This window comes from Nocardioides dokdonensis FR1436 (genome assembly GCF_001653335.1).
In the GTDB taxonomy this organism is placed as follows: Bacteria; Actinomycetota; Actinomycetes; order Propionibacteriales; family Nocardioidaceae; genus Nocardioides; species Nocardioides dokdonensis.
Map to the genome: position 1 here is coordinate 963,559 of NZ_CP015079.1, position 56,378 is coordinate 1,019,936.

The following is a 56,378-nucleotide window of genomic DNA, read 5'->3' on the forward strand; positions in this document are numbered from 1 at the left end:
GCGCTTCGCCTTCTGCAAGACCGTGCCGGTCATCGAGGACGGCCTGGCCCGCCTGGTCCGCGCCGACCTCACCGCCTGACCCGCCGACCCGGCCCACATATCCCGCTGACCCGGCCCATATATCGCGCCCAGTCGGCCCAAAGTTCCCCCGGCACATCCAGGCCGGGTCGGCGCGATATCTGGGCCGGGTCGTCAGGGGCGCCAGGTGCGGACAGCCGGTCGCAGCAGCAGGAAGAACGCAGCCGCGACAGCCCCGAGCGGGATCATCATGAGGACCCCGGCAAGCGGGGCCGTCGCGAAGCCGCTCACCGCGAACATGAAGAAGATGCCGGTGGCGGCTCCGGCGGAGACGGTCAGCGTCACGCGCGCCCACGCCACGCCGCGGAAGGCCAGGACGGCGAGCACAGACGCGACGAGGCTCCAGACCACCGACACAGCGGTCAGGAAGTAGATCCCCTGGGTGAGCGCACTCCAGCCGACCTCATCGACATCCGCCTGCAGATCCGGCTGCTGCGCCAACATCTCGCTGAAGTCCGACTGCGACGTCACCGCGAGGGAGAGCGTCAACATCAGCAGCGCCAGCGAGACCAGGGCGCTCATGGCCCAGGTGAGCGCACAGGCCCACACCAGCTGGGCGGGGCGGCGCTGGCGGCGGGTGGCGTGCGTGCCGGGGGGCGGGGCGCCCTGCTGGCGCGCGGCCTCCGGACTGCCGAACCCGGGGTACGCCGCCGGGCCGGGCTGGTCGTGCGGTGCCTGCTGGCCGTGGGGGGGCGGGCCCTGCGGGGCCGGCGGCGCCCACGGCGCGGACGACCCGACCGGCTGGTGCTCCCGGTCGGTGGACGGTGTCGTCGCAGCGGCCGACGCCTTGGGCTCCCGCGCGCGCAGCGTGCCGTCGGGGTTGAAGCGCTCGGGCAGCGGCTTGCCGGCGAACCAGGCGCGGGCCGGCTGCAGCCACAGCATCACGATCGCGGCGGCGACCAGCGCCCCCATGAACCCACCGGTGAAGGCGCCGGTGACGAAGAGCGGCACGGCGAGCACCGAGAGCAGCACCCGGGAGGCGCGCGAGCGCTGGAGCACCTGGATGCCCAGGATCGCGGCGGCGGTCGCGGCGGCCGCGGCGATCATCGCCAGCACCCGCAGCATCTCGATGACGCCGTTCACCGAGAGCCCCAGCCCGTCGGCCGGGGGGTCCGCGAGCAGCGACTCGACCCGCTCCCGGGTCTCGAGCGAGCCGGTCGAGGCGACCTGGTCGAAGGCGGACACGACGACGAAGACCGAGCCGAGGATGATCAGCCAGGCCGCGACGGTCACCTGCCGGGGGCGGGCGGGAGCCTTGTCTGACATGGCTCCATTCCACCAGACGCCGGGTGACCCGTCGGCGGCGGTCAGACGCGGGCCACGCGCCACCGCTCGCGCCCGCCCTACCCTGTGGTCATGTCCTCCCACCTGCGCACCGTCGCACGCCTCCTGCTCGGCACGGCGATGGTCGGCGCCGGGGTGCTGCACCTGACCACCCAGCGCGCGGAGTTCCAGGCGCAGGTCCCCGGCTGGTTCCCCCTCGACGACGACCTCACGGTCCTCGGCTCCGGCGTCGTCGAGATCAGCCTCGGCGCAGCCTTCGTGGCGCTGCCGGGGCGCAAGCGGCTCGTCGGCGGGCTGCTCGCGGTGTTCTTCGTGGCGATCTTCCCCGGCAACGTCGGGCAGTACGTCGAGGGCACGGACGCGTTCGGGCTCACCAGCGACCGGGCCCGGCTGGTCCGGCTGTTCTTCCAGCCCGTGCTGGTGCTCTGGGCGCTGTTCGGCGGGGGCTGGCTGGGCCGGGGCCGAGACCGCGAGGTCTGACCCCGACCCGTCACCTCAGGCCGTCAGCACCAGGCCGTCGTCACCGAGGTCGACGCGGACGGTCTCCCCGTCGGTGACCTCGCCGCCGATCAGCAGCCGCGCGAGCGGGTCGCCGATGGCGGTCTGGATCAGGCGCCGCAGCGGCCGGGCGCCGTACGCCGGGTCGTAGCCGGTGTCGGCGAGCCAGGCGCGAGCCGCCTCGCTGACCTCGATCGTGATCCGGCGCCCCGCCAGCCGCTTCTCCAGCAGCGCGAGCTGCAGGTCGACGATGTGGGTGAGCGCGTCGCGGCTCAGCGCCTCGAACTGCACGATCTCGTCGAGCCGGTTGAGGAACTCGGGCTTGAAGGACGAGCGCACCACCGCGAGCACCGAGGCGCGCTTGGTCTCGGCGTCGAGGTCGGGGTCGACGAGGTACTGCGAGCCCAGGTTGCTCGTCAGCACCAGCAGCGTGTTGCGGAAGTCGACGGTGCGGCCCTGCCCATCGGTGAGGCGTCCGTCGTCGAGGACCTGCAGCAGGATGTCGAAGACCTCCGGGTGCGCCTTCTCGACCTCGTCGAGCAGCACCACCGAGTAGGGCCGGCGACGCACGGCCTCGGTCAGCTGGCCGCCCTCGTCGTAGCCGACGTAGCCCGGAGGCGCACCGACCAGCCGCGAGACCGAGTGCTTCTCGGAGTACTCGCTCATGTCGATGCGCACCATCGCGCGCTCGTCGTCGAAGAGGAAGTCGGCCAGCGACCGCGCCAGCTCGGTCTTGCCGGTGCCGGTGGGGCCCAGGAACAGGAAGGAGCCGGTGGGCCGGTTCGGGTCGGCGATGCCCGCCCGCGAGCGGCGTACGGCGTCGGCGACGGCACCGACCGCCTCGTGCTGGCCGATCAGCCGCTGGCCGATCACCTGCTCCATCTCCAGCAGCTTGGCGGTCTCGCCCTGGAGCATCCGCCCGGTGGGGATGCCGGTCCAGGCCTCGACGACGTCGGCGATCTGCTCGGGGCCGACCTCCTCGCCGACCAGCGGCTCGACGCCGACCTGGCTGCTCTCGGCAGCGGCCGCGGCCTCGATCTGCTTCTCGAGGTCGGGGATCCGGCCGTACAGGATCTCGCTGGCCCGGCCCAGGTCGCCGTCGCGCTGGAGGCGCTCGGCCTCGCTGCGCAGCGTGTCGAGCTGGCGGCGCAGCTCGCCCTCGCCCTCCAGCGAGGTCTTCTCGGCCTCCCAGCGGGCCTCGAGCCCGCGCAGCCCCTCCTCGGAGTCGGCCAGCTCGCCGCGCAGCGCGGCCAGCCGCTCGACCGAGGCGGCGTCGCTCTCCTTGGCGAGCGCGAACTCCTCCATCTTGAGGCGGTCCACGTGGCGGCGCAGCTGGTCGATCTCCTCGGGTGAGGACTCGATCTCCATCCGCAGCCGCGAGGACGCCTCGTCGATGAGGTCGATCGCCTTGTCGGGCAGCTGACGCCCGGAGATGTAGCGGTCCGAGAGCGTGGCCGCGGCCACCAGCGCGGCGTCGGTGATCCGCACCCCGTGGTGCGCCTCGTACTTCTCCTGGATGCCGCGCAGGATCTGGATGGTGTCCTCGACGCTGGGCTCGCCGACGAAGACCTGCTGGAAGCGGCGCTCCAGGGCGGGGTCCTTCTCGATCCGCTCGCGGTACTCGTCGAGGGTGGTGGCGCCGATCATGTGCAGCTCACCGCGCGCCAGCATCGGCTTGAGCATGTTGCCGGCATCCATCGCGGAGTCGCCGCCGGCGCCCGCACCGACGACGGTGTGCAGCTCGTCGATGAAGGTGATCACCTGGCCGCCGGCGTCCTTGATCTCCTCGAGCACGGCCTTGAGGCGCTCCTCGAACTCGCCGCGGTACTTCGCGCCGGCCACCATCGCGGCCAGGTCGAGCGAGAGCACCCGGCGGCCCTTGAGCGAGTCCGGCACGTCGCCGGCCACGACCCGCTGGGCCAACCCCTCGACGACGGCGGTCTTGCCGACGCCGGGCTCACCGATCAGGACCGGGTTGTTCTTCGTGCGCCGGCTCAGCACCTGCACGACCCGGCGGATCTCGGCGTCGCGGCCGATGACCGGGTCGAGGCGGCCCTCCTCGGCGGCGGCGGTCAGGTCGAGGGAGTACTTCTCGAGCGACTCGTACGTCGACTCCGCGTCCTGGCTGGTGACGCGCCGGTTGCCGCGCACGGCGGTCAGCCCCTCGCGCAGACCGGCCTCGGTCAGCCCGGCGTCGGCGAGCACGTTCTGGGCGCTGGACGCGGTGCCTGCCATCGCGATCAGCAGGTGCTCGGTGGCGACGTACTCGTCCTTCATCGACGTGGCGAGGTCGAGCGCGGCCGCGAGCAAGCGGGTCAACGCGGATGAGGCGGCGGGCTGCTGGACGGTCGCACCGCTGGCGCGGGGCAGCGCCTCGAGCGCCGCGCCGGCGCCCGCGACGAGCTGCTGGACGTCGATGCCGGCCTTGGTGACCAGGCTGCGGGCGATCCCGTCCTCCTGGCCGAGCAGGGCGACGAGCAGGTGGACGGGCTCGGTGTGGCTGTGGCCGGAGGTGGTGGCGAGGCGCTGGGCGGTCTCGATGGCCTCACGGCTGCGGGTGGTGAACTTCTCGGCCCCGAACTGGCTCACGATGGGTCTCCTCTGGGCAGCGGTGGAACTGGGGAAGAAGTGCGACGGCACGGGCACGGACCCGCTGATTGTCGCTCTCATGGGTGACAACGCGCCAGAAGTTGAGTCTGTTCCGCTCAACTCTGATGAGATGGTTCTTTAACGAAAACCGTCCCCGGCCACGCCGCTCCGCCCTACGGTGGACGGCGGAGCAGGACCCACCTGGGGAGGAGGGGTCCGGGAGGGGATCCGGTGACAACCTGGGCCGGCGCGCCTGGCGCCAGCACGACCGCCAGCACGACTGCCAGCACGACCGCCAGCACCACCACACGCACAGGCGCCCGCGCGGCGCCGCGCGTCGTGATCGTCGACGACACCGACGACCTGCGCGAGCTGCTGCGGATGGTCCTCACCCGGGGCGGGTACGACGTCGTCGGCGAGGCCGGCCACGGGCGGCAGGGCATCGAGGTGGTGCGGGAGACGCGGCCCGACCTGGTGCTGCTGGACCTGTCGATGCCCGGGATGGACGGCCTCGAGGCGCTGCCCTCGATCCGGCGCAGCGTGCCGGACGCCACGGTCGTGGTGCTCTCCAGCTTCGGCGCCCCGCAGATGTCCGAGCGGGCGCTGGCGATCGGCGCCCACGGCTACGTGCAGAAGGGCGCCTCGCTCGAGTCGATCCTCACCTACGTCGACACCCTGACCTCCCGCGGTCCCGGCCCCCGCGCGCGCACTGCGCCTCCCGCACCGCCGTCACCGGGAGCGGCCACGACGATCTCGTGGTGGCAGGCGCTCAGTGCCGCACCGATGGGCATCGTCGAGCTGGCGGACGAGCCGCTGTTCCGCATCGTCTTCGCCAACCCCGCCGCGCAGCGGCTGCTGGGCGGCACCTCCAGGACCGGCACGCCGCTGGGCTTCGCGTCCGCCCCGCTGGCGAGCCTGGTGGCCTACCACCGCCTCGATGACGATGCGACGTTCGAGGTCGAGCTCGACGGCGCCTCGGTGCGGGCGACGATGCGGCGTACGGGGTCGTCGCTGCTGGTGTTCCTCGACTCCGCCCGCGACGACGTGGGGATGCTGCGCCGCGCGATCGCGACGACGGCCCAGGAGGTCCGCGGACCGGTCGCGGTGATCTGCGGGATCGCCGAGGCCCACGAGTGGGACGACGACGACCTGGGGCCGGAGGCCCGCTCCCGGCTGATGACCTCCGTGGCCCGACAGGCCCGGGTCCTCGACACGATGACCGCCGACCTGGTCACCGCCGCCCAGGTCCAGGCCGGCACGCTGCGTGCGGAGCTGCGCCCGGTCCGGGTGGATGCGCTGGTCGCCTCCGTGGTCGACGACCGGCACCGGGGCGACGCCGACCCGCCCGTGGAGGTGCGCGTCGACGACGGGCGAGCGGTGCGAGCCGACCCGTCCAGGCTGCGGCAGATGGTCGGCAACCTGCTGACCAACGCGCTGAGGTACGGCCGCGCACCCTTCCTGGTGCACGTGCGCGGCGACGGCGACCGGGTCTGCATCGACGTGGTCGACCACGGGCCGGGGGTGGACGAGGCGGTCCGGTCACACCTCTTCGGCGAGTTCACCCGCGCCGCGGGGGCGGTCACCACCGGCACCGGGCTGGGGCTGTACGTCGTCCGCGCCCTCGCCGAGGCGCAGGACGGCTCGGTCTCCTACGAGCCGGGCCGCTACGGCGGCTCGGTGTTCACGATCTCCCTGGCAGCGGTCCCGGCGCCACCACCCCGCGACCCGGCGCAGATGTCGCACTGACCCGGCGCACAGGTACGCCGGGTCGGATGGATGTTCGGGCCGGGTCAGCGCCCGCGGCGCCACACGACCAGGGAGCCGGAGGCATCGGGGGCGCGCAGCACCGGGAGCTTGTTGGGCGCCAGCTCGCCGCGGCGTACGGCGACGGCCTGGCGCAGCGCGGCCCGGGTCGCCTCGAGCTCGGCCACCAGCTCCTCGTTGCGCACCGACAGCGCCAGCACCTGGTTCTCGAGGTCGAGGATGCGGCGCACGCCCTCGATCCCGATCCCGGCGCCGGAGAGCGCGGCGATCTCGCGCAGCTTCTCGATGTCGCGCGTGGAGTAGCGGCGCCCGCCGCCCCCGGTGCGCCCGGGCGTGATCAGGCCCAGGCGCTCCCAGGTGCGCAGCGTCTGCGGGTGCAGCCCGGTGAGCTCGGCGGCCACCGAGATGACGAAGACGGCGGCGTCGGGGTGGGCGTCACCGAAGGGGTTGCCCGACCGCCCGACCATCAGGCACCGGCCTGCTCGAAGAGGTTCGCACGCAGCGGCTTGGCGGCCGTCGCGGCGCGGTAGGCCTCGACCGCGGCCCGGGTCTCGGCATCGAGGACGGCCGGCACCTGGACCTCGACGGTGGCCAGCAGGTCACCGTGCGAGCCGTCGGCCTTCCTGGCACCCTTCCCGCGCACCCGGAAGGTGCGACCGTTCGGGGTGCCCGCCGGCAGCCGCAGCGTCACCGGCGACCCGCCCAGGGTCGGGATCCGCACCTCGGCACCGAGGGCCAGCTCGTCGAAGGAGACGGGCACGTCGATGGTCAGGTTGTCGTCCTTGCGCCCGAAGACACGGTGCGGCGAGACCCTCACGCTGACGAACAGGTCGCCGGCCGGGCCGCCGTTCTCGCCCGGGGCGCCCTTGCCGCGCACCCGGATCCGTTGGCCGTCCTTGACCCCGGCGGGGATGCGGGCCTGGATGGTGCGCGCCGAGCTGCCGCGACCGGTGCCACGGCAGGTGGGGCACGGCTCGTCGTAGACGAGCTGGCGTCCACCACAGGCCGGGCACGTCTCGTTGACGGAGAACGAGCCGCCCATCGACGCGACGACGAAGCCGGCGCCCTCGCAGGTGGTGCAGATGTGCGGCTTGGTGCCGGGCTTGCCGCCCGAGCCCGCGCAGGTCTCGCAGGCCGACTCCGAGGAGAGGCGCAGCGAGATGGTGACGCCGTCCATGGCGTCGGTGAAGCTGATGGTCGCCGAGGTCTCGACGTCGTTGCCCTGGGTGGGCCGCGGCCGCGTCGTACGCCGCCGTCCGCCGCCGGCGCCGCCCCCGAAGAGGTCGCCGAACATGTCGCCGACGCCGCCACCGGCCCCGCCGCTGTCCCGCAGCAGGTCCTCCAGGTTGATGCCCTGCTGGCCGCCGTGCTGGCCGCCGCCGAACCCGCCACCGAAGCCGCCGCCCGCGCCGCCGGAGGCGTAGAGGCGGCGCATCTCGTCGTACTTGGCGCGCTTGGGCTTGTCGCCGATGACGTCGTAGGCCTCGGCGACCTTCTTGAAGGTGTCGTGCTTGGCGGTGTCGCCGGGGTTGGAGTCGGGGTGGTTGGCCCGGGCGAGGCGGCGGTAGGCCTTCTTGATCTCCTCGGCCGAGGCGTCCTTCTTGACGCCGAGCACGGCGTAGAAGTCCTTCTGCGCCCAGTCGGCTCGAAAGCCGTCGTTGTCGCTCACGCGGGGACCTCCTCGCTCGTGTGGCTCGTGGCCGGGACGGGTCGTGTGGGTGGGGCTGGGTGGAGCCGGGGCGTCGCGGGCCGGCCGGAGCCGGCCCGCGACGGGTGCTGCTAGGAGACGTCCTCGTCGGCGTCGCCGGTGGGCTCGCCGCCGTCGGCACTCGCGGGGCCGTCGGCGGGGTCGACCACCAGGACCTGCGCGGCGCGCACCACCCGGTCACCGATGCGGTAGCCGGCCTTGGCGATCACCTTGCAGGTCGTGACGCTCACCTCGGGATCCTCCCCGATGTGGGAGAGCGCCTCGTGGAAGCGGGGGTCGAAGGCGTCGCCGGGCGCGCCGTAGCGGATCAGCCCGGCCTTGCCCACGGTGTGCTCGAGCTGCTCGGCGACGGCCTTGAACCCGCCGTCGAGCGCCGCCCCCGTCTTGTCGGCGGAGTCCCGCGCCCGGTCGATGGTGTCGAGGACCTCGGTGATCGGGGCGAGCGCGGCGTACGTCGCGTTCTCCTTGATCAGCTCGCGGTCCCGCTCGACGCGGCGCTTGTAGTTGACGAACTCGGCCTGCAGGCGCTGGAGGTCCAGGGTGCGCTCCTCCAGGGCGATGCGGGCCAGCGTGAGCTCGTCGTCCGCCGCGTCGACCTCCGACCGCGGGGCCTCGGGGTCGGTGCCGACGGACGGCTCCCCGCCCGACGCACCCTCCTCGACCTCGGTGTCCTCGGTCATCTCGGCGGCCTCCGCGGGGAAGGACCCCTCCGGCGGCGGGATGTTCTGGTCGTCGCGGGGCTCGGTCACTTCGCCTCGCCCTCGGCGGCGCCGTCGGTGCCGTCCTCGTCCACGACCTCGGCGTCGACGATGTCGTCGTCGCCCTCACCGGTGGCGCCGGTGGTGCCCCCCGCAGCGGCCTGCTCGGCCTCCGCGGCGGCGTACATCGCCGCACCCATCTTCTGGCTCGACTCGTTGAGCTTGGTGACGCCGGCGTTGATCTCGTCCGCGTCGGCGTCGTCCTTCTCGAGGGTCGCCTTGAGGGCGTCGAGGTCGGCCTGCACCTCGGTCTTCACGTCCTCGGGCAGCTTCTCGTCGTTGTCGGCGAGGAACTTCTCGGTCGTGTAGACGAGCTGGTCGGCCTGGTTGCGGGTCTCGATCGCCTCGCGACGCTTGGCGTCCTCCTCGGCGTACTCCTCGGCCTCGCGGACCATGCGGTCGATCTCGTCCTTGCCCAGCGCCGAGCCACCGGAGATGGTCATCGACTGCTCCTTGCCGGAGCCCTGGTCCTTGGCCGAGACGTGCACGATGCCGTTGGCGTCGATGTCGAAGGTGACCTCGATCTTGGGCACGCCACGCGGGGCCGGGGGCAGACCGGTCAGCTCGAAGTTGCCGAGCGGCTGGTTCTGCGCCCACATCTGGCGCTCGCCCTGCGCGACCTTGATCTCGACCGACGGCTGGTTGTCGTCGGCGGTGGTGAAGATCTCCGAGCGCTTGGTCGGGATCGTGGTGTTGCGCTCGATGAGGTTGGTCATCACGCCGCCCTTGGTCTCGATGCCCAGGGAGAGCGGGGTGACGTCGAGGAGCAGCACGTCCTTGACCTCGCCCTTGAGGACACCGGCCTGGAGCGCGGCGCCGACGGCGACGACCTCGTCGGGGTTGACGCCCTTGTTGGGCTCCTTGCCGCCGAGCAGGTCCTTGACGACCTCGGTGACCGCGGGCATCCGGGTCGAGCCGCCGACGAGCACGACGTGGTCGATCTTGTCGATCGCGACGCCGCCGTCCTTGAGCACGGCCTTGAACGGGGTCTTGGTCCGGTCGAGCAGGTCCGCGGTCATCTTCTGGAACTCCGAGCGCGTCAGGCGCTCCTCGAAGTGCAGGGGACCGGACTCGCCGTGGGTGATGTAGGGCAGGTGGACCGTGGTCTCGGAGCTCGAGGACAGCTCGATCTTCGCCTTCTCGGCGGCCTCCTGGAGGCGCTGCTTGGCGATCTTGTCGGCGGCCAGGTCGACGCCGTTGTTGTCCTTGAACTTCTTGACCATCCACTCCACGACGCGGGCGTCCCAGTCGTCACCACCGAGGTGGTTGTCGCCCGAGGTCGCCTTGACCTCGACGACGCCCTCGCCGATCTCGAGCAGGGACACGTCGAACGTGCCGCCACCGAGGTCGAAGACGAGGATCGTCTGGTCGTCGCCCTTGTCGAGGCCGTAGGCCAGCGCGGCCGCGGTCGGCTCGTTGACGATGCGGCTGACGTTGAGGCCCGCGATCTCGCCGGCCTCCTTGGTCGCCTGGCGCTGGGCGTCGGAGAAGTACGCCGGCACGGTGATGACCGCGTCGGTGACGGGCTCACCGAGGTAGGCCTCGGCGTCGCGCTTGAGCTTCTGCAGGACGAACGCGCTGATCTGCTGCGGCGTGAAGTCCTTGTCGTCGATCTTCTGCTTCCAGTCGGTGCCCATGTGGCGCTTGACCGAACGGATGGTGCGGTCGATGTTGGTGACCGCCTGACGCTTCGCGACCTCGCCGACGAGGACCTCGCCGTTCTTGGCGAACGCGACGACCGAGGGGGTCGTGCGCGCACCTTCGGCGTTGGCGATGACGGTGGGCTCGCCACCCTCGAGGACCGACACGACGCTGTTGGTCGTGCCGAGGTCGATTCCGACCGCTCGGGCCATGGTTGTTACCTCCAACTAGGACGGATCAGGGAAAGTAGGTGAGCGACCATCGTGCGTCGCTGCCCGCAGTCTGACAAATTTCTTGAGCGGGTTCAACTCAACTTTGCTCACTAGGCTCAATGCAATAGCGGGTCGGTTCATTCCCGTGCTTGGGTGCGACCATGAGCAGACTGGTCCTGCGTCCCCTCCGCCTCGACGACGAGGCCGTCGCCCGTCTCGCCCACGAGGAGCTGGCCGGTGTCTTCGGCTTCCTGATCTTCGCCCGCGAGGGCGAGCCCTGGGCCGCCTACCTCGACCGGATCGAGGGGCACCGGCGCGGCGTCGGGCTCGATGAGGGGATGGTCGCCAGCACCTTCCTGGTCGCCGAGGTCGACGGCGAGGTCGTCGGGCGCGCCTCGGTGCGCCACGAGCTCAACGCCTTCCTGGCCACCTGGGGCGGTCACATCGGGTACGGCGTGCGGCCGGCGTACCGGCGCCGGGGCCACGCCACCGCGATGCTGCGCGGCTGCCTGGAGGTGTGCCGCGACCTGGGCATCGAGCAGGCGCTGGTGACCTGCGACGTCGACAACGTCGCCTCCGCGGGGGTCATCGAGGCCTGCGGCGGGGTCTTCGAGGACGTCGCCCCCGCCGGGGAGTCGGTCGCGGCGAAGAAGCGCTACTGGGTGCCGACCGGGCTCTGAGTGCACCCGTCGCCCGCTGTGGCTAGACGTGCGCCGCGAGCGGTGACCTGCGGAGGTCGGCGCCGGTCTCGACGTACGCCGCCTGAGCCCGCAGCCGGGCGGTGAGCCGCTCCCGCTCGGGGGCCCAGCGGTCGATCTCCCCGGCGAGGAACCTGAGCAGGTCGGCGTCGGCGCTGCGATCGCCCCCCATGTCGATGGCGAGCACCGTGACGCGCACCGTCCCGCCCTCGCCGCTCGCGCGCAGGGCCAGCTGGCCGGCCCGGTTGCGCTCGAGGTCCAGTGCGGCGGCTCGCGCCCAGGAGACGCTGCGGGTCGGCAGCAGCGCGATGCGGTGGTGCAGCGTCCCGTCGCCCGTGTCCACCCACGTGCGACGCCACACGACCGCGGTCACGGCGAGGGGCAGCACCACTGCGAGGAGCACCGCCATGACCCGGTTGGTGCCCGTCTGGGTGGCCACCCCCCAGCCGACGACCGCGATGACTCCGAGGACCGTGACCGCCATCGACAGCCACACCGTGGGTCGCTGCGACACCAGCCGCGGGATCCCGACCTGCTCGCCCTCAGCCACGTCGCGCCTCCTGGCTCAGAGCAGCCCGGCGAGGCGCAGCGAGATGTCGACGACGGAGACCCGCTCGAGCGCGCGCACCTCGTCGAGGGTGAACCAGCGGGCCTCGTCGGTGCTGCCGTCCTGCTCGGCGGTCAGCTCCCCGCCGGTCACCTCGGCCCGGAAGATCGTGCGCACCGCCTTGAGCGAGCGCCCGCTGTCGTTGAGGCGGCGGTGCGGGGGCAGCACGTAGGTGTCGACGCCGAGCAGCGCCCCGAGGCGGACGTCGTAGCCGGTCTCCTCGCGCACCTCGCGCACCACGGCCTGCTCGACGCTCTCCTCGATCTCCACTCCCCCGCCGGGCATCGTCCACTGCCGGCGCGAACCCTCGTTCCACAGGGCGAGCAGGACGCGCCCCTGGGCGTCGGTGATGACGGCGTACGCCGCGAGCCTGGTGTCGTACTCGGTGTAGTGCACGTGAGCATCCTCTCCCCACCGTGGTCGTGATCGAGGAATGACCTGGGTGGTGATGGGCATTGTGGATCCTATGAGCGTTCCCACCATCACCCTGAACAACCAGACGCAGATCCCCCAGCTCGGCTTCGGCGTGTTCCAGGTGCCGCCCGAGCAGACGGCGGACACCGTGACCAAGGCCCTCGAGGTGGGCTACCGGCACATCGACACCGCGCAGATGTACGGCAACGAGCAGGAGGTCGGCGTCGCGCTCGCGAACGCCGACATCGCGCGCGACGACCTGTACGTGACCAGCAAGCTCAACAACGGCTTCCACCGTCCCGACGACGCGCGCCGCGCCTTCGACGACACGATGGCCAAGCTCGGCCTCGACCAGATCGACCTGTTCCTCATCCACTGGCCGCTGCCGACGCTGTACGACGGCGACTTCGTGTCGACCTGGCAGACCCTGGCCGAGTTCGTGGCCGACGGCCGCGCCCGCTCGATCGGCGTCTCGAACTTCCAGCCCGCCCACCTGGAGCGGCTCGTGCAGGAGACCGGGATCGTGCCCGCGGTCAACCAGATCGAGGTGCACCCCTACTTCACCAACGAGGACGCCCGCGCCGCCTCCATCCGGCACGGGATCGAGGTCGAGGCGTGGTCCCCGATCGCGCAGGGCGCGGTGCTCTCCGACCCGACGATCGGCGAGATCGCCACCGCGCACGGCAAGTCGGTCTCCCAGGTGACGCTGCGCTGGCACATCGAGCGCGGCGACATCGTCTTCCCCAAGTCGATGCACGAGGAGCGGATGCGCGAGAACTTCGACATCTTCGACTTCTCCCTGTCCGTCGACGAGGTCGCCACGATCGCCGGCCTCGACCGTGGCGCCGAGGGCCGCCGCGGCCCCGACCCGGACACGTTCGACTACGTGCCTGGCTGAGTCGCTTCGCGGTTTCCCCGGGTACCCGGGGAAACCGAAGGCGTTGGGGTGTTGCAACACCCCAACGCGTACAGATTCCCCGGGTACCCGGGGAAACCGTTGACGCCCGGCCGCCTACGAGGTGAGCCGGGCGGCGACGTCCTCGGCCTCGGCGCGGGTCCAGGCCTCACCGATCTGCAGGGTCGACCCGATCCCGTCGGCCACACGCGGCAGCGCCACCAGCGCCCCGTCGACGACCACCGCGAAGCGGCCCTCGGAGCCGACCAGGCCCGAGGTCAGCCCGGCCATGGCGTCGGTGGCGGCGGGGTCGAGGCCGACCTGGACGGCGTACCCCCGCTGCAGCTCGACGACCTCGACGCCGGCGACACCGCCGTCGACCTCGGTCGGGCCGAGCAGGAAGCCGGCGCCGAGCAGGTCGCAGGCCAGCATCGGTTCGGCGGCGGGCCCGTTGGTCGTGGGCGCGCGGCGCAGGCAGTCGAGCCGCTCGAGCCGGCGCACGAGCGCGGCCTCCACACCGTCGGGCCGTTCGCCCTGCACCGCCAGGACCGGGCGGGCCTGGAAGGCCGCCCCCGGCGCCGGAGCCCCGGTGGGCGTGGCGCCCTGGGCCGTCGGCGTCTCGCCGGCGCCGGCGTCACCGCCCGCGTCACCGCCCGCACCGCCGTTCGTGCCACCGCACCCCGAGACGGCCGCGAGCAGCAGCGGGATCACCAGCAGGGTCGGGCGCATGCCTGGATCCTACGGACCCGCGCGAGGGTGTGTCGGCGGGAAGCGGGTCAGCCGACGGTGACGCGGACGTCGTTCGAGGAGGTGCCGGAGTCGTTGTCGACCACGCGGAACCGGTTGACGCCCTGGCTGCTGGTCTGCACGAAGGTCGTGAACGTCTCGTTGCTGACCACGGCCGTGACGGGGAAGTCCTGCCAGTTGCCGCCGACGAACTTCTCGACCTGCAGCACGCGTCCCTCGCCCCCGGGGTAGACGCCGGTCAGGTCGATCTGGCCCATCGGGGCGACCTGGGTCTGGCCGGCCGACAGGGAGATCTCACCCTCGGCCTTCTTCGTCTTCTTGGGCTTCTTGGGCTTCTCGCTGGGCGCGGACCCCTTCTTGGGGTCCGCCGACAGCGTGAGGAGCGGGCCGGACGGGGCGTCGGTCTTCTGCGGCTTCGGCAGGTACAGCGAGGCTACGTCGGTGGTCGCGGTGGTCGCCGACCCGCCGTCGACGCCCAGGACCCGGGTCACGGCCAGCGCACCGCCGCCGAGCACCAGGCCCACCGCGAGACCGACCCCGACCAGCGCGAGCAGCCCCGTCAGCACGGGGCGATCGTCGTGAGGGGGCACCTGGGTCTCCGGTCGGTCGGCGCGGCGGATGTCACCAGCATTGTCGCGGAGAGGTGACCGCGAACCAAGCTAGACCCCGCGCTTCCACACGATCTGCTCGTGCAGGCGGCGGCTGCGCCAGCCCTGCGCGGTCCGGACGAGCTCGTGGTGGTAGATCCCGCCGAACTCGACGATCTTCTCCCCGCCGGCCCCGTCGTCCATCGGCATCGGGTTGTGGAAGTACGCCGAGCAGGTGGCGGTGTCGCCGTCGACGACGGTCTCGAGCTGGCCCAGGGTGTGCATGCGCTTCGGGAAGAAGGCGGGCAGCACCTCGGCCAGCCACGGCTTCACGGTCGCGACGTCGCCGGAGATCCCGCCGGACTCGGTGTAGTCGATGACCGCGTCCGGGGTGAAGACCGTGTCGAGCCGGTCCCAGTCATCGGTGTCGATTGCGCGGGTGTAGCGCACCAGGACGTCGGCGATCTCGAGCCGGTCACTTATCTGCTGCAGGTCCATGGAGGTGAACTCTGGCACAGAACTGAAACACGTTCTAGTGTGTGGCCATGCGTTTCACCTATGCCGAGGCCATGACCCGCACCGAGCTCTACGCGCCGCTCGCCCAGGCGGCCGAGGCCGCCGGCTACACGTCGATGACGGTCGCCGACAGCCTCATCTACCCCGAGGTGTCGGACTCGACCTACCCCTACACCGACACCGGGGGCCGCGAGTTCCTGCTCGGCAAGGACTTCGTCGAGACGATGGTGATGTGTGCGCACCTCTTCGCGCACACCACGACGCTGCGCCTCACGCCGTTCGTCCTCAAGCTGCCGGTGCGTCCCCCGGTGCTGGTGGCCAAGCAGGCCTCCAGCCTGGCCGCCCTGTCGGGTGACCGGCTGAGCCTGGGTGTGGGCCTCTCCCCGTGGCCCGAGGACTTCACCGCGATGGGCGTGCCGTGGGCTCGACGCGGCAAGCGGATGGACGAGTGCCTCGACATCGTGCGCGGGCTGACCTCGGGCGAGTTCTTCTCCTACGAGGGCGAGTTCTTCACCATCGAGTCGATGCAGCAGCGTCCCGCGCCCGGGCGGCCGATCCCGCTGCTGGTCGGCGGCCACGCCGACGCCGCCCTGCGCCGCGCCGTGCGCAAGGGCAACGGGTGGATGCACGCGGGCGGCGACGGCGAGGAGCTCGACCGGCTGCTGACCCGCCTCGCCGAGATCCGCACGGAGGAGGGCGACACCCGCGACGACTTCGAGGTGCACGTGATCTCCTACGACGCCTACGACCTCGACGGCATCAAGCGCCTCGAGGACAAGGGCGTCACCGACTGCATCGTCGGCTTCCGGGTGCCCTACATCGAGGGCCCGGACACCGAGACGCTGGAGACCAAGGTCGCCCACCTGGAGTCCTACGCCGAGAAGATCATCAGCAAGGTGGGCGCATGAACGCCCCCGCGCAGGAGCCCACCGAGGACCCCGGCTGGGACCTCACCGCCCCGCTGCGCGAGGCGATCGCCGAGGCGGAGCGCCTGGTCGCGACCGCGCCGTTCATCCGCACCGAGCAGGACCGCCTCGAGGGCTACGACTACCTCGCGGGGCGCATCCGGATGGCGATGCAGATGGCCTTCGACCACGACCTCGACCGGCCGCTGTTCATCAACGCCACCCACCAGTTCTCCCGTCAGGGCCTGGACAACCCCGACGCGGTCTACTTCAGCGCCTACCTGCGAGAGGGGGTCGAGTACGTCGTGCGCGGGCGCCGCGGCACCTCGGCCGACCTGTCGTTCCAGGTGATGGGCGGCGCCTACACCGCCGACTCGACCGCCACGTCGCTGCTGGCCTTCGACGACCGCGAGCTCGACATCGCCGAGGACGGCTCCTTCGAGCTCCACTACACCGCCGAGCCCGGCGCCAAGACGTTCATCGTGCGCGAGGTCTTCAACGACTGGGACACCGAGGAGCGCGGCACGATCACCATCGAGCGCACCGACACCCTCGGGAAGCCGGCGCGCGAGCTGACCCGGGAGCTGCTGGCCCGAAAGTACGACATCGCGGCCCGCACCCTCACCGGGTCCATCCAGACCTGGTTCGCCTTCCCCCACTTCTTCCAGTACGCCGAGCCCGTCAACACCCTCACCGCCCCGCAGCAGACCCCCGGCGGGCTGGCCTCGCAGCGCTCCTCCATCGGCCACTACGAGCTCGCCGAGGGCGAGGCGATGCTCATCACCGTCCCGCGCTGCGACGACTGCTCCTACCAGGCGGTGCAGATCGGCTCCGACTGGTACGCCTCGACCGACTACGAGACCCACCAGACCTCGCTCACCAAGGCCCAGGCGGTGACCGACCCCGACGGGCTGATGCGCTTCGTGGTCTCCGAGCACCCGCCCAGCGGCCGCGACGACGCGCCGTACCTCGCCAACTGGCTGGAGACCACCGGTCACCGCACCGGCTCGGTGATGCTGCGCTGGCAGCGCCTCGAGCGCGACCTCGGCCCCGAGGACGGCCCGACCGTGCAGGTCGTGAAGCTCGAGGACGTGCCCGGCCTGCTGCCGCACCTCGCCCCGCTCACCCAGGAGCAGTACGCCGAGCGGATCACCGCCCGGCAGCGCTCCGTCGCCCGAAGGATGATCAGTTGAGCCCCACCGCCACCTCCACCGTGCCCGACCACGCCGCGATCGACGCGGCGTACACGCCCGCACCGCTGCTGGCCGGCAAGGTCGTCGTGCTCTCCGGGGTCGGTCCCGGCCTGGGCCGGGCGCTCGGCGAGGAGGCCGCCCGGATGGGTGCCGACCTGGTGCTCGTCTCGCGCACCGAGAAGCGTCTGGAGAAGATGGCGGAGGTGGTGCGCTCGCACGGTCGTCGCGCCCTCGTCGTGCCCACCGACGTCACCGACGAAGCTGCCCAGCAGCGGCTCGTCGAGCGGGCGCTCGAGGAGTTCGGCCGCGTCGACTGCCTGATCAACAACGCCTTCGCGATCCCGCCGATGGACCCGATCAGCACCATCGGCCTCGAGGCCCTGCGCGCGGCCAACGAGACCAACGTCTTCGCGCCGCTGCGGCTCTCGGCGGCCTTCGCGGATGCGCTGGCCGCGGCCCCGGGCAGGCCCGGCGGCTCGATCATCATGCTCAACTCGTGCGTGCAGTACTCCTCGCAGCCGGAGTTCGCCGGCTACAAGCTCTCCAAGGGCGCGCTGGCCCACCTCGCCTCGTCGCTGGCCACCGAGCTCGGCCCGCGCGGCATCCGCGTCAACAGCGTCGCGCCGTCCTACATCTACGAGGACGTCAACAAGGCCTACTTCGACTGGATCGCCTCGGAGTCCGGACGCACCCACGGCGAGGTGTACGCCGAGAAGGCGGCCCCCACCGACCTGCAGCGGCTGGCCTCCCCGGTCGAGATCGCCCGGGCCACCCTGTTCCTGGCCACCGACCTCGCCTCCGCGGTCAGCGGGCAGACCCTGAACGTCGACTGCGGGGAGTTCCACTCGTGAGCGAGGCCGGCGGGGCGAACGTGATGACCCGCGAGCGCGCCGACGTCGGGTCCTACGAGGACATCGTGGCGGCCGCGGAGCGCACCACGGGGATGAGCGACTTCGGTGGCGACGCCCACGAGGAGGGCCTGCGGGTCCTGGTCGAGGACCTCAACAGCCCCGAGGCGGGCCTGACCGGTCGCGGGAACTACTTCCAGCGCTCCGAGGTCAAGAGCGCGCTCGTCGGCCGGCTGCTCACCCAGGCGCAGTTCAACGCCCAGCCCCAGCACGCCGACGTACCCGTCGAGCGGCCGATCTTCGTGATGGGCCTGCCGCGCACCGGCACCACCGCGCTGCACCGGCTGCTGGTCTCCGACCCGGGGCACCAGGGGCTGGAGATGTGGCTGACCCAGTTCCCCCAGCCGCGCCCGCCGCGCGGGACGTGGGAGGCCGACCCGATCTTCGCCGCGATGCAGGAGGCGTTCAGCGCCCACCACGTCGAGGACCCGGAGTACATGGGGATCCACTACATGGACGCCACCTCGGTCGAGGAGTGCTGGCGGCTGCTGCGCCAGACCGGGAAGTCGAACTCCTACGAGTCGCTGGCCAACCTGCCGCGCTACACCGACTGGCTGCGCGGCCAGGACTGGACCGACGCCTACGCCCGGCACCGGCAGAACCTGCAGCTGATCGGGATGAACGACCCCGAGAAGCGCTGGGTGCTGAAGAACCCCTCGCACATGACCGCGCTCGACGCCCTGATGCGTGTCTATCCCGACGCCCTGGTCGTCTACACGCACCGCGACCCGGTGTCGTGCATCGCCTCGTCGTGCTCGCTGTCGGCGGCCACCACCGCGGGCCACTCCGACACCTACGTCGGCGGCGTCATCGGCCACACCCAGCTCGACCTGTGGTCGCGGGCCTACCACTCCTTCCACGACGCCCGGCCGCGCTACGACCAGGCGCAGTTCGTCGACGTCGACTTCGCCGACCTCCAGGGCGACCCGATCGGCACCGTCCGGGGCGTGTACGACGCGTTCGGGCTCAGCCTGTCGGCCGAGGCGGAGGCGGTGGTGCGCGAGATCGACGCCGAGGCCCGCTCGGGCCACGCCCGACCCTCGCACCAGTACTCGCTCAAGGACTACGGACTCTCCGAGACCCAGGTGCGTGACGCCTTCGCCCGCTGACCGCGCGGGACGTCATACGTCTGGCGCCGACGGACGTCCCGCCCGTATGACGTCCTCGGTCCTCAGCCCAGCGGCTCGCCCTCGCAGCAGTTCGCCTTAAACTTGCAGTGCGGGCAGAACCAGCGGGTGGCGATCGGGTCGAACTCGTGGCCGCAGGCCATGCAGGAGTAGTAGCCGCTCATGGTGGACCAGCCTGCCACGCGATCACCCCTCGCCGCGGGCGGCGCGCACCGCACGCTCGGCAACGGCGTGCTCGTCGGTGCGCGCGTCGTAGGACCAGAAGTCGCGCAGCCACAGCGCGGTCGCGCCGACCCCGACCACGCAGGCGACCCCGCCGCTGGTGATCGAGCCCCGCACCGACCACAGGTCGGCGGTGATCCCGGCCCGGACCTGGCCACCGAGCGGGCCCAGCGAGTAGGACAGCATCTCGATGCCGGCCAGGCGCCCCCGCATCCCCTCGGGGATGGTCTGGCTCCACACGATCCCGCGGAAGACCCCCGAGACCATGTCGGCGGCGCCGGAGAGCGCGAAGAAGGCCGCGACCAGCCAGAACGACGGCATCAGCCCGGCCAGCGCGATGCACACGCCGTACGCCGCCGCCGCGAGCACGATCGCCCGGCCGTGGTGGTGCACCCGCCCGGTCCACCCCGACAGCGCGGTCGCCACCAGCGCCCCGACCGTCTCGGCCGAGTAGAGCAGCCCGAGCAGCTCGGGGGCCTCGAAGACCGTCTCGGCCAGCGCGGGGAAGAGCACCACCGGCATCGCCAGCAGCATCGCGGCGATGTCGACGAGGTAGGTGCCGAGCAGGTCGCGGCGACCCATCGCGTAGCGCATCCCCTGGGCGATGCCGGCGAGGCTGGGCGCGGTGGTCTCCTCGCGGTGCGGGTAGGAGGTCATCGCGAGGTACATCAGCGTGGCCACCGCCAGTCCGACGACGTCGACCACGAAGCACCAGCCCAGTCCCACGAAGGCGATCAGCAGGCCACCGAGCGCGGGCCCGACCAGCACCCCGATCTCCATGCCCAGGCTGGTCAGCGCCTGCGCGGCGGGGATCTCGTCGTGGCGCACCGTGCGCGGCATCAGCGCCTCGCGGGAGGGGCGCTGCATCGACGAGGAGGAGGCCAGCACCGCGGCGAGGACGAAGACCAGCCACAGGTGCGGGTCCGGGCCGAAGGCACCGAAGGCGTTGGCAGCGAGCACCGCGGTCGCGACCGCCTGGGCCACGCCCGTGCCGACCAGCAGCCTCTTGCGGTCGACGTGGTCGGCCAGGGCGCCGCCGTACAGCGCGAAGACGACCAGCGGCACCAGCTCGACGAGGCCGACCGCGCCGACCGCGAAGTTGGACCCGGTGACCCGGTAGACCTGGAACGGGATGGCGACGTAGGTGACCATCGCGCCGAAGTAGAAGACCGTCCCGGCCACGAACAGCAGCCGGAAGTCGCGCGAGGTCTGCAGCGGGGCCAGGTCGATGCGCAGCCCCCGCAGCCGCTCAGCCCAAGTCATGGTCGATCACCGATCCAGGTTTCCAGCCGCCCGACCCGCACGCGACCTATTTGCCGGGTGGGCGCGACATCTGCGCCGGGTCGGCGCGACATCTGGGCCGGGTCGGCGCGACATCTGCGCCGGGTCAGCGCGACATCTGCGCCGGGTCGGCGCGACATCTGGGCCGGGTCAGCGGCGGGCGACGTGGATGCGGGCGCCGTCGCGGGGCACCGAGGTGATGTTGCGGACCTTCGGCCCATCGGCGACCGGGGTGGTGACGTCGTGGACGCGCAGCACCTCGCGCAGCACCGCGACCCCCTCCATCTGGGCGAAGCCGGCGCCGATGCAGCGGCGTACGCCGCCGCCGAACGGGATCCAGGTGTTGGTCGGCGGGTGCTGGCCCAGGAACCGCTCGGGACGGAAGGCGTCGGGGTCCGGGTGGTGCTCGGAGCGCTGGTGGGCCACGATGATCGAGGGGCCCACGGTCGTGCCGCGGGGCAGGTCGAGCCCGCCGATGGTGGCGGGGCGCACCAGCGTGCGCACCACCATCGGGATGACCGGGTGCAGCCGCATCGACTCCTTCATCACCGCCTCGAGCCACGCGTCGTCCTCGGGGGTGGTGCCGTCGGCGGCCTCCTGGCTTCGGCGCAGCAGCGCCGGGTCGCGGCCCAGCTCGTAGAGCGCCCAGGAGAGCGAGGTCGCGGTCGTCTCGTGCCCGGCCAGCAGCAGGGTGACGAGCTGGTCGCGCAGCTCGGTGTCGGTGAGCCGGTCGGACTCGTCGGTGCTGCCGGCACCGTGGCGGATCAGCCGGGAGAGCACGTCGCTGCGCTCCGCGAGGTCCGGCGCCGCACGCCGCTCGCGGATCTCGGCGTAGATCAGCCGGTCGAGCTCGGCCTGGTTCTGCACGGTGCGGCGCCACGGCCCGAAGCGCTGCAGCGCCGGGTAGCCCCAGCCGAGCAGCACCGCGGGACTGATGTCGACCGTCGCGTTGACCCGCGGTCGCATCGCGGCCAGGCGCCGCTCGTCGGTGACCCCGAAGACCACGCGCAGGATGACCTCGAGGGTCAGCACGTTCATCCGGTCCAGGGCCCGCAGGGTGACCCCGTCCGGCCAGTGCGCCGCCTCGTCGGCGGCGAGGTCGGTGACCAGCGAGCGGTACTCGCGCAGCGCGGCCCCGTTGAAGGCCGGCATCAGCAGCTTGCGGGCCCGCTGGTGCTCGGCGCCGTCCTGGAGCAGCAGCGAGTGCTCCCCCATCACCGGCCCCAGGATCGCGTTGCCCTTGCCGGCGTGGAACACCGCCGGGTCGGCGGCGAAGATCTCCTTGGTGTGCTCGGGACGCGTGAAGAACACCAGCGGTCGGCCCCCCGGGACCAGCCGCACGGTGAAGACGTCGCCGTAGGTGCGGTGCAGGTAGGGGTGGAACCAGTGCCGGAACCGCATCAGCGCCGCGCTCTGCACCAGCACCGGCCACCGCGGCCCCGGCGGCAGCCCGTCGAGGTCGACCGGCGGCAGGTCCGCGCTGCCCACCGAGGCCCCGCTCATCCGGCGGAACCGCTCCTGGGTCAGGTCACCTGTCTCGGGCAGTGCGTCGAGCTCGGCGATCTGAGAAGTGGCCATGTCACATACTAGGAGTACGCGACCCCGTCTTGTCGAGGCTCAGCCGGCAGCCGTCCCTGGCACCAGGTGCCGGGTGAGGAAGTGGACCTGGTGCGCCAGCACGGCGTCGAAGTGCGCCTTGCCCGGCCACACGTCGAAGTGGTCGCCCGGGTAGTGCCGGACCTCGGCGCGCCCCTTGACCGCCGCCTTGGCCGCCGCGTGCGGCGGCGCCAACCGGTCGAAGTCCTCGATCTGCACCAGCAGCGGGCAGGTGACCTCCGCGGCCCGCTTGCCGGGCCGGTGGCCGCCCAGCTCGAGGGCGACCGCGGCGTCGACCTCGTTGCGGAACGACGGCCCGGCCAGCGCCAGGTAGTCGTCCTTGCAGCCCGCCAGGGTCAAGGCGCCCTGCTGACCGGGCTCGGCGACGACCGGCACCATGACCGGGCCCCGGCGGGAGGCCAGCAGCCTGCTGCGCACCCCGTCGACGGTCGAGCGGCCCAGGGTCAGCGCCGAGTGGTGGCGCAGCGCCAGTCGGCCGGCCGCGGCGCCGTCGACGAGCGGGGTCAGCGAGACCACCGCAGCGACGTCGTCGCGTCCCGCGGCGACCGCCAGCACGTGCCCGCCGGCGAGCGAGACGCCCCAGAGCACGAGGCGGCGCCCGTCGACGCCCGGCAGGCCGGCCGCGGCCTGCGCGGCGGCGCGGTAGTCCTCGAGCTGGTCGGCCACCGAGACCCGCTGGCGGGTCCGGCCGCCGGAGAGACCGAAGCCGCGGTAGTCGAAGGCGAGCACGTCGAGACCGGCCGCGGCCAGGCCGTCGGCGAAGGGCAGCAGCCCGGAGTCGACGGTCCCGGCCAGGCCGTGGGCCATCACCACGACCGGACGCCCGGCCGCGCCCGCGAGCCCGTCGTGGGCGGCCGGCACGTGGGTGGCCACGCACTCCTCGCCCCCGGAGGCGAAGCGCACCTCGCGGTGCCCGGGGGAAGCGGTGGTGTCCGGGGCCGCCGAGGCGGTGGTGACGGTGGTGGTGTCGGTCATGACGTCCTCCCATAGATGGTGCGCAGCCACACCGTGACCACGCCCTCGACCAGCTCCTCGCGCCCGAGCGGCCCGCCGACGGCGATCCGCTCCAGCATCCGGTCGTTGAGCTCGAGCAGCACGGTGGCCAGCGTGGCGGCGGGTACGCCGCCCGGGGCACGGCCGGCGGCCCGCTCCTCGTCGATCATCGCGGCCACGACCGGCACGAAGGACTCCCGGTCGGAGTCCCACAGCTCGCGCACCGCGGGGCTGGTGGCGCGCGCCTCGAGCGTGGCGCGGCACAGGTGCTCGTGCTTGTCCCAGCTGGCGAAGACGCCGCGGATGGTGGCCTCGATCCGCTCCTGCGGCGTGCCTGCGGCGGTGAGGTGCGCCGCGGCGGCCGAGGTGTCGTCGTACATCTGGCCCATCAGCGCCGCGACCGCCGACGCCTTGTTCTCGAAGTAGAAGTAGAAGGCGGAGCGGGTCACCCCGGCCCGCCGCGAGATCTCGGCGATGTTGATGGCCTCGAGCGAGGAGTCCTGCAGCAGTCCGTCCAGCGCGGTGAGCAGGGCGGCGCGGCGCTGGTCGCCGCGCGGGGTGCTCTGCGCGGTGTCGACGTCGGTCACCGGGTGCCCGCGAGCAGACCGCCGCCGAGGCGCTCGGCACGCTTGACCCCTGCCGGGATCTCCTTGGTGCGCAGGTCGTGCTCGTAGAGGAAGTAGTCGAGCTGCTGGGTGTGCCGCGGCCGGTCGAGCACGTGCCCGGTGTACTTCTGCTGGTCGGCGTCGATGACCTGCTCCCGGCTCGCGGCGTCGGGCAGGCGGTAGCGACCCACGGCGTAGGCACCGAGCAGGCGCGCCTGGGACTCGACGAACGGGAAGAGCGTCGGGGTGGCCTGGGCGAAGCCCATGAAGACCACGTCGTCGCGCTCGGGCAGGAACATCCGCTTGAAGAGGCGGATCTGGTTGTCGGGCGCGCTGATGACCGCGGGGTCGAAGAAGGGGAAGGTGATGTTGTAGCCGGTCGCGTAGACGATGATGTCGAACTCGCCGGACGTGCCGTCCTCGAAGTGCACCGTGGAGCCGTCGAGCAGCGAGACGTTCGGCTTGGGCGTGACGTCGCCGGAGCCCAGCCGCAGCGGCAGCTCGACCGACTGCGTCGGGTGCGCCTCCCCGAACTTGTGGTTGGGCTTGGGCAGGCCGTACAGCTCGGGGTTGGAGCCGGCCATGAACTGCATCTTCTGCAGCATCTTGCGCTGCCAGGCCAGCGGCAGGTACGGCGTGGTCACGTAGTACTTGTCGGCCGGCACGCCGCCGGTGTACTTCGGCACGATCCAGGCGCTCGAGCGGGTCGAGAGCGTGACCTCGTTCTGCAGGCTGCGGCTCGAGAGCTCGACGGTGATGTCGGCGGCGCTGTTGCCCAGGCCGACCACGAGGATCCGCTTGCCGCTGAAGTCCAGCGGGTCGCGGGGGTCGATGTAGTGGTGGGAGTGGATCTCGGTGCCGGTGAACTCACCGGGGAAGTCGGCGATGCGCGGGTCCCAGTGGTGGCCGTTGGCGACCACGAGCAGGTCGACGTGGCGCTCCTGGCCGGACTGCAGCCGCAGGTCCCAGCCACCGCCCGCGGCGGGGGCGGCGTGCTCGACGCCGTTGCGGAACTCGATGTGCTCGCGCAGGCCGAACGTGTCGGCGTAGGAGTCGAGGTAGTCCTTGACCTGCGTGTGGTGGGGGAAGTCGGGGTAGTGCTCGGGCATCGGGAAGTCCTTGAAGGACAGCCGGTGCTTGGAGGTGTCGATGTGCAACGAGCGGTAGGCGCTGCTGTGCCCGTTGGGGTTGGCGAAGGCCCAGTTGCCGCCGACGCGGTCGGAGGACTCGTAGCAGGTGTAGGGGACGCCGTAGTCGCCGAGCATCTTGCCGGCGGTCAACCCGCTGATGCCGGCGCCGATGACGGCGGTGGTCGGCGGGGTCGGATCGGGCACGAGGTCTCCTGGGGCAGCGGGGGTGTGACGTGGAGCACGCTAGATCGCCAATTGACGCGCGTCAACTGTGCCCGGGCGCCTACGCTTGCCCGGTGCCCACCCCCTTGCGCCCCGCTGCGCGCCTGGCCCCCGCCCTCGTCGCCCTCGTGCTCGGCGCCACGCTGCTGCCGGCGGCCCCCGCCGCGGCCCGCCCCGCCGGCGACACGCTCTTCCCGCAGCAGGGCAACAGCGGCTACCAGGTGCGCAGCTACGACGTCGCGATGGACTACCAGCCGCTGACCAACCGCGCCGACGCCACGGTGCAGGTGCGCGCGAGCGCCCGGCGCACCCTCGACTCCTTCCACCTCGACTTCTCCGGGCCGCGCGTCACCGAGGTGCTGGTGGACGGCGTCGCGGCGCGGCACCGGCGTACCGGCGCCCACGAGCTGGTCGTCACCCCCGACGAGCCGGTGCGCCGCGGTCGGTTCACGGTGTCGGTCTCCTGGAGGGGCGTGCCGCCCGAGCACACCGACGCCGACGGCAGCACCGAGGGCTGGGTGCGCACCGCCGACGGCGCGATCGCGCTGGGCGAGCCCGTGGGCGCGATGACCTGGCTGCCCTCCAACAACACCCCGGGCGACAAGGCCCGCTTCCACTACGAGATCACGGTGCCGACCGGCTACGAGGTCGTGGCGAACGGCGACCTCGTGGGCCGCGAGGAGACCGCGGCGTCGACCACCTGGGAGTGGGACGCCCGCGACCCGATGGCCACCTACCTCGCGATGGTCGCGATCGGGCAGTTCGACGTGCACGAGTCGGAGACCACCTCGATCGACGGCCGGACCCTGCCGATCTGGTCCTTCACCGACGTCACCACCGGGGACGCCGCGAAGGCCCGGGCGGCCCTGCCCGAGATCATCGCCTTCGGCGAGCGTCTCTACGGGCCCTACCCCTTCACCTCCGCCGGCCTCGTCGTCGACGACGCCCGGGTCGGCTACGCGCTCGAGACCCAGACCCGGGCCTTCTACCCGCCGGGCGCGGCGACCACGTCGACGGTGGTGCACGAGGTCGCCCACCAGTGGGTCGGCAACGCGGTCACCCTCACCGACTGGCACGACATCTGGCTCGCCGAGGGGTTCGCGGCCTACACCGAGTGGCTCTACGACGCCGAGCACGGCGGCCCCCGACCCGGCGAGCGGTTCCAGGCGCTCTACGACCGACCCGCCTCCGACGACCTGTGGAGCCCCGCCCCTACCCGGTTCACCGACCCCGCCGACCTGTTCGGCCAGCCGGTCTACGTCCGCGGCGCGATGACCCTGCACGCGCTGCGCCGCGAGGTCGGCGACCGCGACTTCTTCGCCGTCCTGCGGGCCTGGACCACGCGGCACCACGACGCCAACGTGCGCACCGCCGACCTCGTGCGACTCGCCGAGCGGGTCTCGGGCGAGGAGCTCAGCGGGCTATTCCGCGACTGGTTGGTGCATGACGGCAAGCCGCGGGGCTACTGAGCGGCCGGGGCGGCACTACTGGGGGACGCCGGCGCGGTAGACGTCGCGCACCAGCGGCACCCCGGGCCGGTAGGCCAGGTGCACGTGGCTGGGCGCGTCCAGCACCACCAGGTCGGCCCGTCGGCCCGCCACGAGCGCCCCGACGTCCTCGCGGGCCAGGGCCCGGGCCCCGCCCAGGGTCACCGCGCGCACCGCCTCGGCGGGCGTCATCCCCATCTCGCGGACCGCGAGCGCGACGCAGAACGGGATCGAGCTGGTGAAGCACGAACCGGGGTTGCAGTCGGAGGCGAGCGCGACCTGCACGCCGGCGTCGAGCAGGGCGCGGGCGTCGGGGTAGGGCTGGCGGGTGGAGAACTCCACGCCCGGCAGCAGCGTGGCGATGGTGCCGCTGTCGCGCAGCGCGTCGACGTCGGCGGCGTCGAGGTGGGTGCAGTGGTCGACCGCGACCAGCCCCAGCTCGCAGGCCAGCTGCACCCCCGGGCCGGGACCGAGCTGGTTGGCGTGCAGGCGACCACGCAGGCCCACGGCGGCGCCGGCCTCGAGGACGGCCCGGGCCTGGTCGGCGTCGAAGGCGCCGCGCTCGCAGAACGCGTCGATCCAGCGGGCGTGCGGCGCGGCGGCCTCGAGCATCGGGCCGGTGACCAGCGCGACGTACGCCGCCGGGTCACCCGCGTGCTCGGGGGGCACGACGTGGGCGCCGAGGAAGGTGGTCTCCTCGGTGAGCCGGCGGGCCACGGCGAGCGAGCGGGCCTCGTCGTGGACGCTGAGTCCGTAGCCGCTCTTGATCTCGACGGTGGTGGTGCCCTGGCGGCGCATCTCCGCGACGAGCCCAGCGGCGTGCGCCAGCAGCTGCTCGTCGCTGGCGGCCCGGGTGGCGGCCACCGTGGTGCGGATGCCGCCGGCGGAGTAGCTCTCGCCGGCCATCCGGGCCGCGAACTCGGCCGAGCGGTCGCCGGCGAAGACCAGGTGGCTGTGGCTGTCGACGAAGCCGGGCAGCACCGCCCGCCCGCCGAGGTCGACCGCGGCGTCGGCGGCGGGTGCGTCGGCGGCCGCACCGACCCAGGCGACGTGGTGGCCCTCGATCACCACCGCGGCGTCGTGGACCAGCCCGAGCACACCGCCCTGCTCGAGGCGGGCGGGGTCGTTGGTGCTCAGCTCGGCGATGCCGGTCAGCAGGAGCGAGGCCATCAGGAGTCCTTCCAGAGCCGGTCGATGACGGTGGCGAGATCGCGCCCGATCTCGGGCAGCCGGTCGCGGGTGTGCACGAGGCGACCGTCCACGACGACCTGCGTGACGTCGGCACCGGTGGCAGCGAACACCGCGGTGTGCTCGTCGGCGCCGGTGCCGGCGGTGCGGGGGCCGACGGTGTCGAGGGTGACCAGGTCGGCGCGGGCACCGACCCGGAGGGCTCCGGCGTCGGCGAACCCGAGCGCGTCGTGGCGCAGCCCCGCCTCCAGCAGCTCGGCGCCCGCCCAGTGCCCGCGACGCCGGCTGACCAGCCGCTCGTCGAGCTCGACCGCCCGCATCTCCTCGAAGAGGTCAACCACGGCGTGGCTGTCCGAGCCCAGCGTCAGCGCGCTGCCGGCCTCGTGGAGCGCCCGGGCCGGTCCGACGCCGTCGCCGAGGTCGCGCTCGGTGGTCGGGCAGAAGCACGCGCGGGTGCGGCTGGTGCCGAGGGCGCGCACGTCGGCGGCGTCGAGGTGGGTCGCGTGCACGGCGGAGGTCGCCGGGCCCAGCACCCCCGCCTCGGCCAGCACCTGCGTGGGCGAGGCGTCGTACGCCGCTCGGCAGGCGTCGTTCTCGGCGACCTGCTCGCTGAGGTGCACGTGCAGCGGCCGCCCGCGGGCCGCCTCGACGACCGTCGGGAGCTGGTCGCGGGGCACGGCGCGCACCGAGTGCACGGCCGCGCCGACGACGACGTGGTCGTCGGCGCCGGTGGCGGCGTCGAGGGCCTCGACCCGCTGGGCCCACCGATCGGCGTCCCCGTCGGTGTAGCGGACCTGGGCTCCCTCGACCGGGGCACCGAACCCGGAGGAGAGGTAGCAGGTGTCGAGCAGCGCGATCCGCAGCCCGGCACGGCGCGCGGCCTCGACCAGCACCAGGCCGGTCTCGTTGGGCTCGGCGTAGGCCCGGCCGTCCGGGGCGTGGTGCAGGTAGTGGAACTCCCCGACCGTCGTGATCCCGACGGCCACCATTTCGCGGTAGAGCGCCGTGGCCAGGTCGAGGTGGTCGTCGGGGTCCAGCCGACCGGCCAGGTCGTACATCTGCTCGCGCCAGGTCCAGAACGTCCCGCCCCCGCGCTGGGTGCGCCCCCGCAGCGCCCGGTGGAAGGCGTGGCTGTGCTGGTTGGCCAGGCCGGGGAGGGTGAGGCCGGGGACCCGCGCGGTTTCCCCGGGTACCCGGGGAAACCGTAGGCGAGAGGGTGTTGCAGCACCCGAACCCCTACGGGATCCCCCCAACGCCTCGACCCTGGTGAACCGGCCCGCCTCGATCTCGACCAGGACGTCGTCCACGACCCGGTCCTCGACCCAGGCGCGCTCGAGCAGGTACGACGACACCGGCCCACTCACCGGCCCACTCACCGGCACAGCCGCTCGAGGGTGTCGGCGAGGGCGTCGACGCCGACCAGGCAGTCGGGCACCGTCGCCGACTCGGCCGGGGAGTGCGAGACGCCGGAGGGGTTGCGCACGAACAGCATCACCGTGGGGATGCCCGCGGTCGAGAGGACGCCGGCGTCGTGGCCGGCCTGGGTGGGCAGCACCGGCCAGTCGCCGACAGCGTGGTCGCCGGCGACGTGGCGGGCCAGGGCGGGGTCGAAGGTCACCAGCCCGGACACGGACTCCGCGACCACCCGCACCGCGGTGCCGTCAGTCTCGGCGCGCTGCTGGGCCCGGCGCTCCACGGCGGCGACGAGCTCGGAGAGCGCGGCCTCGTCCTCGCAGCGGGCGTCGAGCCAGCCGGTGACCCGCGAGGGCACGGCGTTGGTGCCGTTCGGCTCGACCTCGATCCGGCCGAACGTGGCGCGGGCCCCGGTGAGACGGGCCTGCTCGTCGGCCGCCAGCGCCGTCATCGCGTAGGTGAGCATCGGGTCGGCGCGGTCCTCCATCCGCGTGGTGCCGGCGTGGTCGGCCGTGCCGGTCATCTCGAACCGGTAGCGCCCGTGCGGCCAGATCCCGCTCGCCACCCCGATCGCGTGGCCCAGGTCGACCAGCGCCCGGCCCTGCTCGACGTGCAGCTCCACGAACGTGGTCACCCCGGCCAGCAGGTCGCGGGCGTCGCCGGCGCCCGGGTCGAGCCCGGGCAGGTCCACCGCGGCCAGCGCGTCGGGCAGCGCCACCCCGTCCCGGTCGCGCAGCTCGCGCGCGTGCTCCCAGGTGGTGGCCCCGGTCAGCAGCCGTGAACCCAGGCAGGCCAGCCCGAAGCGCGAGCCCTCCTCCTCGACGAACACCGAGACCCCGATCGGGCGCGAGGGCACCACCCCGCGCTCGCGCATCCGGTCCACCGCCGCGAGCGCGGAGACCACGCCGAGGGGGCCGTCGTACGCGCCGCCGTCGAGGACGGAGTCGAGGTGCGAGCCGGTCAGCAGCCGCTCGTCAGGCCGGGTCGCGTGCTCCTCGCCCCACCAGCCCACGAGGTTGCCCAGGCCGTCGCCCTCGAGGCGCAGCCCCCGGGCGGTGCAGGCCTCGACGAACCACGACCGCAGCTCGCTCTCGGCCGTGCGGAACGGCTGGCGGAAGTAGCCGCCGCTCTGCGCCGAGCGTCCCACCGGGCTGAGCGCGCCCCACATGGCCTCGAAGTCATCAGCCACGGTGCCATCTGCCTCTCGACTCGCTCTGCTCCCGCTGCTCACAGCCATAATCAGCGCCATGGAGTTCCAGGACGTCGTCCGTCGCCGCCGGATGGTGCGCAACTACGCCGAGCGGCCGGTCGAGCGCGCCCAGGTCGACCGGATGCTCGACAACGCCACCCGCGCGCCCAACGCCGGCTTCAGCCAGGGCTGGTCGTTCCTGGTGCTCGACACCCCCGACGACGTACGCCGCTTCTGGCGTGCGACCTCCGACGACGTCGACGCACCGGACCGCTGGCTGGCGGGGATGATGCGCGCGCCGGTCGTGATCGTGCCGTGCAGCAGCCGCGCGGCCTACCTCGACCGCTACGCACAACCCGACAAGGACGGCACCCGGCGTCGCAACGGCTCGCCGGCGGGCGACCCGTGGACGGTGCCCTACTGGCACATGGACGCGGCGATGGCCAGCCTGCTGATCCTGCAGACCGCCGTCGACGAGGGCCTGGGCGCCTGCTTCTTCGGGCTGCCGCCGCACCGCGAGCCCGAGGTGCGCGACGAGTTCGCGATGCCCGACGACGTCGACCCGATCGGCGTGATCACCGTCGGACACCGCGCCGAGGACCCCGGCAGCACGGGGTCGCCCGCCAGCCGCCGACGCCGCCCCACCGACGACGTGGTGCACCGGGGCGGCTGGGGCTGAGCGCGGATGGCAGGAGGACACGCCCCCAGTCCAGCCACCCGCCCGCCCCCGGTCAACGACCCCCACCGCCCTGCTGTCTCGGATGCGAGACCCGCCTCCCGGCCGCCCGAAACCACCGCGTTCCGCCGCGCCGGACACCCCGCGCGGCGTAGCCTGCCGCCGGTGACCTTGAGGGAGGGCGCGGAGCAGCACCGCGCGGTGGGCAAGCTGCAGGCGCTGGTGCGGATCCCGACGGTGAGCCACCGCGACCCCGCACAGGTCGACACGGCGGCCTTCGACGCCTTCCTCGAGGAGCTCGAGCGGCAGTTCCCGCTGCTCCACGAGCACCTGCACCTGACGCGGGTGCACACCCACGGCCTGCTCCTCCACTGGCGCGGGTCCAGCGACGAGCGCCCCGTGGTGCTGATGGCGCACCTCGACGTGGTCCCCGTCGAGGGCGAGTGGCAGCACCCGCCCTTCTCGGCCGCGATCGCCGACGGCTGCATCTGGGGCCGCGGCACCCTCGACGACAAGGGCTGCCTGGTCGGCATCTGCGAGGCCGTCGAGACCCTCCTGGAGCGCGGGCACACCCCCGCCCAGGACCTGTGGCTCTCCTTCGGCTGCGACGAGGAGGTCTTCGGGCTCGCCGCGCCCCTGGCCGTCGCCGAGCTGCGCCAGCGCGGCGTACGCCCGTGGTTCGTGCTCGACGAGGGCGGCGCGATCGCGTCCGAGGCGTTCCCCGGCGTGGGGGCGCCGATCGGGGTCATCGGGGTCACCGAGAAGGGCACCACCTCGGTCGAGCTGCGCGCGGAGGGCCGCGGCGGGCACGCCTCCACCCCGGCGCGCAACGGCCCGACCGCCCGGATCGCCCGCGCCATCACCGCCCTGGAGAGGGCCCCGCTGCCGGCGAGCCTGCCCGGCCCCACCATCGAGCTCTTCCGCCGGCTGGCCCCGCACGCGCCGCTCCCGCTGCGCCCGCTGATGGCCCGCGCCGACCGGCTGCGCCCGGTGCTGACCCGCGCCCTGCTCGCCGCCGGCCCCGAGACCGCCGCGATGGCGCGCACCACGGTCGCCGTGACCACGCTGTCCGGCTCCCCGGCGCTCAACGTCATCGCCAGCACCGCCCGCGCCGGGGTCAACCTGCGCCTCATGGTCGGCGACACCGTGTCCGACGTGCTGGCCCACGTGCGGCGCACCGTCGGCGACGGCGTCGAGGTGGACGTCCTCGAGTCGGGCGAGGCCAGCCCCGTCTCGCCGTACTCCGTGGTCGACGGCGCCGGTGGCTACACCGAGGTCGACGAGGCGTTCGCGCTGCTCGAGGACACCATCACCGAGGTCTTCCCCGACGCCGTGCCGGCGCCGTACGTGATGATGGCCGCCACCGACTCGCGCCACTTCACCGCGATCTGCGAGCGCGTCTACCGCTTCGCGCCGTTCCGGATGACCAAGGCGCAGCGCGAGTCGATCCACTCCTACGACGAGCACCTCGGCGTCGAGGCCTTCCTCGACGGCGTCGACTGGTACCGCCGACTCATCGAGAGGCTCCCGTGACCACGACTCCCCCCGCCCCGACCCGGTCCGGCACCACGCCCGGCGTCCGCGGCCTGGCCACGCTCGTCGGCTTCCTCGTCGTCGTGGAGCTGGCCAGCGGCATCCTGCAGGGCTACTACACGCCGATCTTCAGCGACATCGCGGCGCACCTGGGCATCCAGGACGCCGACGTCAACTGGTTCGAGGCGGCCCAGCTGCTGGTGTCGGCGCTGTGCGTGCCGCCGCTGGCCCGGCTGGGCGACCTGGTGGGGCACAAGAAGGTGCTGCTGATCTCGACCGCGGTGACCGCGGTCGGCTCGTGGGGGGTGGCGTTCGCGCCGTCCTTCGAGACCTTCCTCGTCGCCTGGGCGCTCCAGGGCTTCTACGTCGTCTGGCTGCCACTGGAGGTCGCGATCATCTACCGCCGCACCGCCGGCACCGGGCGCCAGGGCGTGCTGACCCGGCGCTCGGCCGCGGTCCTGGTCGGGGCCCTCGAGCTGGCCGTCATCATCGGCGCGCTCACCTCGGGGACGCTCGTCGAGGCCACCTCGATGACGGTGCTGCTCGCCCTGCCTGCGGTCGTGGTCACCGTGTGCTTCGTGGTGATCTGGGTCGGCATCGACGACACCCCCGGCGAGGCCACCGGCGGGTTCGACTGGCCCGGCCTGGGCCTGGTCACCACCGCACTGCTGCTGGTGATGGGGGGCCTGATCGCGGTCCGTCTCCAGGGCCCCGGCAGCCTCCTGCCGTGGCTGCTGATCGGCGCCGGCCTGCTGGTGCTGGTGCCGTTCCACCGCGTCGAGGCAGCGCGCGCCGACCCGATGATCGACGTGCGCCTGCTGGCCACGCGCGGGCAGTGGCCGGTGCAGCTGACCGCGTTCCTCTTCGGCATCTCCGTGCTCGGCGCGCAGATCCCCCTGTCCACCTTCGCGCGCACGGACCCCGAGGTGACGGGCTACGGGCTCGGCGCGGACGCCGCCTTCGTCTCCACGCTGGTCGGCGTCTACGTCGTCTTCCTCGCCATCGGCGCCCTCACGCTGCCGCTCAGCGCGCGCCTGCTCGGCCCCCGCGGCGCGCTGGTCGGCGGCGCGCTGCTGGTGGCGCTGGGCTACGGGCTGTTCCTGCCCTTCCACGACTCCACGACCCAGACGCTGCTCAACATGGCGATCGCCGGCCTCGGCTCGGGCGCCCTGGTCGCCGCGCTGCCGGCCACCGCGGCGGCCGCGGCCCCGGCCGACCGGACCGGATTCGCGACCGGGATGACCAACGCGACCAAGACCGTCGGCGGCGCCTTCGCCAGCTCGGTGTTCGCGATCGCCCTGGCCTCGACAGGGTCCCTCGACGAGCCGGGCGCCGGGCAGGCCCCGCTGTCGGGCTACCTGACCGTGTGGGCGATCTGCTCGGTCTCGGCCGTCGCCGCCGCGCTGGTGCTGCTGATGATGCCGCGTCCGGTCGAGGCCGGGCCCGAGGCGGCGGTCGACGTGGTGCCGGTCCTCTGACCACCTGTCTGGGTACCCGGGCTCACGACTGACCGGGCGTCCACGGGGCAGGCTGTGCCCATGGACTCGCAGACCGGCCCCACCCCGACGACGTACGGCGCCGCGCCGCCGACCGCCCACCCCGCCCAGGTCCGCACGGCCTACCGGATCGCGGCGTGGATCGTGCTGGCGCTCAGCGCCCCCGTGCTGGTCGGCGCGGTGGTCCTGTGCGTGTACGCCGCCACCGACCCCGGCGAGTACTCCTCCTTCGGCTACCTCTTCGCCCTCTTCCTGCTGGTGCCCATGGGTGTGGCCCTGTCGCTGCTCGCGGCCGCGCACTGGCTGCGGCACCGCTCCCCCGTGTTCTCGCTGGTGCTGGCCTGCGTCGCGGCGGCCGGGATGACGTGGCTGGCGCTCGGCGCCCTCAGCATGCTGGTCCCCATGTGAGGCCGCCGCCCGGCTCGGTCGACCGCTCGCCACGCGGCTCCCCCGCGCCCGCCGGCGCGGCGTACGCGGTGCCGGCGCTGCTGGCCCTGGTGCCCAGCTGCCTGGCCCTGGCCGGGGCCGTCGCCCTGTCGGCCCGCGCCTGGGTCGACACCGACCCGTGGGCGGGCGTGGGCTTCGTCTACGCCGTCATCATGGCGGCCCCCGCGCTGACGTCGCTGACCCTGCTCGTCGTGGCCCACCGGTCGCGGCGGCACAGCCCCGGCACGAGCCAGGCGCTGGCCTGGACCGCCCTCGCGGTGATCGGACTGGCCGGCCTCGCCGCGGTCGGACGGCTCGGGTGGGCTGCCTAGGATCGGGTCAGGGAGGTGGTGACCATGTCCGACCCGTCCGACCACTCCGAGCAGCCCCGGCGCGCAGACGGCGCGCCCCCCGCCGACGCCTCGCACACCGCCGACGAGATCGAGCGCCAGAAACGCAGCGGCGAGAGCGCGGCTGCGGCGCGGATCGGCAACCAGGCGTTGTGGGTCGACCAGCAGATCCGGGTGGCGATGGCCCAGGGCGAGTTCGACGACCTGCCCGGCAGCGGCCGACCGATCGCGGACCTCGGCACCGAGCACGATCCCGACTGGTGGGTCAAGCGGCTGGTGGAGCGCGAGCAGATCACCGGTGTGCTGCCGCCGAGCCTGCAGCTGCGCCGCGACGACGCCGGGCTCGACGACCTCCTCGACGCGCTCACGGTCGAGAGCGAGGCCCGCCGCGAGGTCGAGGACTTCAACGCTCGCGTGATCCGGGCGCGCTACACCGTCGTCGACGGCACGCCCCCGCTCATCACCATGCCGCGCGACGTCGAGGCGACCCTCGGCGCCTGGCGCGAGCGGCGTACGGCGCGGGTGGCGGCGATGCGCGCCCAGGCCCAGGCTCAGGCCGCCGCGGCCCGGGCTCCCCGCCGCCCCTGGTGGCGCCGCCACCCCTGACCGCCGAGCGGTCACTTTCGCACCACCGAGCGGTCAGTTCTGCACCCTCGAGCGGTCACTTTCGCACCACCGAGCAGTCAGCTCTGCACCCTCGACCGGTCAGCTGCGTACGACGCCCGGTCGCGGCCGCGGACCCACCGGAGCCGCCCGAGGTGCAGATGTGACTGCTCGCAGGTGCAGAGCTGACCGGTCGGTGGTGCAGAAGTGACTGCTCGTGCGGGGACCAGCACCATCCCGTTCACTGTCAGATCGGTCATACCCAGGGGTAACCGAGCGCTGCTACGTTCTCGCGCATGCCCAGCTCCCACCGCAGCGCCAAGGACTTCTTCCGCCCTCTCGCCGTCGGCGCACCGACCCCGCCGACCGAGATCCCGGCCCGCCCGAGCCGCGCGATCCACTTCTTCGACCCCAGCAACGCGAAGATGGCGGCGAAGATCCCGCAGATGGTCGGCAGCGTCGACGTGCTGCTCGGCAACCTCGAGGACGCGGTCAAGGCCGACAACAAGCTGGCCGCCCGCGAGGGCCTGGTGAAGATCGCCCAGGAGACTGACTTCGGGCCCACCCAGCTGTGGACCCGCATCAACGCGCTGGACAGCCCCTGGGTGCTCGACGACCTGACCACCCTGGTGCCCGCGATCGGGCACAAGCTCGACGTGATCATGGTGCCGAAGGTGCAGGGCGCCGAGGACATCCACTACGTCGACCGGCTCCTGGCCCAGCTCGAGGCGAAGGCCGGGCTCGAGAAGCCGATCCTGGTCCACGCGATCCTCGAGACCGCGCGCGGCGTGGCGAACGTCGAGGAGATCTGCGGCGCCAGCCCCCGCATGCAGGGCCTCTCCCTGGGCCCGGCCGACCTCGCGGCCGACCGTCGGATGAAGACCACCCGCGTCGGCGGCGGACACCCCGGCTACCTGGTGCGCCAGGACCCGACCGGGTCCGGCGAGGACGCCATCAACGCCGAGCGCACGACGTACCAGCAGGACCTGTGGCACTACACGATCTCGCGGATGGTCGACGCCTGCGCCCTGCACGGCATCTACCCCTACTACGGCCCGTTCGGGGACATCGCCGACGTGGTGGCCTGCGAGGACCAGTTCCGCAACGCGTTCCTGCTCGGCTGCGTCGGCACCTGGAGCCTGCACCCGAAGCAGATCGCGATCGCCAACCGCGTCTTCAGCCCCAGCGTCGAGGACGTCACCCACGCCCGCCGCGTGGTCGCGGCCATGGGCGACGGCACCGGCGCGGTGATGCTCGACGGCAAGATGGAGGACGACGCCTCCCTCAAGCAGTGCCTGGTGATGGTCGACCTCGCCGAGGAGCTCGCCGCGATCGACCCCGAGCTGAAGAAGCAGTACGACGCGATCGAGCTGCCCGGAGAGAAGGCCTGAGATGTCCGACGTCACCCCCCTGCGCAGCGTCCTCTACATGCCCAGCTCCAACGAGCGGGCGCTGGAGAAGGCGAAGTCGATCCCCTGCGACGGGCTGATCCTCGACCTCGAGGATGCCGTCGCCCCCGACGCGAAGCCCGCCGCCCGCAGCAGCGCCGCCGCGGCGGTCGCCTCGGGCGAGTACGGCCGGCGCACCGTGACCATCCGCGTCAACGGCATCGGCACCGAGTGGCACGACGACGACCTGGTCGCCGCCGCCCAGGCAGGCCCCGCCGGCGTCGTGGTGCCGAAGGTGAACAGCGCCGAGGAGGTCCGCACCCTCGTCGCGGCCCTCGAGAAGGCCGGTGCGCCCGACCACACCCGCCTGTGGGCGATGGTCGAGACCCCCGAGGCGATCTTCAACGTCCGCGAGATCGCCGCCGCCTCCGACCGCCTGGCCGTGCTGGTGATGGGCACCAACGACCTGGTCAAGGAGCTGTACGCCGAGCACGTGCCCGGCCGCGCGCCCCTGCTGACCTCGCTGTCGCTGAGCCTGCTGGCCGCCCGCGCCGCCGGGGTGCAGATCCTCGACGGGGTCTACAACGACGTCAAGGACGCCGAGGGCTTCCTGGCCGAGTGCGCCCAGGGTCGCCAGATGGGCTTCGACGGCAAGACGCTGATCCACCCCGGCCAGGTCGCGCCCACCAACGAGCAGTTCGCGCCGTCGCCCGAGGCGGTCGAGGACGCCCAGGGCCTGATCCGGGCGTGGGAGGACGGGCAGGGCTCCGGCGTGGTGACCTACAAGAACAAGATGGTCGAGAACCTGCACGTGGAGTCCGCGCGCCGCACCCTGTCGATCCACGAGGCGGTCCAGGCCCTCGAGGGCTGAGGGCCGGCTCAGCCGGCGTCGAGGCGCGCCACCCGGCGCGCCCCGGCGGTGCGGCGGTAGGAGGCGTCGAGCAGCTCGGCGACCTCGTCCCAGTCCGAGTGCTCCAGGTCCAGGTCCACGCCGAGCCACCCCGAGGGCCCCAGGTAGGCCGGCACGAAGACCCGCGGGTCCTCGAGCAGTGCCTGGTGGTCGTCGGGGTCGGTCAGCACCATCACCGACTGCTCGTGCTGCACGTAGCTGCCGTCGACCTTGACGGAGCCGCCGTAGTAGGCGAAGACCTTGGTGGTGAAGAACGCCGGCCGGCCGTGGGAGACCTTCATGGCGGCGTCGGGCAGGGCCAGCGCGAGCGCGCGCACCCGGGCGAGCACCGGGTCGTCGTCGTCGAACATCTGCGGATGGGTCACGACCCCAGCCTGCTCGACCCGCGGGACGCCGTCCACCGGCCCCGCGGCCGGTGGGTGAGGATGGGCGCGTGCGAGCCGTCCTCCAGCGAACCCTGCGCGCCTCGGTCACCGTCGACGGCGAGGTCGTCGGCGCCACCGACGGCCCCGGCCTGCTCGTCTACCTCGGGGTCACCCACGACGACGGCCCGGCCGACGTGGCCTGGACCGCCCGCAAGATCTGGGAGCTGCGGGTGCTGCGCGACGAGCGCTCGGCCTCCGACCTCGGCGCACCGGTGCTCGTCGTCAGCCAGTTCACGCTGTACGGCGACACCCGCAAGGGCCGGCGCCCCACCTGGCAGGCGGCCGCCCCGGGCCCGGTCAGCGAGCCGCTCTACGACGCGGTGTGCGCCGAGCTCGAGCGCCTCGGCGCGCACGTCGAGCGCGGCCGGTTCGGCGCCGACATGGCGGTGGAGAGCCTCAACGACGGGCCCATCACGATGCTGCTCGACAGCCCACGCTGAGCGGCGTACCTGGTCTCGGGCGGCCTGATGCTTCATCGGCCGGCCGATGGACCTGACGGGTGGCCGATGAAGTTTCATCGTCCCGGCAGGAGCTTCATCGGCCGGCCGATGAACCTCCCGGCCGGCCGGCTCAGCCCCAGAGCTCGCGCACCCGGGCGGCGTACGCCGCTGCCTGGGCGTGGCCGGCACGCGCGGATCCCGGACGGGCGGCGGGGTCGAGGACGTTCTTGCCGATCGCGGCCCGAGCGGCGTCGTCGGGGGTGATCACCAGGTGCGGCACCCCGAGCTCGTCGAGCTGCTGGCGCGCGCTGCGCAGCGGCCCCACCGAGCGGTCCAGCGGGGACAGCACGATGACGGGGTCGCAGCCCTCGGCGAGGTCGGCGTTGGCGCCCGAGCGCAGGCCGCCGTCGATGTAGGTGCGTCCACCGATCGCGATGGGCGGGTAGACGCACGGGACGGCGCAGCTGGCGTTGACGGCGTCCTCGAGCCCGACCCCGGCGCCGGCCCGGAAGGCCGCCAGCGCACCGGAGTCGGCGTCGACGGCGGTCACCACGAGGTCCTGCGCGGGCCACTCGGTGGTGGTCAGCCGCTGGCGGACCTGGTCGTAGCGCTCGGGCACGCTCGGCGTGCGCCCGCGCGCCGAGGCCCGCTGCGCCCGGTGCCCCAGCAGCCGACCGAAGGCCTCCGCGTCGCCGCGGGCGCGCAGCACCGCCACGCCGTACGTCGCCAGCACGAGCGGGCCGATCCGGGCCAGCGCCGCCTCGGTCGGCCCGTCGGGGTGACCCGGCTCGAGCAGCTGGCGCCGGTAGAGCTCGTCGAGGGGGGTGTCGCTGGTGATCTGGGAGCCGACGATCGACCCCGCGGACGTCCCGATGACCCGGTCGGCCGTGCTCAGGTCGGTCCCGGCGTCCGCCAGGCCGGCCAGCAGCCCGGTCTCCCACGCGATCCCGGTGATGCCGCCGCCGCCGAGCACGAGTGCCTTCATGGCGCACAGTCTGGACCACTCGACACCGCGACGCGGCGGAACCCGCCCACGTTCTTCACCATCCAGTGGGCGGATTCGCCCGCGCCGACGGCCAAGATCCCGGAGACTGGTCCCTACCAGCCCGGAGGACCTGAGCCAAGCACCACCCTGCCCGCCCAGCACGACGAGCCAGGACCCGTTTCAAAGGAGTCTCATGCCCCCCTTCACCCGCATCACCACGATCGCCTCCGCGGCGGTCGTGACCGCGACCCTCTCGCTCGCACCGACGCTGAGCGCCAGCGCCGAGCCCCGTCCCGACGCGACCGCGCAGGCGACCTCGGCCGCCCGGACCGCCGCTCCCGTCACCCTGGAAAAGCGCACCCCCTTCGTCTTCAAGGGCAACGGCTACGGCACCTCGATCGAGGGCGGCGAGCTGCCCATCGACTCCAGCCGCCTCGCCCTCAGCTCGATGGCCTGCACGACCATCGCGGGCAAGAAGAACCGCAACTTCGTCGAGGAGAGCGAGCTGCCCGGCCTCGGGACCGTGCGCGGCGTCTACTCGAAGGTCGTGAGCAAGAAGAAGGGCGGCGTCACCTTCCAGAAGTCCCAGCACAAGGTCGCCGAGGTCGTCCTCGCCGACACGCCTCTGGGCAAGCTGTCCATCGACGGCGTCGTCTCGACCACGAAGGCCTCGTGGTCGAAGAAGGCCGGCTACCAGGCCAGCGCCGACACCAAGATCGCCGGCATCACCTTCGCCCCGGCCGGCGGCCTGCCGGCGCAGACCATCCCGATCCCCTCGCCCGGCCAGACCATCCCGATCCCGGGCCTGGCCACGATCACCCTGGGTCGCACGATCGAGAGCCCCGAGCCCGGCAAGAACCGCTCGCGCGCCTACGCCGTCGGGGTCGTCATCGAGGTCATCCCCACCGGCACCACCATCAAGCTGGCGCGCAGCATGTCGAAGCTGGAGAAGGGCTTCAAGACCGGCATCTTCGGCGGCAGCGCGATCCCGGTGAAGGCCCACGTGCTCGGCGAGCTGGCCCAGGTCGGCCGCGTCGTGCGCCAGACCATGCCCTGCCTGGGCACCGACGGCGAGCTCGACAAGTCCGACGCCGCCGACGTGAACCTCGCCGACCAGATCGTCGTGCAGGCCGCCAGCGCCCGCCAGAAGGGCAAGCAGACCAAGAAGAAGGCCGTCGGCACCGAGGTAGCCCGGATCGCCAGCGTGAACCTCGGCGGCGGCGCTCTGGTCCTCGACGCCATCGAGTCCAAGGTCAAGGTCACCCGCCTCAAGAGCGGCAAGCTCAAGCGCTCCGCGTCCGCCAAGGTCGGTTCCATCACCGGCGGTGGCGGCGACCCGCAGAGCCTCGAGGACCTCGACGGTCTGGAGATCCCCGGCGTGCTCAAGATCGAGACCGGCCTGAAGAAGAAGGTCAAGGACGGCATCCGGATGATCGGGCTGCGGATCACGCTGCTCGACGGCACCGGTGCGGTCGTCGACCTGGCCACCTCGAAGCTGTCCATCGCGGACCGCTGAGCGCCCAGCACCCGCAGCACCAGCAGCACCCCGGCCCGCGACGGGTCCGACCACCGAGGTGGTCGGCCCTCGCGGGCCGTCTGGTTTCTCACACCTCGAATCCGGGGACCTGGCTGGCCTCACGCCCGGCGACCGCGTGAGATGGGCCGGTGCGCCCCCCGACCCGCCTGATCCCGTCCCCGGCGACCACCCCCGGCCCGGGGCTGCGCTGGGCGATGCTGGGGGCCTCGACGCTGGCCCAGGGCGCCGCCGCGGTCACCATCCACGGCCCGGCCTTCCTGATCCCCACGCTGCGCGACGCCGGGCTCACGCTGCCGCAGGCCGGCCTGGTGGCCGCCGCCCCGATCATCGGCGTGGTGCTGGCCCTGGTCGCCTGGGGCCTGGTCACCGACCGTCGCGGTGAACGCTTCGTGCTGGTCACGGGCCTGGTCCTGACCGCACTGTCCGGCGGCGTCGCGATGCTCGCCGGCAGCCGGGGCGGGCCGGTCGCCCTGTTCGTCACGCTCCTGGTCGCGGGTGCCGCAGCGGCGAGCACCGGCTCGGCCAGCGGCCGCGTGGTGGTCGGCTGGTTCCCCTCCCACCGCCGCGGGCTGGCCATGGGCGTGCGCCAGATGGCCCAGCCGGTCGGCGTGGGGGTCGCGGCAGTGAGCATCGCCGTGACCGCCGAGAGGTACGGCGTCGCCGTGGCGCTCGGCGTACCGGTCACCGCCGCGGTGCTGGCCGCGCTCGTGGTGGTCCTGGTCGTCCAGGACCCGCCCCGCCCCTCGGTGCGCGACGGCGCGACGGTGGCCAACCCCTACCGGCAGGACTCCTACCTCGCCCGCATCCACGGTGTCTCGGTGCTGCTCGTGGTGCCGCAGTTCCTGGTGTGGACCTTCGCCCTGGTCTGGCTGGTCAGCGACCGGGGCTGGTCGGCCGCGGCCGCCGGGAGCCTCGTCGCGCTCGCCCAGCTCGCGGGGGCGCTTGGGCGGATCGCCGCGGGCCAGCTCAGCGACGTCGTGGCCAGCCGGCTGCGTCCGCTGCGCTGGGTGGCGGTCGCCGCCGGGCTGACGATGGGGCTGCTGGGCTGGGCGGCCGGTCAGGGCGCAGCGCTCGCCGTCCCGCTCGTCGTGATCGCCACGGTGCTGACCGTCGCCGACAACGGCCTCGCCTTCACCGCGGTCGCCGAGCGCGCCGGCCCGCACTGGTCGGGTCGCGCCCTCGGGGCCCAGAACACCGCGCAGTACCTGACCGCCTCGGCGGTGCCCCCGCTCGCCGGGCTGGCCGTCGACCGGATCGGGTACGCCGCCGCCTTCGCGCTGGCCGGGCTGTTCCCGCTGGTCGCGGTCGCCCTGGTGCCGGTGCGCGAGGAGCGCCCGCTGTCCTGACGGATCCGGTGCCCTGATTCGGGTTCGGACCGGGCCGGAAGCGGGTAGGACGCATCCATGAGCACCAGCATGATCCTCCTCGTCCTCGCCGTCCTGGTCGTCCTGGCCCTCGTGGTCGTGGCCGTCGTCCTGATCAACCAGCGCAACTCCCGGCTCCGCGCCGCGCGCGCCGAGCAGGCCGGTCAGCTGCGGGCCCAGGCCGCGGCCCACGACGGCCCGATCGCGGCGTCGCGCGACCGGGCCGACGAGGCCGCCGGCCGCGCCGCCGAGGCGCGCAGGGAGGCCCAGATCGCCGAGCGCGAGGCCGCGGAGGCCGAGCGGCTGCTGGCCCAGGACCAGGCCCGCCAGGAGGATCAGCTGCGCACCGCCGACCACCTCGACCCGCACGGCGAGGCGATCCCCGAGCACCCCGCCGGAGCGACCGGGCCGGTGACCGAGGCCGCTCCCGCGCCCGACGACTACTCCCCGACCGACCCCGCCGTGGACCCCGCCATGGACCCCGCTGTGGACCCCGCCGTGGACCCCGCCATCGATCCTGACGGTCGCCACCGCGCCTGAACGGCCCCCGCGTCCCCCGGACCGTCCGGTCTGGGAGGCTGCGACCATGCAGCAGCAGCGCGAGGACGCGGGGACCCCGGGTGCCTCGCAGGTGCCTGCGGCCACGCGCACCCTGCGGGTGCTGCGCTTCCTGGCCGGCCAGCCCGACCCGGTGCCGGTGGACCGGATCGCGCGCGCCTGCGACCTGCCCCGCTCCACGGCCTACCACCTGCTCGCGGTGATGGCCGAGGAGGGTTTCGTCACCCACCTGCCCGAGGAGCACCTCTACGGCCTCGGGGTCGCGGCCTTCGAGGTCGGCAGCGGCTACGCCCGGCAGGTCCCGCTGCAGCGGATCGCGCGGCACGCCCTGGCCACGCTCGTCGACCGCACCGGCCACAACGCCCACCTGGCCGTCCTGCACGGGCGCGACGTCCTCTACGTCCTCGAGGAGCGGGCCCCGGGCCGCCCCCCGCTCGTCACCGACGTCGGCGTGCGCCTCCCGGCCCACCTCACCGCCAGCGGCCGGGCGCTGCTCGCCGGTCTCTCCGCCGCCCAGGTGCGCGCCACCTACCCCTCCGGCGACGCGCTGGTCGAGCGCACCGACCGGGGCCCCCGGACGCCGAGCGCGCTGCGCGAGCTGCTCGTGCAGACCCGGCAGCGCGGGCACGCCACCGAGGACGGCGAGGTCAGCGAGGGGATGGCCAGCGTCGCCGCCGCGGTGCGCGACCACCACGACCACCCGGTGGCCGGGGTCGCGCTCACCTACCCCGTCGCGGAGGTCGACCCCGCCGACGTCGACGCCCTGGCGACGCAGGTGCGGCGCACCGCGGCGCAGCTGACCCGTCGCCTGCGCGGGCGGGCGACCCCGTGAGCAGCGGCCGCGGTCGGATCGGGCTGCTCCAGATCGGCGTCGCCGGCGTCCTGTGGGGCACCGGCGGCCTCGGGGTGCAGCTGGTGCGCGAGCAGGTGTCGATGTCGGTGCTGACCATCAGCGCCTGGCGCATCGTGCTGGCCGCCGTCCCGATCCTGGGCCTGCTGCTGCTGCGTCGCGGCGGCCCGCGGCTGGTCGCGATGGTGCGGCACCGGCCCCGTCGCGTGGTCGCCGTCGGGCTCTCGACCGCCGGGTTCCAGGTGCTCTTCTTCCTGGCGGTGACCTGGGTCGGCGTCACCGTCGCCACCGTGGTCAGCCTGGGCCTGGCCCCGGTGCTGCTCACCGTCGCCGAGGCCCTCGGCGTGCGTCGGGTGCCGCCGCCGAGCCGCCTGCTCGTGGTGGCCGCCGCGCTGGTCGGTCTGGTCCTCGTCAGTCTCGCCTCCAGCCCGGACGGCGAGGCGTCCGGGCCGCGACCGGTCGCGGGGCTGGTCGCCGCGGCCGCCTCGGGCGCGCTCTACGCCCTGGCCACCGCCTGGGGCGGCACGCTCGCCCGCGAGGCGCCGCCGCTGGTGCTCACCGCGGCCACCACGTCGGTCGGCGTCCTCGCGCTGGTGCCGCTCGCGCTTCTCTCCGGCGGCCCCTGGGTCACCGCCGACCCGCAGGCGCTCGGGGTGCTGGTCTACCTCGGCGTCTTCACGATGGGCCTGGCCTACGCCAGCTTCTACGCCGGGCTGCGCACCACCAGCGGCGCCGCGGCCGCCCTGGTCACCCTGGTCGAGCCCCTGTCGGCCGCCGTGCTGGCCGCCCTCGTGCTCCACGAGCGCCTGGCCCCCGCCGGCATCGCCGGCGCCCTGCTGATCCTGGCCGCGGTCGCCGGGCTGTCGCGCGACGACCCGGCCGCCGTCGCCGCCGTCGCCGGTCCCTCGGCGGGCCTCCCGGCCGTGCCCGAGGTCGTCGACCCGCAGGAGTGGTGGGACCAGCACCCGGAGCCGGATCCGGAGCCGCGAGATCACGCAAAGCCCACGCAGACCGGGCAGCGACCGCCCACACTGTGAGCTGAGTCTCGACAACAACGTGAACATGTGTCACTTTTCATGCACGTTTCCCTCCTGGAGGTCCTGCATGCGCCGCACCCAGCCCGCCACCCGTCGCCTGGCCTGGACCGCACTGGGCGCCGCCCTGGTGGTCGGCACGGCCGTGGTGCTGCCCGGCGTCGTCGCCGACCCCGGCACGTCCCGCACCGGCCCCCAGGCGCGCGGCGGCCTGCAGGCGGTCCACGAGGCCGCCAGCGGCCAGGGCACGCTGCCCTTCACCGACGCCGACGGGCACGAGGTCCGCCTCGACGTCGACCCGTCGACCAAGAACGCCGTCTCCCGGGCCGGTGAGATCGGGGCCGAGACCCGCGACCCGACGACCGCGGCCGAGCGCACCGCCGCAGCGGCGTACGTCGCTGCCGAGCGGGCGCGACGCGACCCGAGGCTGAGGACCACCCCGGCCTACCCGAAGCGCACCCAGCACCCGCGCACCCGCTACGCCATGGCCCGCGGCTGCTACACGCTGGTGCCCGGCGGCGACCCGACGTACTTCCAGGCCACCGGCCTGGGCGAGTACCTCCTCCTGGGGCCCGACGAGACCCTGCTGGCGAGCGGCGGCGGCACCGCCACGACACCCAGCGACAGCACCGTGTGGACCGCCACTCTCAAGCGCGGTCGGATGTACTTCAGCAGCCAGGGCCTGCCGCTGCAGATCGACGGCGAGCGCGAGTTCCTGCTCACCCGGGCGAAGGGCTGCGCCACCTGGCCCGAGGCCGGGGTCGACGTCCAGGGCAAGCCGCACGCCGGCGTCACCCCCTTCCAGGAGGTCCGCGGCTACGTCGACGCGCACACCCACCACATGGCCTACGAGTTCCTCGGCGGCGAGGTCCACTGCGGCAAGCCCTGGGACCGGTTCGGCGCCGAGGTCGCGCTGACCGACTGCGACGACCACACCCTCACCGGCGGGTACGGCGCGCTGCTCGAGACCGCCCTGTCCGGCGAGGTCGGTCACGACCCGGTCGGCTGGCCCACCTTCAAGGACTGGCCGGCGCCCGCGTCGCTGACCCACGAGGGCACCTACTACCGCTGGATGGAGCGCGCCTGGCGCGGCGGGCAGCGGTTGTTCACCAACCTGCTGGTCGAGAACAACCAGCTCTGCCAGCTCTACCCGCTCAAGCGCAACTCGTGCGACGACATGGACTCGGTCCGGCTGCAGGCCCAGCGCACCTACGAGTTCCAGGACTACGTCGACGCCCAGTTCGGCGGCCCCGGCAAGGGCTTCTACCGGATCGTGACCAGCCCCTTCGAGGCCCGCAAGGTCATCAACCAGGGCAAGATGGCGGTGATCCTCGGGATCGAGACCTCGGTGCCGTTCGGCTGCACGTTCAAGAAGCTGCCCGGGGGCGACCTCGCCCAGTGCGATGCGGAGAAGATCGACGCCCAGCTCGACGAGATGCACGACCTCGGCGTGCGCCAGATGGAGCTGGTCAACAAGTTCGACAACGCCCTGTCCGGCATCGCCGGTGACGCCGGGGAGACCGGCGTCGCGGTCAACGCCGCCAACTTCCTCGAGACCGGCACGTTCTGGGACATGCGCACCTGCACCCCCGGCGACACCGAGAACCACGACAGGAACCAGACCCTCGCCGCGCCGGAGATCTCCGCGGAGCAGCAGGACGCCCTCTTCGGCGCGATCGGCCAGCTGTTCAGCACCATCAACCTGCCGGCACTGCCGCTGTACCCGCGCACCAACCACTGCAACGCCCGCGGCCTGACCACCCTGGGCGAGCACACGATCAACGGGCTCGTGGACCGCAAGATGGTCTTCGACCCCGACCACATGAGCGTCAAGGCGCGCATCCAGGCGATCGACCAGATCGAGGAGCTCGGCTACCACGGGCTGCTGTCCAGCCACTCGTGGTCGACCCCCGACTCCTACCCCCGCATCTACGAGCTCGGCGGGTTCATCACGCCGTACGCCGGCGACTCGACGGGCTTCGTCAACAAGTGGCGCCAGCACCAGGGCTGGGCCGACCCGCGCTACTACTTCGGGTTCGGCTACGGCGCCGACATCAACGGCCTCGGCGCCCAGGGCGACCCCCGCGGTGCCGACGTCACCAACCCGGTGACCTACCCCTTCAAGGGCCTCAACGGGGTGACCGTGCGCCAGCAGCGCGCCGGCGAGCGGGTCTACGACATCAACATCGACGGCGTCGCGCAGTACGGCCTCTACCCCGACTGGATGGAGGACCTGCGCCGGGTCGCCGACTCCCAGGAGGGCGACGGCCGCGCGGTGCTCGCCGACATGGCCCGCGGCGCCGAGGGCTACCTGCAGATGTGGGAGCGCGCCTACGGCATCGCCCCCGACTCCTGCCGCAACCCCGGCGAGCGGCTCCCGGTCGCGACCGTGCAGCGTCGGCTCGAGCGGGGCATGTCGACCACCGGGGTGATGAAGGTCGTGGGTCAGCCCTACACGCGTCTGGGCCGCTCGTTCGGTTTCTGCGCCCGCCAGGGCGCCAAGAAGGTCGAGATGACCGCGACCTTCAGCCGCGGCGGCAAGCTGCGCGGCGTACGCCGGGGCTGACCCCCCAAGTTACCGCCCGGTACGATCTCCCACACCCCGGGAGGCGCCTGACGGCACCGTCGCGGGGCCCTAGGCTCACGCACGCGTGCAGTAGCTGCGCGCACCAGATCCCGAGGAGCACGTGCCCATGCAGACCTTCGCCATCGTGGTGTCCCTAGCGTTCACGGCCGTCGCCGTGGTGATGACGACCCGGGCAGTGCGCGCCATCCTGGCCACCGTCCGCGTCGGCACGCCGCTGAGCCGCACCGACGAGCCGGTACGCCGCACCGTCACGCTGCTGAAGGAGTCGCTGCTCCACACCCGGATGCTGCAGTGGCGCTGGATCGGGGTGATGCACTGGTTCATCTACGCGGCGTTCATCGTGCTCAGCGCCGCGGTGGCGACCGGGTTCGTGCAGCTCTTCGACCCGCACTTCCAGCTCTGGATCATCGGGCACTTCTTCCTCTACGAGTGGATCAGCGAGGGCCTCGGCCTCCTCGGCACCATCGGCATCGTGTTCCTGGCCGTCCACCGCCAGCTGAACCACCCCCGCTCGCAGGGCCGCAAGAGCCGCTTCTTCGGCTCCACCCAGTGGCAGGCCTACTTCGTCGAGGCGTTCGTGCTCATCGAGAGCGCGGCGATCCTGTTCATCCGTGGGGCGGAGTACAACCTCGGGCTCGCCGAGGGCCAGGACATCAGCCGCTTCAACTTCCCGATCTCCTCCTTCTTCGGCGACGCGCTCTTCGCGACCGGCGCCGACAACGTGGAGACCCTCGAGAACACGATCATCTTCATCGCCATGATCAAGGTCGTCCTCGCGATGACCTGGCTGATGGTGATCTCGTCCAACCTGACCATGGGCGTCGCCTGGCACCGCTTCACCGCCTGGTTCAACATCTGGTTCAAGCGCGAGTCGACCGGCCGCGACACCGACGGCGCGACCACGGCGCTGGGCGCGGTCAAGCCGCTGACCAACCAGGGCAAGCGCGTCAGCCTCGACGACATCGACGACCTGGACGAGGACGCCGCCCTCGGCGTGGGCGCGATCGAGGACTTCTCCTGGAAGGGCATCCTCGACTTCACCACCTGCACCGAGTGCGGTCGCTGCCAGAGCCAGTGCCCCGCCTGGAACACCGAGAAGCCCCTCTCGCCCAAGCTGCTCATCACCGCGCTGCGCGACCACGCCTACGCGAAGGCGCCGTACCTGCAGGCCGCCGAGGGCGACCGCGCCGCGCTGCTCGAGGGCGACACCGCGCTGGCCACCGAGGTCGAGCGCCCGCTGGTCGGCGAGACCGGCGACGACTGGTTCTACATGCCCGACTCGGGCGTGGCCGTGATCGACCCCGAGGTGCTGTGGAACTGCACCAACTGCGGTGCCTGCGTCCAGCAGTGCCCCGTCGACATCGAGCACGTCGACCACATCATCGACATGCGCCGGCACCAGGTGCTGGTGGAGTCGAACTTCCCCGCCGAGCTCAACGGCCTCTTCAAGGGCCTCGAGAACAAGGGCAACCCCTGGAACATGTCGCCCTCGGCGCGCATGGACTGGGCCAAGGGCCTCGACTTCGACGTGAAGGTTGTCGGTGAGGACATCGAGTCCCTCGACGAGGTCGAGTGGCTGTTCTGGGTCGGCTGCGCCGGCGCCTACGAGGACCGCGCCAAGAAGACCACCCGCGCGGTGGCCGAGCTGCTGCACATGGCCGACGTCTCCTTCGGGGTCCTCGGCAACGGCGAGACCTGCACCGGCGACCCGGCGCGACGCGCCGGCAACGAGTTCGTCTTCCAGGGCCTGGCCATGCAGAACGTCGAGACGCTGACCGAGCACAAGGTCAAGAAGGTCGTCTCGACCTGCGCCCACTGCTTCAACACGCTCAAGAACGAGTACAAGGAGTTCGGGATCGAGCTGGAGGTGACCCACCACACCCAGCTGCTGAACCGCCTGGTCCGCGAGGGCAAGCTGACCCCGGTCCAGGACGGCGCCGGCGCGCACAAGCGCTCGATCACCTACCACGACCCCTGCTTCATCGGTCGCCACAACGGCGTCTACTCGCCGCCGCGCGAGCTGCTCCAGGTGCTGCCCGGCGCCGAGGTCGTGGAGATGGAGCGCAACTCCGAGCGCTCCTTCTGCTGCGGCGCCGGCGGCGCGCGGATGTGGATGGAGGAGAACACCGGCGAGCGGATCAACGTCAACCGGACCACCGAGGCCATCGGCACCGGTGCCGACCAGATCGCGGTCGGCTGCCCGTTCTGCCGGGTGATGCTCTCCGACGGCCTGACCATGAAGCAGTCCAAGGGCGAGGCGCGCGAGGAGGTCGAGGTCCTCGACGTCGCGCAGATGCTGCTCGCCTCGGTCAAGGGCGAGATGGCCACCAAGGCCGCCCCGGGCTCGTCCGCGGCCGCTGCTCCCGCGGCGAAGGCTGCGGCACCCGCCGCGAAGACCGCCGACAAGGACTCTGGCAAGGAGTCCGGCAAGGACGAGGCCACGAAGGCCGAGCCGGAGGCCGGTGACGCCACCATCACCGAGGACACGGTCGTCGAGACCCAGGACGCCGGGCCGGCCGCCAAGGCCAGCGGCGGCTCCAGCCTGTTCGACTCGCCGGACGCCGCGGCGGCCGACGACAAGCCGGCGGCAGCCACCTCGGGCGGTTCGCTCTTCGACACCCCGGACACCGCGGCCGCGGACAAGCCGGCCGCCGAGGAGGCGAAGGCCGCGAAGCCGGAGTCCTCCGGCGGGTCGCTCTTCGACCTCGGTGGCGACGCGCCTGCGGCGCCGGCCAAGGCCGACCCGAAGGCCGAGACTGCGCCGAAGGCGGAGCCGGCCGAGGCGAAGACCGAGACCGCGCCGGCCGCGAAGGCGGAGACCACCGACCTGTCGGGTGGCGGATCGCTCTTCGACCTCGGTGGCGACGCGCCTGCGGCGCCGGCCAAGGCCGACCCGAAGGCCGAGGCAGCGCCGAAGGCGGAGCCGGCCGAGCCGAAGGCCGAGGCCGCGCCTGCCGCGAAGGCGGAGACCACCGACCTCTCGGGCGGCGGGTCGCTCTTCGACATCCCCGCCGCGGAGCCGGTGGCGAAGGCCCCGGCCGAGCCGAAGGCGGAGGCTGCGCCGAAGGCCGAGGCACCCGCCGAGCCGAAGGTCGAGGCCAAGACCGAGGCCGCGCCGGCAGCGAAGTCCCAGTCCACGGACCTCTCGGGTGGCGGGTCGCTCTTCGACATCGCCGCCCCCGAGCCGTCGGCGCCGTCCACCAGCAGCACCCCGGCTGCCGAGCCGGAGCCTGCGGTGGAGACGGAGCCGGAGCCGGAGCCCGAGGCGAAGGCCACCCCGGAGCCCGCCCCCGAGCCGACCCCGGAGCCGGCGGCCACCACGGCCACTCCGGCCGCGGCGTCGTCGGGATCGGCCGTCACGCCGAAGACCGACGTGGACGTCAACGGGCTGGGGTCGCTGTTCGACATCGAGGCCCCGGAGGCCACGACGGTCGAGCGGCCCGCGGCAGCACCGGCCCCGGAGCCCGAGGCGGCAGCACCGGCCCCGGAGCCCGAGGCGGCGGCACCGGTCGAGGAGCCCGAGAAGGCCACCGCGCCCACGTCCGCGTCCACGTCCGACGACGTCTCCCCCGGCGCAGCGCTGAGCGCCGCGGCGACCCAGGCGGCCGGAACGGCGGAGGAGACCCCCGAGCCCCCCGAGGCCGAGGTCGTGGCCGAGGAGCCTGCCGTCGAGGAGCCTGCGACGGAGGCACCGGCGGCCGAGGAGCCCGCTGCTGAGGAGCCGGCCGAGCCTGCTCCGAAGCCGGCCTCGAGCGGCGCCGCGCACACGCCCAAGACGGACGCCGACATCGAGGGGACCTCGTCGCTGTTCGACCTCTGAGCGCGCGCTGAACGAAAGTGTGGAGGCCCCGATCAACCTGGTTGATCGGGGCCTCCACACTTTTCGCAGGGAGAGACCATGCCGGTCCAGCCCCGGCGCTGCAGGACGGCACCGACCCGGGCCGCGGTGCGGCAGGGCCGGTCGACGACCTGGCCCCAGCCCAGCCGCAGCGTCTCGTGCGCGTCCACCGCCTGGTCGAGATCCCGGTCCAGGTCCCGGTCGCGCTGCCGCACGGAGGAGTGGAAGAGCCGACTGTCGAGCTCCACCAGCAGGCCCAGCTCCTCGTAGGCGACGTCCTGCCACATGGTCCGTCCTGCGGAGCGGGCCAGCACCTGACGAGACCCCACCGGCAGACCGTGCGCGCGCTCCACCTGCTCGAGGTAGGCGTGCTCCAGCACCGAGCAGGTGCCGTCGGCCACGTCCTGGAGCACCCGCCGCGTCCAGTCCCGGCGCCGCGCCCAGGGCCGAGCATCGAGGCTGGCCAGGAGTCGCTGCGCCGTCGTGCGCCGCGACCCGCACGCGTCAGCGAGTGCCGCCACGGCAGCGAGGTCGTCCGGGGCGGCCAGGGCCAGGTCGAGGGCGGCCTCCTCGTAGCGCAGCCGTGGCGGGCCGAGGTTCCACCGCACCTGGTCGGCGTACCCGGCCCGGCGGTGCACCACCACGCCGGGCGGGGGCTCGAGCCGCCGGTCGCGGTCGACGACCACGTGGATCACGTCGGTCTCCCGGTCCGCCCGCCCCGGACCGTCTGCGGCCCGCAGGGCCGACTCCCCGCACAGCGCGGCCGGCCACGCCCACAGCACCGCCGCCCAGGCCCGCTGCTGCCAGGTGAGCGGACCGGTGTGCTCGACGTAGATCCCGCGATGCACCTCGACCAGCTCGCGACGACGCCGCATCCGCGCCAGGTCGGTGGCGTCGGTGGTCTCAAGGGCCAGCAGCTGGCGGCGCGCCACCACCCCGGCCTGGTCACGCAGCAGTCGACTCGTCTCGTCCATGCCCGGGACCCTGCCCCGGTACGCCGCTCCCGTCACCGCGCTCGGGCGACCCTGTGGACGACGGTGCCGCAGGGTCCGGACGGGGGTGGGCTAGGCGCAGCCCACGCAGGTCCGCGCCGAGGGACGCACCTCGAGGCGCGCGGGCGGGATGGGGCGCCCGCACCGCTCGCAGACGCCGTACGTGCCGCGGCCCTCGCGCTCGAGCGCGGCGTCGAGGTCGGCGAGCCGTCGCTCGCCCTCGCGCAGGAGCGTCGCGACCTGGGAGCGCTCGAAGGCGATCGTGGCGCCCTCGGGGTCGTGCTCGTCGTCGGCGTTGTCGCGCTCCGACGCGGCCCGGAACGCATCGAGGTCGGCGCGCAACCGATCGGTCCGGGCCAGCACCTCGTCGCGCTCGGCCTCCAGCCGGGCGCGGGTGGGGGTGGTGGGCACGGCGAGCCGGTCGGGGGTCAGATCTGGGTGCGGTGGAAGCTCTGGAACGAGCGGGACGGTGTGGGCCCGCGCTGACCCTGGTAGCGGCTGCCGTACTTCGCCGAGCCGTAGGGGTGCTCGGAGGGCGAGGACAGCCGGAAGAAGCAGAACTGGCCGATCTTCATGCCGGGGTAGAGCTTGATCGGCAGCGTGGCCACGTTGGCCAGCTCCAGGGTCACGTGCCCGCTGAAGCCGGGGTCGACGAAGCCGGCGGTCGCGTGGGTGAGCAGCCCGAGCCGGCCCAGCGACGACTTGCCCTCGACCCGAGCCGCGATGTCGTCGGGCAGCGAGACGACCTCGTACGTCGAGCCCAGCACGAACTCACCCGGGTGCAGGATGAACGCGTCGTCACCCTCCGGCTCGATCATCCGGGTCAGGTCGGACTGGTCGGCCGCAGGATCGATGTGCGGGTACTTGTGGTTCTCGAAGACCCGGAAGAACCGGTCGAGGCGCACGTCCACCGACGACGGTTGCAGCATCGCGGGGTCGAAGGGGTCCAGGGCGACCCGTCCGGCGTCGATCTCGGCCATGATGTCGCGGTCGCTGAGCAGCACGAGGCCCAACCTACCGTCGACGCCGCCTCCTCACCCCTGTGTCCGCGCCGGGGACAGCGACAATGGGTCCATGAGCCTGGATCGCTACGTCGCCCTGGGCGACTCCTTCACCGAGGGCCTCGGCGACGTCGACCCCTCACGCCCCCACGGCCTGCGCGGCTGGGCCGACCGCGTCGCGGAGGTCCTCGCCACCGGCAACCCGGACTTCGCCTACGCAAACCTCGCGATCCGGGGCCGCAAGCTGGACGGGATCCTCGCCGAGCAGATCGAGCCGGCACTGGCCCTCGAACCCGATCTCGTCACTATCTACGCCGGCGCCAACGACATCATGCGCCCGCGGGTCGACCTCGACCTCCTGCTCACCCGCTACGGCGACGCGATCGCGCGGCTGACCGACTCCGGCGCCCAGGTCCTGGTGTGGACCTCGGCCGACCCCGGCCACTCGGCGACCTACCGCCTGGTGCACGACCGCTTCCGGCGCTACAGCGACGGGGTGCGCGCCCTCGCGGCCCGCCACGGCGCCCGGGTCGTCGACTACTGGCACCTCAAGGAGTACGCCGACTGGCGGCTGTGGGACTCCGACCGCATGCACATGGGCCCGGCGGGCCACCAGCGGATGGCGATCGAGGTGCTCGACACCCTCGGCGTGCCGCACGACCTCGCGGCGCTGCCGCTGCCCGACCACGGCCCGGTGCCGTGGCACGAGCGGCTGCGCACCGACGCCACCTGGGCCCGCACCTTCCTGGTCCCCTGGGTGCACCGTCGTCTGACCGGTCGCTCCTCGGGTGACGGGATGGCGCCGCGCTACCCCGAGTACACCCGGATCGCACCGGCCCACGCCTGATCGTCTAGCATGGCGGCGCACCATCTCGGTGGTGCGTGCGGACGTAGCTCAGTTGGTAGAGCGCGACCTTCCCAAGGTCGATGTCGCGAGTTCGAGTCTCGTCGTCCGCTCCGTTTCCCCCCGTGTCACGGTCGAGAGGCACCCTGCATGTCGACGGCCCCCACGCACCCTCTGCGGCTGCGGCTCGCAGCGCACCCGGGTCGCGACCACCTCGACGGTGGCTGGTGGCCGCACACCCGCGACCTGGCCTCGGAGCTGCGCCGGCTCGTCGACGGCCTCCCCACCGACCTCGCCCCGGTGGTCGGCGCACTCCACTCCCCGACCGACTGGGACCACCCGCCCACCGGATCCCTGCAGGTCGCCGCAGGTCACGTCGACGTCGACCGCTTCCCGGATCCCGACCCTGCCCTGGTGCAGCTGACGCTGGCCGACGACACCGTCTGGCGGCTGCTCGTGGTGCCGCCGGACTTCAGCCCCGACCAGGGCGAGGAGGCGCTGCTGGCCGCGGCCACCAGCGGCAACCGCCACGACGCCGCCGACCTGCTCGACACCGTCGAGGGCGGCTACGAGTCCCGCGTCGAGGACCACTGGCTGCCCGGCAGCAGCTGAGGGCATCCGACCGCGATCTAGGCTCTGGGCCATGACTCCCCCACCGACGAGCCGGGCGAGCGCGCAGGCGGGCGCCGCGGAGTTCACCGGCTTCCCCGTCGCCGCCCTCGACTTCTACGACGACCTCGAGGTCGACAACACCAGGTCGTTCTGGGAGGCCCACAAGGCGGTCTACGCCGAGTCGGTGCGCGCCCCGATGACCGCGCTGTGCACCGCGCTGGAGCCCGAGTTCGGCCAGGCCAAGATCTTCCGGCCCTTCCGCGACGTGCGCTTCGCCAAGGACAAGACGCCGTACAAGACCCACCAGGGGGCGTTCGTCCAGGTCGCTCCGGCCACCGGCTGGTACGTCGAGCTGTCGCCCCGCGGCCTGCGCACCGGGGCGGGGTTCTACGAGGCGGCCGGCACCCGCCTCGCGTCGTTCCGCGAGGCGGTGGCCCACGACCGCACCGGACCCGAGCTCGAGGGCCTGGTGGCCGGGCTGGTGGAGCAGGGCTTCGAGCTGGGCGGCGAGCGCCTCAAGACCTCACCACGCGGCTTCGACGCCGACCACGCGCGCATCGAGCTGCTGCGGCACAAGTCGCTGACCCTCGGTCGCTCGCACGGCTTCGAGCCGGTCATCCACACCGCGGCCGCGCTCGACCTGGTGCGCGAGGACTGGCAGACCCTGCGCCCCCTCGTGGAGTGGCTGCAGCGGCACTGCCAGGACTGACGCGACCGCCGGCGCACCGGCCCCGACGTCGCAGTAGTCCTCCCGCCCCCGGCGCTCCTGGTCGGGGCGGCAGTAGGAGTGCTCGCTCGCCCACACGACCCCGGCGAAGGACAGCACCGAGACCACCGGCACCGCGAGCGCCAGCGCGAGCAGGATGGGCCGGCGCATGCGCCGCACGACCGGCGGCAGGAACAGCGCGACGGCGAGCACGAAGAGCCCACCTTGCAGCAGCCAGCCGCCGATCAGCAGCGCGCTCGTCGCCGAGCACGGCCCGCACGCAGCCGCGCTGCAGCTGTAGTCGTTGGTGCAGTCGGTCATCACCGCGAAGCCCAGGACGAAGGACCCGCCCGTCGCCAGGGCGCCGGTCACGAGGAGGCCAGGCACCCGGGCCAGGAGGAGAGTCGTGGACGTCATCGCACCACGGTGCCCCGGGCCGCGCCCTGCGGTCGTGAGCCCCGGTGCTCAGCTGCCGGCGGCGTACGTCGCCATCGTGCGCTCGGGCTCCCAGAAGGCGCGCATGGAGGTGACCAGGCCCTCGGCGTCGACGGTGTAGACCATCACCAGGTCGGTGTACGTCGAGCCGCCGTCGGCGAAGGCGGTGTGGATGGTCCCGACGTTGGCACAGGTCGAGCCGTTGGCGAACGAGTCGCGGATGACGAAGCGGAACGAGTCGATCGGCTCGATGGCCAGGCGCCAGAACGCGGCGATCCCCTCGTGGCCGCGGTGGCCCGTGCCCTCCTCGTC

At 73.0% G+C, this 56,378-nt stretch carries 55 protein-coding genes and 1 tRNA gene (2 of these 56 only partly in view); 30 read left to right on the top strand and 26 right to left on the bottom strand.

Annotated elements, in window-relative coordinates; translation table 11 throughout:
* A protein-coding gene (locus tag I601_RS04645; protein WP_084527147.1) for a pyridoxal phosphate-dependent aminotransferase crosses the window boundary here: on the top strand, positions 1–79 show its end. The gene continues 1,124 nt to the left of window position 1, outside the view; only the last 79 of its 1,203 coding nucleotides appear in the window; its start codon lies off the left edge, out of view; it ends in the stop codon at positions 77–79.
* A gap of 113 nt (positions 80–192) precedes the next feature.
* Here I601_RS04645 and I601_RS04650 read toward each other — a convergent pair whose 3' ends face one another.
* On the bottom strand, positions 193–1,344 hold the full coding sequence (locus tag I601_RS04650; RefSeq protein ID WP_068106935.1) for a hypothetical protein: 1,152 nt from the start codon (positions 1,342–1,344) through the stop codon (positions 193–195).
* A 90-nt stretch (positions 1,345–1,434) separates the two neighbouring features.
* Between I601_RS04650 and I601_RS04655 the strand changes: the two genes are divergently transcribed.
* A complete protein-coding gene (locus tag I601_RS04655; protein WP_068106936.1) occupies positions 1,435–1,842 on the top strand; it encodes a DoxX family protein in 408 nt (135 codons plus the stop codon).
* 15 nt (positions 1,843–1,857) lie between these two features.
* On the opposite strand, the gene clpB is transcribed toward I601_RS04655, so the two are convergent.
* Entirely contained in the window at positions 1,858–4,449 is a 2,592-nt protein-coding gene (gene clpB / locus I601_RS04660; protein WP_068106938.1) for an ATP-dependent chaperone ClpB, read from the bottom strand.
* 231 nt (positions 4,450–4,680) lie between these two features.
* Between clpB and I601_RS04665 the strand changes: the two genes are divergently transcribed.
* Entirely contained in the window at positions 4,681–6,195 is a 1,515-nt protein-coding gene (locus tag I601_RS04665) for an ATP-binding response regulator (RefSeq protein ID WP_068106940.1), read from the top strand.
* Positions 6,196–6,239: 44 nt separating this feature from the next.
* Here I601_RS04665 and I601_RS21930 read toward each other — a convergent pair whose 3' ends face one another.
* From I601_RS21930 to dnaK, 4 genes are all read right to left on the bottom strand, one after another.
* A complete protein-coding gene (locus I601_RS21930; protein WP_068106942.1) occupies positions 6,240–6,680 on the bottom strand; it encodes a heat shock protein transcriptional repressor HspR in 441 nt (146 codons plus the stop codon).
* The gene (locus tag I601_RS04675) at positions 6,680–7,882 is read right to left on the bottom strand and encodes a DnaJ C-terminal domain-containing protein (protein WP_068106944.1); all 1,203 of its coding nucleotides are present in this window, start codon (positions 7,880–7,882) and stop codon (positions 6,680–6,682) included. Before I601_RS04675 ends, I601_RS21930 begins: the two co-directional genes overlap by 1 nt.
* Positions 7,883–7,992: 110 nt before the next feature.
* Positions 7,993–8,670, bottom strand: a complete 678-nt coding sequence (grpE, locus tag I601_RS04680; protein WP_068106946.1) for a nucleotide exchange factor GrpE — start codon at positions 8,668–8,670, stop codon at positions 7,993–7,995.
* A complete protein-coding gene (gene dnaK, locus I601_RS04685; protein WP_068106948.1) occupies positions 8,667–10,532 on the bottom strand; it encodes a molecular chaperone DnaK in 1,866 nt (621 codons plus the stop codon). Before dnaK ends, grpE begins: the two co-directional genes overlap by 4 nt.
* 161 nt (positions 10,533–10,693) lie before the next feature.
* Between dnaK and I601_RS04690 the strand changes: the two genes are divergently transcribed.
* Positions 10,694–11,212, top strand: coding sequence for a GNAT family N-acetyltransferase (locus I601_RS04690; protein ID WP_068106950.1), 519 nt, complete (start codon positions 10,694–10,696; stop codon positions 11,210–11,212).
* Positions 11,213–11,234: 22 nt separating this feature from the next.
* On the opposite strand, the gene I601_RS04695 is transcribed toward I601_RS04690, so the two are convergent.
* Together I601_RS04695 and I601_RS04700 are read right to left on the bottom strand one after the other, a co-directional pair.
* A complete protein-coding gene (locus tag I601_RS04695; protein WP_068106952.1) occupies positions 11,235–11,780 on the bottom strand; it encodes a hypothetical protein in 546 nt (181 codons plus the stop codon).
* A gap of 15 nt (positions 11,781–11,795) precedes the next feature.
* A complete protein-coding gene (locus I601_RS04700; RefSeq protein ID WP_068106954.1) occupies positions 11,796–12,233 on the bottom strand; it encodes an NUDIX hydrolase in 438 nt (145 codons plus the stop codon).
* A 70-nt stretch (positions 12,234–12,303) separates the two neighbouring features.
* Here I601_RS04700 and I601_RS04705 point away from each other — a divergent pair, with 70 nt between their 5' ends.
* On the top strand, positions 12,304–13,149 hold the full coding sequence (locus tag I601_RS04705) for an aldo/keto reductase (RefSeq protein WP_068106956.1): 846 nt from the start codon (positions 12,304–12,306) through the stop codon (positions 13,147–13,149).
* 114 nt (positions 13,150–13,263) lie between these two features.
* On the opposite strand, the gene I601_RS04710 is transcribed toward I601_RS04705, so the two are convergent.
* From I601_RS04710 to I601_RS04720, 3 genes are all read right to left on the bottom strand, one after another.
* Entirely contained in the window at positions 13,264–13,875 is a 612-nt protein-coding gene (locus I601_RS04710; RefSeq protein WP_068106959.1) for a SecDF P1 head subdomain-containing protein, read from the bottom strand.
* A gap of 47 nt (positions 13,876–13,922) precedes the next feature.
* Positions 13,923–14,459 (bottom strand): hypothetical protein, encoded by a 537-nt coding sequence (locus tag I601_RS04715; protein ID WP_068106961.1) that lies wholly within the window; start codon positions 14,457–14,459, stop codon positions 13,923–13,925.
* A gap of 93 nt (positions 14,460–14,552) precedes the next feature.
* On the bottom strand, positions 14,553–14,978 hold the full coding sequence (locus I601_RS04720) for a nuclear transport factor 2 family protein (RefSeq protein WP_068106963.1): 426 nt from the start codon (positions 14,976–14,978) through the stop codon (positions 14,553–14,555).
* A 47-nt stretch (positions 14,979–15,025) separates the two neighbouring features.
* On the opposite strand from I601_RS04720, the gene I601_RS04725 reads away from it, so the two are divergent.
* Genes I601_RS04725 through I601_RS04740 form a run of 4 tightly spaced genes read left to right on the top strand, consistent with a single transcriptional unit; the run spans position 15,026 to position 19,111 of the window.
* On the top strand, positions 15,026–15,904 hold the full coding sequence (locus I601_RS04725; protein WP_068114375.1) for a TIGR03619 family F420-dependent LLM class oxidoreductase: 879 nt from the start codon (positions 15,026–15,028) through the stop codon (positions 15,902–15,904).
* Positions 15,901–17,094 carry a hypothetical protein gene (locus I601_RS04730; protein ID WP_068106965.1) on the top strand — a complete coding sequence of 398 codons (1,194 nt, stop codon included), beginning with the start codon at positions 15,901–15,903 and terminating at the stop codon, positions 17,092–17,094. Before I601_RS04725 ends, I601_RS04730 begins: the two co-directional genes overlap by 4 nt.
* The gene (locus I601_RS04735) at positions 17,091–17,945 is read left to right on the top strand and encodes an SDR family oxidoreductase (RefSeq protein WP_237089551.1); all 855 of its coding nucleotides are present in this window, start codon (positions 17,091–17,093) and stop codon (positions 17,943–17,945) included. The genes I601_RS04730 and I601_RS04735 overlap by 4 nt, the downstream gene beginning before the upstream one ends.
* Positions 17,942–19,111: a sulfotransferase family protein gene (locus I601_RS04740; protein ID WP_237089552.1), complete on the top strand. Its 1,170-nt coding sequence runs from the start codon at positions 17,942–17,944 to the stop codon at positions 19,109–19,111. Before I601_RS04735 ends, I601_RS04740 begins: the two co-directional genes overlap by 4 nt.
* A 62-nt stretch (positions 19,112–19,173) precedes the next feature.
* Here I601_RS04740 and I601_RS21525 read toward each other — a convergent pair whose 3' ends face one another.
* From I601_RS21525 to I601_RS04765, 6 genes are all read right to left on the bottom strand, one after another.
* Entirely contained in the window at positions 19,174–19,293 is a 120-nt protein-coding gene (locus I601_RS21525) for a hydrogenase maturation nickel metallochaperone HypA (RefSeq protein WP_218917749.1), read from the bottom strand.
* Positions 19,294–19,315: 22 nt separating this feature from the next.
* On the bottom strand, positions 19,316–20,614 hold the full coding sequence (locus I601_RS04745) for an MFS transporter (RefSeq protein WP_068106967.1): 1,299 nt from the start codon (positions 20,612–20,614) through the stop codon (positions 19,316–19,318).
* A gap of 168 nt (positions 20,615–20,782) precedes the next feature.
* Positions 20,783–22,210: a cytochrome P450 gene (locus I601_RS04750; protein ID WP_157519882.1), complete on the bottom strand. Its 1,428-nt coding sequence runs from the start codon at positions 22,208–22,210 to the stop codon at positions 20,783–20,785.
* A gap of 39 nt (positions 22,211–22,249) precedes the next feature.
* The gene (locus tag I601_RS04755; RefSeq protein WP_068106969.1) at positions 22,250–23,224 is read right to left on the bottom strand and encodes an alpha/beta hydrolase; all 975 of its coding nucleotides are present in this window, start codon (positions 23,222–23,224) and stop codon (positions 22,250–22,252) included.
* Positions 23,221–23,829, bottom strand: a complete 609-nt coding sequence (locus I601_RS04760; protein ID WP_068106970.1) for a TetR/AcrR family transcriptional regulator — start codon at positions 23,827–23,829, stop codon at positions 23,221–23,223. The genes I601_RS04755 and I601_RS04760 overlap by 4 nt, the downstream gene beginning before the upstream one ends.
* Positions 23,826–25,181: a flavin-containing monooxygenase gene (locus tag I601_RS04765; RefSeq protein WP_068106971.1), complete on the bottom strand. Its 1,356-nt coding sequence runs from the start codon at positions 25,179–25,181 to the stop codon at positions 23,826–23,828. Before I601_RS04765 ends, I601_RS04760 begins: the two co-directional genes overlap by 4 nt.
* 92 nt (positions 25,182–25,273) lie before the next feature.
* Here I601_RS04765 and I601_RS04770 point away from each other — a divergent pair, with 92 nt between their 5' ends.
* A complete protein-coding gene (locus I601_RS04770; RefSeq protein ID WP_068106973.1) occupies positions 25,274–26,668 on the top strand; it encodes a M1 family metallopeptidase in 1,395 nt (464 codons plus the stop codon).
* Positions 26,669–26,683: 15 nt separating this feature from the next.
* Here I601_RS04770 and hutI read toward each other — a convergent pair whose 3' ends face one another.
* From hutI to I601_RS04785, 3 genes are read right to left on the bottom strand one after another with little or no spacing between them, the layout of a single operon-like run.
* Positions 26,684–27,856, bottom strand: coding sequence for an imidazolonepropionase (gene hutI, locus I601_RS04775; RefSeq protein ID WP_068106975.1), 1,173 nt, complete (start codon positions 27,854–27,856; stop codon positions 26,684–26,686).
* The gene (locus I601_RS04780; RefSeq protein WP_237089553.1) at positions 27,856–29,238 is read right to left on the bottom strand and encodes a formimidoylglutamate deiminase; all 1,383 of its coding nucleotides are present in this window, start codon (positions 29,236–29,238) and stop codon (positions 27,856–27,858) included. Before I601_RS04780 ends, hutI begins: the two co-directional genes overlap by 1 nt.
* A gap of 8 nt (positions 29,239–29,246) precedes the next feature.
* Positions 29,247–30,476, bottom strand: a complete 1,230-nt coding sequence (locus I601_RS04785; RefSeq protein ID WP_237089554.1) for an allantoate amidohydrolase — start codon at positions 30,474–30,476, stop codon at positions 29,247–29,249.
* Positions 30,477–30,534: 58 nt separating this feature from the next.
* Here I601_RS04785 and I601_RS04790 point away from each other — a divergent pair, with 58 nt between their 5' ends.
* The 8 genes from I601_RS04790 (at position 30,535) to I601_RS04825 (ending at position 37,819) form a co-directional block, all read left to right on the top strand.
* Positions 30,535–31,155 carry a nitroreductase family protein gene (locus tag I601_RS04790; protein WP_068106978.1) on the top strand — a complete coding sequence of 207 codons (621 nt, stop codon included), beginning with the start codon at positions 30,535–30,537 and terminating at the stop codon, positions 31,153–31,155.
* A gap of 162 nt (positions 31,156–31,317) precedes the next feature.
* The gene (locus I601_RS04795) at positions 31,318–32,685 is read left to right on the top strand and encodes a M20 family peptidase (RefSeq protein WP_237089555.1); all 1,368 of its coding nucleotides are present in this window, start codon (positions 31,318–31,320) and stop codon (positions 32,683–32,685) included.
* Positions 32,682–34,163 (top strand): MFS transporter, encoded by a 1,482-nt coding sequence (locus I601_RS04800; protein WP_218917750.1) that lies wholly within the window; start codon positions 32,682–32,684, stop codon positions 34,161–34,163. The genes I601_RS04795 and I601_RS04800 overlap by 4 nt, the downstream gene beginning before the upstream one ends.
* Positions 34,164–34,223: 60 nt before the next feature.
* Complete coding sequence (locus I601_RS04805; RefSeq protein WP_068106980.1) at positions 34,224–34,589, top strand: hypothetical protein; 366 nt, start codon at positions 34,224–34,226, stop codon at positions 34,587–34,589.
* Positions 34,586–34,939, top strand: coding sequence for a hypothetical protein (locus I601_RS04810; protein ID WP_068106983.1), 354 nt, complete (start codon positions 34,586–34,588; stop codon positions 34,937–34,939). The genes I601_RS04805 and I601_RS04810 overlap by 4 nt, the downstream gene beginning before the upstream one ends.
* A 24-nt stretch (positions 34,940–34,963) precedes the next feature.
* A complete protein-coding gene (locus I601_RS04815; protein WP_084528008.1) occupies positions 34,964–35,563 on the top strand; it encodes a DnaJ family domain-containing protein in 600 nt (199 codons plus the stop codon).
* A 293-nt stretch (positions 35,564–35,856) separates the two neighbouring features.
* Positions 35,857–36,951, top strand: coding sequence for an HpcH/HpaI aldolase/citrate lyase family protein (locus I601_RS04820; RefSeq protein WP_068106984.1), 1,095 nt, complete (start codon positions 35,857–35,859; stop codon positions 36,949–36,951).
* A 1-nt stretch (position 36,952) separates the two neighbouring features.
* Positions 36,953–37,819 carry an HpcH/HpaI aldolase/citrate lyase family protein gene (locus tag I601_RS04825; RefSeq protein ID WP_068106986.1) on the top strand — a complete coding sequence of 289 codons (867 nt, stop codon included), beginning with the start codon at positions 36,953–36,955 and terminating at the stop codon, positions 37,817–37,819.
* An 8-nt stretch (positions 37,820–37,827) separates the two neighbouring features.
* On the opposite strand, the gene I601_RS04830 is transcribed toward I601_RS04825, so the two are convergent.
* Positions 37,828–38,223, bottom strand: coding sequence for an MmcQ/YjbR family DNA-binding protein (locus tag I601_RS04830; RefSeq protein WP_068106989.1), 396 nt, complete (start codon positions 38,221–38,223; stop codon positions 37,828–37,830).
* A gap of 68 nt (positions 38,224–38,291) precedes the next feature.
* On the opposite strand from I601_RS04830, the gene dtd reads away from it, so the two are divergent.
* Positions 38,292–38,723, top strand: coding sequence for a D-aminoacyl-tRNA deacylase (gene dtd / locus I601_RS04835; RefSeq protein ID WP_068106991.1), 432 nt, complete (start codon positions 38,292–38,294; stop codon positions 38,721–38,723).
* A 130-nt stretch (positions 38,724–38,853) separates the two neighbouring features.
* Here dtd and I601_RS04840 read toward each other — a convergent pair whose 3' ends face one another.
* A complete protein-coding gene (locus I601_RS04840; RefSeq protein WP_068106992.1) occupies positions 38,854–39,708 on the bottom strand; it encodes a patatin-like phospholipase family protein in 855 nt (284 codons plus the stop codon).
* A gap of 193 nt (positions 39,709–39,901) precedes the next feature.
* Here I601_RS04840 and I601_RS04845 point away from each other — a divergent pair, with 193 nt between their 5' ends.
* From I601_RS04845 to I601_RS04875, 7 genes are all read left to right on the top strand, one after another.
* Entirely contained in the window at positions 39,902–41,224 is a 1,323-nt protein-coding gene (locus I601_RS04845) for a choice-of-anchor P family protein (protein WP_068106993.1), read from the top strand.
* 149 nt (positions 41,225–41,373) lie between these two features.
* Positions 41,374–42,591, top strand: a complete 1,218-nt coding sequence (locus I601_RS04850; protein WP_237089556.1) for an MFS transporter — start codon at positions 41,374–41,376, stop codon at positions 42,589–42,591.
* A 57-nt stretch (positions 42,592–42,648) separates the two neighbouring features.
* On the top strand, positions 42,649–43,149 hold the full coding sequence (locus I601_RS04855; protein ID WP_068106996.1) for a hypothetical protein: 501 nt from the start codon (positions 42,649–42,651) through the stop codon (positions 43,147–43,149).
* Positions 43,150–43,195: 46 nt separating this feature from the next.
* A complete protein-coding gene (locus I601_RS04860) occupies positions 43,196–43,999 on the top strand; it encodes an IclR family transcriptional regulator (protein ID WP_068106997.1) in 804 nt (267 codons plus the stop codon).
* Entirely contained in the window at positions 43,996–45,054 is a 1,059-nt protein-coding gene (locus I601_RS04865; RefSeq protein ID WP_068106999.1) for a DMT family transporter, read from the top strand. Before I601_RS04860 ends, I601_RS04865 begins: the two co-directional genes overlap by 4 nt.
* A 67-nt stretch (positions 45,055–45,121) precedes the next feature.
* On the top strand, positions 45,122–47,617 hold the full coding sequence (locus tag I601_RS21080) for an amidohydrolase family protein (RefSeq protein WP_068107000.1): 2,496 nt from the start codon (positions 45,122–45,124) through the stop codon (positions 47,615–47,617).
* A gap of 127 nt (positions 47,618–47,744) precedes the next feature.
* Entirely contained in the window at positions 47,745–51,458 is a 3,714-nt protein-coding gene (locus tag I601_RS04875; protein ID WP_068107003.1) for a (Fe-S)-binding protein, read from the top strand.
* Between the two features lie 32 nt (positions 51,459–51,490).
* Here I601_RS04875 and I601_RS04880 read toward each other — a convergent pair whose 3' ends face one another.
* The 3 genes from I601_RS04880 to dcd all read right to left on the bottom strand — a co-directional run bounded on the left by I601_RS04880 (position 51,491) and on the right by dcd (position 53,472).
* Complete coding sequence (locus I601_RS04880) at positions 51,491–52,450, bottom strand: type IV toxin-antitoxin system AbiEi family antitoxin domain-containing protein (RefSeq protein ID WP_068107005.1); 960 nt, start codon at positions 52,448–52,450, stop codon at positions 51,491–51,493.
* Positions 52,451–52,540: 90 nt separating this feature from the next.
* Entirely contained in the window at positions 52,541–52,879 is a 339-nt protein-coding gene (locus tag I601_RS04885; RefSeq protein ID WP_068107007.1) for a TraR/DksA family transcriptional regulator, read from the bottom strand.
* A 17-nt stretch (positions 52,880–52,896) separates the two neighbouring features.
* The gene (gene dcd / locus I601_RS04890; RefSeq protein WP_068114395.1) at positions 52,897–53,472 is read right to left on the bottom strand and encodes a dCTP deaminase; all 576 of its coding nucleotides are present in this window, start codon (positions 53,470–53,472) and stop codon (positions 52,897–52,899) included.
* 70 nt (positions 53,473–53,542) lie between these two features.
* Between dcd and I601_RS04895 the strand changes: the two genes are divergently transcribed.
* From I601_RS04895 to I601_RS04910, 4 genes are all read left to right on the top strand, one after another.
* Positions 53,543–54,316: an SGNH/GDSL hydrolase family protein gene (locus tag I601_RS04895; RefSeq protein WP_068107011.1), complete on the top strand. Its 774-nt coding sequence runs from the start codon at positions 53,543–53,545 to the stop codon at positions 54,314–54,316.
* Between the two features lie 37 nt (positions 54,317–54,353).
* Positions 54,354–54,426: transfer RNA gene (locus tag I601_RS04900), tRNA-Gly, on the top strand.
* 37 nt (positions 54,427–54,463) lie between these two features.
* The gene (locus tag I601_RS04905; protein WP_068107013.1) at positions 54,464–54,925 is read left to right on the top strand and encodes a DUF5994 family protein; all 462 of its coding nucleotides are present in this window, start codon (positions 54,464–54,466) and stop codon (positions 54,923–54,925) included.
* A 31-nt stretch (positions 54,926–54,956) separates the two neighbouring features.
* Complete coding sequence (locus I601_RS04910) at positions 54,957–55,634, top strand: DUF2461 domain-containing protein (RefSeq protein ID WP_068107014.1); 678 nt, start codon at positions 54,957–54,959, stop codon at positions 55,632–55,634.
* A gap of 462 nt (positions 55,635–56,096) precedes the next feature.
* Here I601_RS04910 and I601_RS04915 read toward each other — a convergent pair whose 3' ends face one another.
* Positions 56,097–56,378, bottom strand: partial view of a nuclear transport factor 2 family protein gene (locus I601_RS04915; RefSeq protein WP_084528009.1) — the 3' portion only. Its footprint extends 204 nt past the window's final position; the window shows 282 of its 486 coding nt (coding positions 205–486); its start codon lies beyond the right edge, outside the window — the gene reads right to left on this strand; it ends in the stop codon at positions 56,097–56,099.

Coding starts and splice junctions, on each gene's coding strand:
- I601_RS04650 (WP_068106935.1), bottom strand. CDS start 1,344: ATGTCAGACAAGGCTCCCGCCCGCCCCCGGCAGGTGACCGTCGCGGCC.
- I601_RS04655 (WP_068106936.1), top strand. CDS start 1,435: ATGTCCTCCCACCTGCGCACCGTCGCACGCCTCCTGCTCGGCACGGCG.
- I601_RS21930 (WP_068106942.1), bottom strand. CDS start 6,680: ATGGTCGGGCGGTCGGGCAACCCCTTCGGTGACGCCCACCCCGACGCC.
- dnaK (WP_068106948.1), bottom strand. CDS start 10,532: ATGGCCCGAGCGGTCGGAATCGACCTCGGCACGACCAACAGCGTCGTG.
- I601_RS04690 (WP_068106950.1), top strand. CDS start 10,694: ATGAGCAGACTGGTCCTGCGTCCCCTCCGCCTCGACGACGAGGCCGTC.
- I601_RS04705 (WP_068106956.1), top strand. CDS start 12,304: ATGAGCGTTCCCACCATCACCCTGAACAACCAGACGCAGATCCCCCAG.
- I601_RS04710 (WP_068106959.1), bottom strand. CDS start 13,875: ATGCGCCCGACCCTGCTGGTGATCCCGCTGCTGCTCGCGGCCGTCTCG.
- I601_RS04720 (WP_068106963.1), bottom strand. CDS start 14,978: ATGGACCTGCAGCAGATAAGTGACCGGCTCGAGATCGCCGACGTCCTG.
- I601_RS04725 (WP_068114375.1), top strand. CDS start 15,026: ATGCGTTTCACCTATGCCGAGGCCATGACCCGCACCGAGCTCTACGCG.
- I601_RS04730 (WP_068106965.1), top strand. CDS start 15,901: ATGAACGCCCCCGCGCAGGAGCCCACCGAGGACCCCGGCTGGGACCTC.
- I601_RS21525 (WP_218917749.1), bottom strand. CDS start 19,293: ATGAGCGGCTACTACTCCTGCATGGCCTGCGGCCACGAGTTCGACCCG.
- I601_RS04745 (WP_068106967.1), bottom strand. CDS start 20,614: ATGACTTGGGCTGAGCGGCTGCGGGGGCTGCGCATCGACCTGGCCCCG.
- I601_RS04750 (WP_157519882.1), bottom strand. CDS start 22,210: ATGGCCACTTCTCAGATCGCCGAGCTCGACGCACTGCCCGAGACAGGT.
- I601_RS04755 (WP_068106969.1), bottom strand. CDS start 23,224: ATGACCGACACCACCACCGTCACCACCGCCTCGGCGGCCCCGGACACC.
- hutI (WP_068106975.1), bottom strand. CDS start 27,856: ATGGCCTCGCTCCTGCTGACCGGCATCGCCGAGCTGAGCACCAACGAC.
- I601_RS04790 (WP_068106978.1), top strand. CDS start 30,535: ATGGAGTTCCAGGACGTCGTCCGTCGCCGCCGGATGGTGCGCAACTAC.
- I601_RS04805 (WP_068106980.1), top strand. CDS start 34,224: ATGGACTCGCAGACCGGCCCCACCCCGACGACGTACGGCGCCGCGCCG.
- I601_RS04815 (WP_084528008.1), top strand. CDS start 34,964: ATGTCCGACCCGTCCGACCACTCCGAGCAGCCCCGGCGCGCAGACGGC.
- I601_RS04820 (WP_068106984.1), top strand. CDS start 35,857: ATGCCCAGCTCCCACCGCAGCGCCAAGGACTTCTTCCGCCCTCTCGCC.
- I601_RS04825 (WP_068106986.1), top strand. CDS start 36,953: ATGTCCGACGTCACCCCCCTGCGCAGCGTCCTCTACATGCCCAGCTCC.
- I601_RS04840 (WP_068106992.1), bottom strand. CDS start 39,708: ATGAAGGCACTCGTGCTCGGCGGCGGCGGCATCACCGGGATCGCGTGG.
- I601_RS04845 (WP_068106993.1), top strand. CDS start 39,902: ATGCCCCCCTTCACCCGCATCACCACGATCGCCTCCGCGGCGGTCGTG.
- I601_RS04855 (WP_068106996.1), top strand. CDS start 42,649: ATGAGCACCAGCATGATCCTCCTCGTCCTCGCCGTCCTGGTCGTCCTG.
- I601_RS04860 (WP_068106997.1), top strand. CDS start 43,196: ATGCAGCAGCAGCGCGAGGACGCGGGGACCCCGGGTGCCTCGCAGGTG.
- I601_RS21080 (WP_068107000.1), top strand. CDS start 45,122: ATGCGCCGCACCCAGCCCGCCACCCGTCGCCTGGCCTGGACCGCACTG.
- I601_RS04875 (WP_068107003.1), top strand. CDS start 47,745: ATGCAGACCTTCGCCATCGTGGTGTCCCTAGCGTTCACGGCCGTCGCC.
- I601_RS04880 (WP_068107005.1), bottom strand. CDS start 52,450: ATGGACGAGACGAGTCGACTGCTGCGTGACCAGGCCGGGGTGGTGGCG.
- I601_RS04895 (WP_068107011.1), top strand. CDS start 53,543: ATGAGCCTGGATCGCTACGTCGCCCTGGGCGACTCCTTCACCGAGGGC.
- I601_RS04905 (WP_068107013.1), top strand. CDS start 54,464: ATGTCGACGGCCCCCACGCACCCTCTGCGGCTGCGGCTCGCAGCGCAC.
- I601_RS04910 (WP_068107014.1), top strand. CDS start 54,957: ATGACTCCCCCACCGACGAGCCGGGCGAGCGCGCAGGCGGGCGCCGCG.